57 protein-coding genes, 9 tRNA genes and 1 pseudogene (1 of these 67 only partly in view) are annotated in these 57,671 nt (G+C 43.6%); 60 read left to right on the forward strand and 7 right to left on the reverse strand.

Going from position 1 to position 57,671, the window contains the following annotated elements; genetic code table 11:
* The first annotated feature begins 46 nt into the window (after positions 1-46).
* The 5 genes from ACTNBF_RS04805 (at position 47) to ACTNBF_RS04825 (ending at position 4,142) form a co-directional block, all read left to right on the forward strand.
* Entirely contained in the window at positions 47-916 is an 870-nt protein-coding gene (locus ACTNBF_RS04805; protein ID WP_441088832.1) for a Cof-type HAD-IIB family hydrolase, read from the forward strand.
* Between the two features lie 27 nt (positions 917-943).
* Positions 944-1,762 (forward strand): undecaprenyl-diphosphate phosphatase, encoded by an 819-nt coding sequence (locus ACTNBF_RS04810; protein WP_427807831.1) that lies wholly within the window; start codon positions 944-946, stop codon positions 1,760-1,762.
* A gap of 153 nt (positions 1,763-1,915) precedes the next feature.
* Positions 1,916-2,689 (forward strand): basic amino acid ABC transporter substrate-binding protein, encoded by a 774-nt coding sequence (locus ACTNBF_RS04815; protein WP_427807829.1) that lies wholly within the window; start codon positions 1,916-1,918, stop codon positions 2,687-2,689.
* A gap of 24 nt (positions 2,690-2,713) precedes the next feature.
* Positions 2,714-3,409 (forward strand): amino acid ABC transporter permease, encoded by a 696-nt coding sequence (locus ACTNBF_RS04820; protein WP_427807827.1) that lies wholly within the window; start codon positions 2,714-2,716, stop codon positions 3,407-3,409.
* Entirely contained in the window at positions 3,399-4,142 is a 744-nt protein-coding gene (locus ACTNBF_RS04825) for an amino acid ABC transporter ATP-binding protein (protein WP_427807825.1), read from the forward strand. The genes ACTNBF_RS04820 and ACTNBF_RS04825 overlap by 11 nt, the downstream gene beginning before the upstream one ends.
* 95 nt (positions 4,143-4,237) lie before the next feature.
* Here ACTNBF_RS04825 and thiC read toward each other — a convergent pair whose 3' ends face one another.
* Positions 4,238-5,548, reverse strand: coding sequence for a phosphomethylpyrimidine synthase ThiC (gene thiC / locus ACTNBF_RS04830; protein ID WP_427807823.1), 1,311 nt, complete (start codon positions 5,546-5,548; stop codon positions 4,238-4,240).
* Between the two features lie 394 nt (positions 5,549-5,942).
* On the opposite strand from thiC, the gene ACTNBF_RS04835 reads away from it, so the two are divergent.
* Together ACTNBF_RS04835 and ACTNBF_RS04840 are read left to right on the forward strand one after the other, a co-directional pair.
* Positions 5,943-6,722, forward strand: a complete 780-nt coding sequence (locus tag ACTNBF_RS04835; protein WP_427818810.1) for an N-acetylmuramoyl-L-alanine amidase — start codon at positions 5,943-5,945, stop codon at positions 6,720-6,722.
* A gap of 70 nt (positions 6,723-6,792) precedes the next feature.
* Complete coding sequence (locus ACTNBF_RS04840) at positions 6,793-7,458, forward strand: sigma-70 domain-containing protein (protein WP_441088833.1); 666 nt, start codon at positions 6,793-6,795, stop codon at positions 7,456-7,458.
* Positions 7,459-7,509: 51 nt separating this feature from the next.
* On the opposite strand, the gene ACTNBF_RS04845 is transcribed toward ACTNBF_RS04840, so the two are convergent.
* Entirely contained in the window at positions 7,510-8,778 is a 1,269-nt protein-coding gene (locus ACTNBF_RS04845; protein ID WP_441017885.1) for an HlyC/CorC family transporter, read from the reverse strand.
* Between the two features lie 142 nt (positions 8,779-8,920).
* Here ACTNBF_RS04845 and murB point away from each other — a divergent pair, with 142 nt between their 5' ends.
* The 27 genes from murB (at position 8,921) to ACTNBF_RS04980 (ending at position 29,341) form a co-directional block, all read left to right on the forward strand.
* Positions 8,921-9,832, forward strand: coding sequence for a UDP-N-acetylmuramate dehydrogenase (gene murB / locus ACTNBF_RS04850; RefSeq protein WP_441088854.1), 912 nt, complete (start codon positions 8,921-8,923; stop codon positions 9,830-9,832).
* Between the two features lies 1 nt (position 9,833).
* The gene (gene rapZ, locus ACTNBF_RS04855; protein WP_427818811.1) at positions 9,834-10,715 is read left to right on the forward strand and encodes an RNase adapter RapZ; all 882 of its coding nucleotides are present in this window, start codon (positions 9,834-9,836) and stop codon (positions 10,713-10,715) included.
* An 8-nt stretch (positions 10,716-10,723) separates the two neighbouring features.
* Positions 10,724-11,683, forward strand: a complete 960-nt coding sequence (whiA, locus tag ACTNBF_RS04860; protein WP_427818812.1) for a DNA-binding protein WhiA — start codon at positions 10,724-10,726, stop codon at positions 11,681-11,683.
* Positions 11,680-11,943: an HPr family phosphocarrier protein gene (locus tag ACTNBF_RS04865; protein ID WP_427807811.1), complete on the forward strand. Its 264-nt coding sequence runs from the start codon at positions 11,680-11,682 to the stop codon at positions 11,941-11,943. Before whiA ends, ACTNBF_RS04865 begins: the two co-directional genes overlap by 4 nt.
* A 123-nt stretch (positions 11,944-12,066) precedes the next feature.
* Complete coding sequence (locus ACTNBF_RS04870) at positions 12,067-13,002, forward strand: diacylglycerol/lipid kinase family protein (RefSeq protein WP_427807809.1); 936 nt, start codon at positions 12,067-12,069, stop codon at positions 13,000-13,002.
* 114 nt (positions 13,003-13,116) lie between these two features.
* A tRNA-Glu gene (locus tag ACTNBF_RS04875) sits at positions 13,117-13,188 on the forward strand.
* A gap of 38 nt (positions 13,189-13,226) precedes the next feature.
* The gene (gene fba, locus ACTNBF_RS04880; protein ID WP_427807807.1) at positions 13,227-14,093 is read left to right on the forward strand and encodes a class II fructose-1,6-bisphosphate aldolase; all 867 of its coding nucleotides are present in this window, start codon (positions 13,227-13,229) and stop codon (positions 14,091-14,093) included.
* A gap of 140 nt (positions 14,094-14,233) precedes the next feature.
* Positions 14,234-16,357: a glutamine synthetase III gene (locus ACTNBF_RS04885; RefSeq protein ID WP_427818813.1), complete on the forward strand. Its 2,124-nt coding sequence runs from the start codon at positions 14,234-14,236 to the stop codon at positions 16,355-16,357.
* A gap of 213 nt (positions 16,358-16,570) precedes the next feature.
* Positions 16,571-18,685: a glutamine synthetase III gene (locus tag ACTNBF_RS04890; protein ID WP_427818814.1), complete on the forward strand. Its 2,115-nt coding sequence runs from the start codon at positions 16,571-16,573 to the stop codon at positions 18,683-18,685.
* 199 nt (positions 18,686-18,884) lie between these two features.
* Positions 18,885-19,349, forward strand: a complete 465-nt coding sequence (locus tag ACTNBF_RS04895) for a DUF1700 domain-containing protein (protein WP_427807801.1) — start codon at positions 18,885-18,887, stop codon at positions 19,347-19,349.
* Positions 19,350-19,666: 317 nt separating this feature from the next.
* Positions 19,667-19,849, forward strand: coding sequence for a hypothetical protein (locus tag ACTNBF_RS04900; protein ID WP_427807799.1), 183 nt, complete (start codon positions 19,667-19,669; stop codon positions 19,847-19,849).
* Between the two features lie 162 nt (positions 19,850-20,011).
* On the forward strand, positions 20,012-21,157 hold the full coding sequence (locus ACTNBF_RS04905) for a THUMP domain-containing class I SAM-dependent RNA methyltransferase (protein ID WP_427807797.1): 1,146 nt from the start codon (positions 20,012-20,014) through the stop codon (positions 21,155-21,157).
* A gap of 4 nt (positions 21,158-21,161) precedes the next feature.
* On the forward strand, positions 21,162-21,767 hold the full coding sequence (gene rdgB / locus ACTNBF_RS04910; protein WP_441088834.1) for an RdgB/HAM1 family non-canonical purine NTP pyrophosphatase: 606 nt from the start codon (positions 21,162-21,164) through the stop codon (positions 21,765-21,767).
* A complete protein-coding gene (locus ACTNBF_RS04915) occupies positions 21,764-22,249 on the forward strand; it encodes a metallophosphoesterase family protein (RefSeq protein ID WP_427807793.1) in 486 nt (161 codons plus the stop codon). Before rdgB ends, ACTNBF_RS04915 begins: the two co-directional genes overlap by 4 nt.
* A gap of 123 nt (positions 22,250-22,372) precedes the next feature.
* Positions 22,373-22,447, forward strand: a tRNA-Pro gene (locus ACTNBF_RS04920).
* 8 nt (positions 22,448-22,455) lie between these two features.
* Positions 22,456-22,526, forward strand: a tRNA-Gly gene (locus ACTNBF_RS04925).
* A gap of 16 nt (positions 22,527-22,542) precedes the next feature.
* Positions 22,543-22,616: transfer RNA gene (locus ACTNBF_RS04930), tRNA-Arg, on the forward strand.
* 7 nt (positions 22,617-22,623) lie between these two features.
* Positions 22,624-22,697 (forward strand) — tRNA-His (locus tag ACTNBF_RS04935).
* A gap of 70 nt (positions 22,698-22,767) precedes the next feature.
* Positions 22,768-22,839, forward strand: a tRNA-Gln gene (locus tag ACTNBF_RS04940).
* A 4-nt stretch (positions 22,840-22,843) separates the two neighbouring features.
* Positions 22,844-22,916: transfer RNA gene (locus ACTNBF_RS04945), tRNA-Lys, on the forward strand.
* Positions 22,917-22,990: 74 nt separating this feature from the next.
* Positions 22,991-23,070, forward strand: a tRNA-Leu gene (locus tag ACTNBF_RS04950).
* Between the two features lie 222 nt (positions 23,071-23,292).
* Positions 23,293-24,288, forward strand: a complete 996-nt coding sequence (locus tag ACTNBF_RS04955) for an ABC transporter substrate binding protein (RefSeq protein WP_427818817.1) — start codon at positions 23,293-23,295, stop codon at positions 24,286-24,288.
* Between the two features lie 156 nt (positions 24,289-24,444).
* Positions 24,445-25,386: an ABC transporter permease gene (locus ACTNBF_RS04960; RefSeq protein WP_427807790.1), complete on the forward strand. Its 942-nt coding sequence runs from the start codon at positions 24,445-24,447 to the stop codon at positions 25,384-25,386.
* On the forward strand, positions 25,386-26,189 hold the full coding sequence (locus ACTNBF_RS04965) for an ABC transporter ATP-binding protein (RefSeq protein ID WP_427807788.1): 804 nt from the start codon (positions 25,386-25,388) through the stop codon (positions 26,187-26,189). The genes ACTNBF_RS04960 and ACTNBF_RS04965 overlap by 1 nt, the downstream gene beginning before the upstream one ends.
* A gap of 25 nt (positions 26,190-26,214) precedes the next feature.
* Positions 26,215-27,429 (forward strand): glycosyltransferase family 4 protein, encoded by a 1,215-nt coding sequence (locus tag ACTNBF_RS04970; protein ID WP_427807786.1) that lies wholly within the window; start codon positions 26,215-26,217, stop codon positions 27,427-27,429.
* A 147-nt stretch (positions 27,430-27,576) separates the two neighbouring features.
* A complete protein-coding gene (locus ACTNBF_RS04975; protein WP_441017893.1) occupies positions 27,577-28,260 on the forward strand; it encodes a PHP domain-containing protein in 684 nt (227 codons plus the stop codon).
* 142 nt (positions 28,261-28,402) lie between these two features.
* On the forward strand, positions 28,403-29,341 hold the full coding sequence (locus tag ACTNBF_RS04980) for a DMT family transporter (RefSeq protein WP_427807783.1): 939 nt from the start codon (positions 28,403-28,405) through the stop codon (positions 29,339-29,341).
* On the opposite strand, the gene ACTNBF_RS04985 is transcribed toward ACTNBF_RS04980, so the two are convergent.
* Positions 29,342-29,524 carry a DUF6472 family protein gene (locus ACTNBF_RS04985; RefSeq protein ID WP_441088835.1) on the reverse strand — a complete coding sequence of 61 codons (183 nt, stop codon included), beginning with the start codon at positions 29,522-29,524 and terminating at the stop codon, positions 29,342-29,344.
* Between the two features lie 247 nt (positions 29,525-29,771).
* Between ACTNBF_RS04985 and ACTNBF_RS04990 the strand changes: the two genes are divergently transcribed.
* From ACTNBF_RS04990 to ACTNBF_RS05005, 4 genes are all read left to right on the forward strand, one after another.
* Positions 29,772-30,707, forward strand: coding sequence for a CobW family GTP-binding protein (locus ACTNBF_RS04990; protein ID WP_441088836.1), 936 nt, complete (start codon positions 29,772-29,774; stop codon positions 30,705-30,707).
* Positions 30,708-30,724: 17 nt separating this feature from the next.
* Positions 30,725-30,967: a thioredoxin family protein gene (locus ACTNBF_RS04995; RefSeq protein WP_427818820.1), complete on the forward strand. Its 243-nt coding sequence runs from the start codon at positions 30,725-30,727 to the stop codon at positions 30,965-30,967.
* Positions 30,968-31,036: 69 nt separating this feature from the next.
* A complete protein-coding gene (locus tag ACTNBF_RS05000) occupies positions 31,037-31,981 on the forward strand; it encodes an ROK family glucokinase (RefSeq protein WP_427807775.1) in 945 nt (314 codons plus the stop codon).
* 155 nt (positions 31,982-32,136) lie between these two features.
* The gene (locus tag ACTNBF_RS05005; RefSeq protein WP_427807773.1) at positions 32,137-33,201 is read left to right on the forward strand and encodes a DnaJ C-terminal domain-containing protein; all 1,065 of its coding nucleotides are present in this window, start codon (positions 32,137-32,139) and stop codon (positions 33,199-33,201) included.
* Between the two features lie 49 nt (positions 33,202-33,250).
* Here ACTNBF_RS05005 and ACTNBF_RS05010 read toward each other — a convergent pair whose 3' ends face one another.
* A complete protein-coding gene (locus ACTNBF_RS05010; protein WP_427807771.1) occupies positions 33,251-33,715 on the reverse strand; it encodes a helix-turn-helix transcriptional regulator in 465 nt (154 codons plus the stop codon).
* 36 nt (positions 33,716-33,751) lie between these two features.
* Between ACTNBF_RS05010 and ACTNBF_RS05015 the strand changes: the two genes are divergently transcribed.
* The 10 genes and pseudogenes from ACTNBF_RS05015 (at position 33,752) to ACTNBF_RS05060 (ending at position 45,943) form a co-directional block, all read left to right on the forward strand.
* Positions 33,752-34,666 carry a carbohydrate ABC transporter permease gene (locus tag ACTNBF_RS05015; protein WP_441088837.1) on the forward strand — a complete coding sequence of 305 codons (915 nt, stop codon included), beginning with the start codon at positions 33,752-33,754 and terminating at the stop codon, positions 34,664-34,666.
* Positions 34,656-36,902, forward strand: a complete 2,247-nt coding sequence (locus tag ACTNBF_RS05020; RefSeq protein ID WP_441088838.1) for an alpha-galactosidase — start codon at positions 34,656-34,658, stop codon at positions 36,900-36,902. Before ACTNBF_RS05015 ends, ACTNBF_RS05020 begins: the two co-directional genes overlap by 11 nt.
* A 121-nt stretch (positions 36,903-37,023) precedes the next feature.
* Positions 37,024-37,400: pseudogene (locus ACTNBF_RS05025) on the forward strand (D-lyxose/D-mannose family sugar isomerase).
* A 168-nt stretch (positions 37,401-37,568) separates the two neighbouring features.
* Positions 37,569-39,359 (forward strand): flavin reductase, encoded by a 1,791-nt coding sequence (locus tag ACTNBF_RS05030; RefSeq protein WP_441088839.1) that lies wholly within the window; start codon positions 37,569-37,571, stop codon positions 39,357-39,359.
* A gap of 265 nt (positions 39,360-39,624) precedes the next feature.
* A complete protein-coding gene (locus tag ACTNBF_RS05035; protein ID WP_441088840.1) occupies positions 39,625-39,855 on the forward strand; it encodes a hypothetical protein in 231 nt (76 codons plus the stop codon).
* Between the two features lie 299 nt (positions 39,856-40,154).
* Positions 40,155-40,574 (forward strand): Hsp20/alpha crystallin family protein, encoded by a 420-nt coding sequence (locus ACTNBF_RS05040; protein WP_427807761.1) that lies wholly within the window; start codon positions 40,155-40,157, stop codon positions 40,572-40,574.
* 52 nt (positions 40,575-40,626) lie between these two features.
* Positions 40,627-41,088 (forward strand): Hsp20/alpha crystallin family protein, encoded by a 462-nt coding sequence (locus ACTNBF_RS05045; protein WP_427807759.1) that lies wholly within the window; start codon positions 40,627-40,629, stop codon positions 41,086-41,088.
* A gap of 294 nt (positions 41,089-41,382) precedes the next feature.
* Positions 41,383-42,774: a sodium:proton antiporter gene (locus ACTNBF_RS05050; protein ID WP_441088855.1), complete on the forward strand. Its 1,392-nt coding sequence runs from the start codon at positions 41,383-41,385 to the stop codon at positions 42,772-42,774.
* 15 nt (positions 42,775-42,789) lie between these two features.
* Positions 42,790-43,821, forward strand: coding sequence for an AAA family ATPase (locus ACTNBF_RS05055; RefSeq protein WP_441017903.1), 1,032 nt, complete (start codon positions 42,790-42,792; stop codon positions 43,819-43,821).
* A gap of 94 nt (positions 43,822-43,915) precedes the next feature.
* Complete coding sequence (locus tag ACTNBF_RS05060) at positions 43,916-45,943, forward strand: HelD family protein (RefSeq protein WP_441088841.1); 2,028 nt, start codon at positions 43,916-43,918, stop codon at positions 45,941-45,943.
* A gap of 44 nt (positions 45,944-45,987) precedes the next feature.
* On the opposite strand, the gene ACTNBF_RS05065 is transcribed toward ACTNBF_RS05060, so the two are convergent.
* Genes ACTNBF_RS05065 through ACTNBF_RS05075 form a run of 3 tightly spaced genes read right to left on the reverse strand, consistent with a single transcriptional unit; the run spans position 45,988 to position 47,829 of the window.
* Positions 45,988-46,611, reverse strand: coding sequence for an ABC-2 transporter permease (locus ACTNBF_RS05065; protein ID WP_441088842.1), 624 nt, complete (start codon positions 46,609-46,611; stop codon positions 45,988-45,990).
* 1 nt (position 46,612) lies between these two features.
* Positions 46,613-47,455 (reverse strand): ABC transporter ATP-binding protein, encoded by an 843-nt coding sequence (locus ACTNBF_RS05070; protein WP_441088843.1) that lies wholly within the window; start codon positions 47,453-47,455, stop codon positions 46,613-46,615.
* The gene (locus ACTNBF_RS05075; protein WP_427807749.1) at positions 47,452-47,829 is read right to left on the reverse strand and encodes a GntR family transcriptional regulator; all 378 of its coding nucleotides are present in this window, start codon (positions 47,827-47,829) and stop codon (positions 47,452-47,454) included. The genes ACTNBF_RS05070 and ACTNBF_RS05075 overlap by 4 nt, the downstream gene beginning before the upstream one ends.
* Positions 47,830-48,044: 215 nt before the next feature.
* Between ACTNBF_RS05075 and ACTNBF_RS05080 the strand changes: the two genes are divergently transcribed.
* The 12 genes from ACTNBF_RS05080 to ACTNBF_RS05135 form a co-directional block, all read left to right on the forward strand.
* Positions 48,045-48,182, forward strand: coding sequence for a hypothetical protein (locus ACTNBF_RS05080; protein ID WP_441088844.1), 138 nt, complete (start codon positions 48,045-48,047; stop codon positions 48,180-48,182).
* Positions 48,183-48,259: 77 nt separating this feature from the next.
* Positions 48,260-48,342: transfer RNA gene (locus ACTNBF_RS05085), tRNA-Leu, on the forward strand.
* 215 nt (positions 48,343-48,557) lie between these two features.
* The gene (locus ACTNBF_RS05090; RefSeq protein WP_441024265.1) at positions 48,558-49,520 is read left to right on the forward strand and encodes a beta-ketoacyl-ACP synthase III; all 963 of its coding nucleotides are present in this window, start codon (positions 48,558-48,560) and stop codon (positions 49,518-49,520) included.
* A gap of 87 nt (positions 49,521-49,607) precedes the next feature.
* Positions 49,608-49,832, forward strand: a complete 225-nt coding sequence (locus ACTNBF_RS05095; RefSeq protein WP_427807743.1) for an acyl carrier protein — start codon at positions 49,608-49,610, stop codon at positions 49,830-49,832.
* 58 nt (positions 49,833-49,890) lie between these two features.
* Positions 49,891-50,829: an enoyl-[acyl-carrier-protein] reductase FabK gene (fabK, locus tag ACTNBF_RS05100; RefSeq protein WP_441088845.1), complete on the forward strand. Its 939-nt coding sequence runs from the start codon at positions 49,891-49,893 to the stop codon at positions 50,827-50,829.
* Entirely contained in the window at positions 50,822-51,745 is a 924-nt protein-coding gene (gene fabD / locus ACTNBF_RS05105; protein ID WP_441088846.1) for an ACP S-malonyltransferase, read from the forward strand. The genes fabK and fabD overlap by 8 nt, the downstream gene beginning before the upstream one ends.
* 15 nt (positions 51,746-51,760) lie before the next feature.
* On the forward strand, positions 51,761-52,501 hold the full coding sequence (gene fabG / locus ACTNBF_RS05110; protein WP_441088847.1) for a 3-oxoacyl-[acyl-carrier-protein] reductase: 741 nt from the start codon (positions 51,761-51,763) through the stop codon (positions 52,499-52,501).
* Between the two features lie 12 nt (positions 52,502-52,513).
* A complete protein-coding gene (gene fabF, locus ACTNBF_RS05115; RefSeq protein ID WP_441088848.1) occupies positions 52,514-53,752 on the forward strand; it encodes a beta-ketoacyl-ACP synthase II in 1,239 nt (412 codons plus the stop codon).
* A 12-nt stretch (positions 53,753-53,764) separates the two neighbouring features.
* Complete coding sequence (accB, locus tag ACTNBF_RS05120) at positions 53,765-54,202, forward strand: acetyl-CoA carboxylase biotin carboxyl carrier protein (RefSeq protein ID WP_427807839.1); 438 nt, start codon at positions 53,765-53,767, stop codon at positions 54,200-54,202.
* 10 nt (positions 54,203-54,212) lie between these two features.
* A complete protein-coding gene (gene fabZ, locus ACTNBF_RS05125; protein WP_427807733.1) occupies positions 54,213-54,641 on the forward strand; it encodes a 3-hydroxyacyl-ACP dehydratase FabZ in 429 nt (142 codons plus the stop codon).
* 9 nt (positions 54,642-54,650) lie between these two features.
* Positions 54,651-56,015, forward strand: coding sequence for an acetyl-CoA carboxylase biotin carboxylase subunit (locus tag ACTNBF_RS05130; RefSeq protein ID WP_441088849.1), 1,365 nt, complete (start codon positions 54,651-54,653; stop codon positions 56,013-56,015).
* A gap of 37 nt (positions 56,016-56,052) precedes the next feature.
* On the forward strand, positions 56,053-57,671 hold the 5' portion of the coding sequence (locus ACTNBF_RS05135; protein WP_441017923.1) for an acetyl-CoA carboxylase carboxyltransferase subunit alpha. Its footprint extends 130 nt past the window's final position; only the first 1,619 of its 1,749 coding nucleotides appear in the window; the start codon lies at positions 56,053-56,055; its stop codon lies off the right edge, out of view.

The raw sequence follows: 57,671 nt of genomic DNA on the forward strand, positions 1-57,671 counted from the left end.
GCTGATATACAGGAAATCTTGAAAAATCGAGGAAAATGGAATAAAAATGAGTAAAATTAAAATGGTAGGTCTGGATTTGGATGGAACATTGCTGAATGACAGAAAAGAATTGACGGCGTATGCAAGGGATGTAATCTGCCGTGCTCTGGATGCGGGTGTAACTGTGCTTGTTGCAACGGGGAGACCGATTACAGGAATTCCAAAAGAATTGAAAGAGATACCGGGCATGCGTTATGCAGTGACTGCTAACGGAGGAAGAATTCTTGATATGCAGTATCAAAAGATACTTTATGAGAATCTTGTGCCATATGAAGATGCGATTCGGGTAGTGAAGATATTTGAAGAATATGACACAATGCGAGAGATTTATTTTGACGGGCAGGGATATGTGCAGGCGGATGAACTTGCAAAAATTGACCGGTATATCCTATCAAAACCGATGGCCGATTATATACGAAATACCCGTATCGTTGTTCCGAATCTTTGGGAGAAGATCATAGAAATGGATGGTCATGGCATGGATAAAGTGCACGCTTTATTTGCGAATACAGAGGAACAGAAGGCCGCGGCAAAGCGGATTGAAGATTGTGCGGATTCTCTTTCTATCAGCAGTTCTTTGGGAAGGAATCTGGAAATCAATGCGAAAGGAGTTAATAAGGGTGCAGGACTGCTTCGACTGGGAGAACTATTGAAAATTAAGGCGGAAGAAATAATGGCATGTGGCGACGGCAGCAATGATCTCGAAATGATTCGTATGGCGGGAGTAGGAGTTGCCATGGAAAACGGAACAAATGAGGTAAAGAATGCTGCTGACTACATTACGGAATCGAATGAAGAAGACGGAGCGGCAAAAGCGATTGAAAAAATCGCCCTGGAGCAGGTAATACCGAAGGATGTTTTTCATAGAATAAAATAAATACTGTGAGAGAAAAGAGGAAAAAAGATGTTGAATATTTTAATTGCAATTATTTTGGGTATTGTTGAAGGAATTACGGAGTGGCTTCCGATCAGCAGTACCGGACATATGATTCTTGTAGAGCAATTTCTTCATATGTCTGTATCTGATGAGTTTATGGAGATGTTCCGGGTGGTAATTCAGCTCGGAGCTATCATGGCGGTTGTGGTGTTATATTTCCATAAACTGAATCCGTTTTCGAAACGGAAGACGGCCAAACAAAGGCAGAATACACTGAATCTTTGGTCTAAGATTATTGTTTCTTGTATTCCTGCAGCTATTATCGGTTTCCTGTTTGATGATGTCCTGGATAAGTATTTGTATAATTATGTAGTCGTTTCGATTATGCTTATTGTTTATGGTATTGCGTTTATTGTGATTGAGAAGAGAAATGCACATGTGCGTCCGATTATTACGAAACTTTCGGAACTCCCATATACGGTAGCTCTTTACATAGGATTATTTCAGGTACTTGCGATGATTCCGGGTACTTCCCGTTCCGGTGCTACGATTCTGGGAGGACTTCTTCTTGGTACATCCAGGTATGTTGCAGCAGAATTTACATTTTATCTTGCGATTCCGGTCATGTTTGGGGCGAGTGCGCTTAAAATGATTAAGTTCGGACTGCATTACTCGGCAATGGAAGTGGCAATTCTTATCACGGGATGTCTGGTTGCGTTCTTTGTATCTGTTTTTGCTATCAAGTTTCTGATGTCTTATATCAAGAAGCATGATTTCAAAGTGTTCGGATACTACAGGATTGCACTCGGTGTGCTGGTGTTACTTTATTTTATTATCTGGGGCTAAGTGTGACGGATAAAAAACTATAATTCTGCATATTGAATAGAAAAAAGTGGTTGTTTATGCATATAAATGTATAAATAACCACTTTACTTTTAGAAAAAAAGTGATACAATAATACCAATGCGAAGTGTCTATGATAGAATGGAGGAAAAGATTATGAAAATGAAAAAATTAGTAAGTCTTGCGCTTGTCCTTACCTGCGCTTTGACGATGACAGCTTGTGGATCTAAAAAAGAAGAAAATAACGGAGAAACAAAAGAAGAGACCGAAACCCTGATTATGGCTACAAATGCTGAATTCCCACCGTATGAATATTATGAAGGTGATGATATTGTGGGAATCGATGCAGAATTTGCAGCAGCGATTGCCGAAAAACTCGGGATGGAACTGAAGATTGAAGATATGGCATTCGATTCTATTCTGTCTGCTGTACAGAGCGGTAAAGCAGATCTTGGTGTTGCAGGCATCACGGTAGATGATACGAGAAAGAAACAGGTAGATTTTACAGACACATATTATACCGGACGCCAGGTTATTATTGTTACGGAAGGAAGTACGATTGCTTCTCCGGATGACCTTGCAGGAGATAAGATCAAGATCGGTGTTCAGCAGGGGACAACCGGTGATATTTATGCAACAGATGATTATGGTGATGAACATATCGAGCGTTACAACAAAGGTATGGAAGCAGTACAGGCTCTGGCGCAGGGAAAAGTAGATGCTGTGATTATCGACGACCAGCCGGCAAAGACTTTCGCAGAACAGGTGGAAGGTTTGAAAATACTGGAAACAGAGTATGTGGAAGAAGATTATGCAATGGCAGTAAAAAAAGGAAACGATGAGCTCCTTGAAAAGGTAAATGCTGCGATTAAAGAATTAAAAGAAGACGGAACTTTTGATGAAATTATTTCAAAATATATCACAGATTAGTGGATAGACAGATTGGCGGGAACCATGATGGGTAGTTTACAAGAACGTTTTTATACGAATTTTATAGAAGACAGCAGATGGCATTATATCGCAGATGGACTGAAGGTTACATTAGTTGTAACCTTCTGTGCTGTAATAATCGGTGTGGTATTGGGATTCCTTCTTGCCATTGTACGTTCGACATATGATAAAACCGGACGCATGAAAATACTGAATGCTCTTTGCCAGGCATATATTACGGTGATTCGTGGCACGCCGGTAGTTGTGCAGCTTTTGATTATTTATTTTGTTATTTTTGGAAGCGCAAGAGATATAAGCAAAGAACTGGTTGCAATTCTTGCATTTGGAATGAACTCCAGTGCGTATGTGGCTGAGATCTTCCGTTCAGGAATCATGTCTGTCGATAACGGACAGTTTGAAGCCGGACGAAGCCTGGGATTTAATTACCGGCAGACAATGTTTTACATTATTATGCCGCAGGCATTTAAGAATGTACTACCGGCGCTCGGAAATGAATTTATTGTTCTGCTTAAGGAAACTTCGGTTTCCGGATATATCGCTCTTCAGGATCTGACGAAGGGCGGCGACATTATCAGAAGCCGTACATTCGATGCATTCATGCCGTTGATGGCAGTGGCGCTGATCTATCTGATTATGGTGATGATCTTCACGAAACTCGTGAGTCTGCTGGAGAGGAGGCTGAGAAACAGTGATCACTAATGGAGAAGTTTTAATCCGTGTTGAAGGTCTCCGCAAGAGCTTTGGCGATTTTTATGCACTAGATGGAATCAATGAAGAAATTAGAAAAGGTGAAGTGGTTGTGATCGTGGGGCCTTCGGGTTCGGGAAAATCTACATTTCTCCGTTCGTTGAATCTGCTTGAGGTCCCAACAGAAGGACACATTTATTTTGAAAATGTAGATATTACGGACAAGAATGTGGATCTGGACAAACACCGTCAGAAGATGGGAATGGTATTTCAACATTTTAATCTTTTCCCACATAAAACGATTCTGGAAAATATTACACTTGCTCCGATCAAGCTTTTGAAAAAAAGCAAAGAGGAAGCAGAAACAAGAGCTATGGAGCTTTTGAAACTTGTTAATCTTGAAGAGAAAGCGAATTCTTATCCTTCCCAACTTTCAGGAGGGCAGAAACAGAGGATTGCAATTGTGCGTTCGCTGGCAATGGATCCGGATGTGATGCTGTTTGATGAACCGACTTCAGCTCTTGATCCTGAGATGGTAGGAGAGGTACTGGAACTTATGAAACAACTCGCCAGAGACGGAATGACTATGGTAGTCGTCACGCACGAGATGGGATTTGCGAAAGAAGTGGGAACGCGTGTTCTTTTTGTGGATGAAGGAAAAGTGAAAGAACAGGCTGAACCGGAAGAATTCTTTGAGCATCCGAAGGATGAACGTCTGAAAGAATTCCTGTCAAAAATCCTTTAGAATTCTGAAAATATATTTCATATGAGCGTTTTTTACTGCTGTCGGGAGGATTGTAGTGGTTCAGACAATCCTCCCGACAGTGATATCTCTGTGTATTACTCGTCGAAAATGCTTACAATCTCACCGTCAAGGATACGATTGGTATTCTTGACAGCACAGAAATTACCGCACATACTGCAGGTGTCTTCTTTTTCCGGTTTTGCCTCGGCACGGTAACGGCGGGCTTTTTCCGGATCCATGCTCAGTTCGAACATAGCTTCCCAGTCAAGGCGCTTTCTTGCTTCACTCATCTTGTAATCCCAATCAGCAGCTCCTGGAACTCCTTTGGCAATATCAGCAGCGTGGGCCGCTATTTTTGCTGCGATGATTCCTTCTTTTACATCGGCTGCGTTCGGAAGACGAAGATGTTCTGCAGGTGTTACGTAGCAGAGGAACGCAGCGCCGGCTGCAGCGGCGATTGCGCCTCCGATCGCAGAGGTTATATGATCATATCCCGGAGCAACGTCTGTTACAAGAGGTCCGAGCACGTAGAACGGAGCACCATGGCACAGTGTTTTCTGGATTTCCATATTTGCTGCAATCTGGTTCATCGGCATATGGCCAGGGCCTTCGATCATTACTTGAACGTCTTTCTCCCATGCACGTTTTGTCAGTTCTCCAAGCGTGATCAATTCTTCAATCTGTGCAGTGTCTGTAGCATCTGCAATACAGCCGGGACGGCATGCATCACCGAGACTCATAGTAATGTCATATTTCTGACAGATATCGAGAATTTCATCATAATGCTCATAGAACGGATTTTCCTTTCCGGTCATTTCCATCCAGGCGAACATGATAGATCCACCGCGGGAAACGATATTCATAAGACGTTTGTTCTGCTTAAAGCGGGCAGCAGTAGCACGATTCATTCCGCAGTGAATGGTCATAAAGTCCACACCGTCTTCTGCGTGCATGCGCACGATGTCCAGCCATTCTTCAGAAGTGATCTGGCCGAGGGCTTTATGATAATAAACGACAGCGTCGTAAATCGGCACAGTTCCGATCATAGCCGGACAGGTTTCTGTCAATTTGCGGCGGAAAGTACGGGTATCGCCGTAGGAACTGAGATCCATGATTGCTTCGGCACCCATATCAACTGCAGAACGGACTTTCTCATATTCCATATCCACATCTTTCCAGTCGCGGGATACGCCCAGATTAACATTGATCTTGGTGGTCAGCTTGGCTCCGACACCGCTCGGACTTAAGCTGGTATGTTTTTTATTGCATGGAATGATTACCTCTCCTTTTGCAATCAGTTTTCTTAAATCCTCCACATCCATATGCTCTTTCTGAGCAACAATTTCCATTTGTGGGGTAATGATGCCTTTTCGTGCGGCATTCATCTGTGTTGTGTAATTTGACATCTCGTTTTCCTCCTTGTTTTCAAATATGAAAATGGCGCCGGAGGTATCCGGCTTTGGTTACCTGAATAGGAAAACTCCTATTCACCGCGGCAGAAGGTGGTGCCCCCAATCGGTCGCGGTGGGTGCCTTATGGAATAAAGCTATTATAGAACAAAAAAACTGCGGTACACCAACCGGTATCGCAGTATAAAAGCAATTTGTTCCCTACGTTGGCATTATCCAAATCAGGTTATGGGTTAAAGCAATACAGCTTACTCTCAGCCTGCTTCTGCAAGCACCCCGTGTTTACTTGTCTATTGTAGCACTCTGATGGAGTGTAGTCAAGAGAAGGGGCGAACGAGGGATGGCATTTTGCATATATTAATAAGGAAAAGATTTCTTGTGAGGAAAAGAAATGCCGTATTCAATTATGCTGGATGCAGGACACGGTGGGGAAGAGCCGGGAGCAGTCTATATGGGACGACAGGAGAAAGATGATACTTTGAACCTTGTACTTGCTATTGGTGAGATTTTACAAAATAACGGAATTGATGTAGAATATACGAGAACAACGGATGTTTATGAGAGCCCATATCAGAAAGCGATGGAGGCAAATGAGGCAGGAGTGGATTTCTTCATATCAATACACCGAAATTCCAGTCCAATTCCGAACCAGTACATGGGAGTGGAGAGCCTTGTATATGATCTTTCCGGCATCAAATATGAGATGGCAAAAAATATCAATGCCCAACTGGAAACGGTAGGATTTGTTAATCTTGGAGTGCAGGCACGTCCTAATCTGGTGGTTCTTCGGAGAACGCAAATGCCGGCGGTTCTGGTGGAGGTCGGATTTATGAATTCAGATACGGACAACAAACTGTTTGACGAAAATTTTAATGATATTGCATCGGCGATTGCAGATGGGATCATGGATACATTGAATGTAGGAACGACCGGACAGACACAGCCGGATACAGAGCTGCGGGTACAGGTAGGGGCTTTTCGAAACAGTGTTTACGCAGAGAGATTGCTTAGGGAGTTGACAGAACAGGACTTCCCGGCATATATTGATGATAAGGGACAATTTGACAGGGTACAGGTGGGAAGATATCGGACACTGGATGAGGCGGCGACTATGGAGCGGCGACTGAAAATGGCGGGGTATCCTACGGTTATCGTGAGTATCCCGTTATAGAGTATGAAGCGTCTTAGAAGATCGATATACAAAGAAAAAGGATAAAATGTTAAAGCTGGAGGAAATAAATATGGCGGAAAAGTTACAATTTCGTGAGAAACTGACAGGAATTCTGAAGATATGCGAATCAAAAGAAAATGTGGTTTTGAAAGAGGAGGTGGAGGCATTTTTTCAGGAAGATAACCTTACACCGGAACAGATGGAACTGGTATTTGATTATCTGTTGTCTCAGAGAGTTATTGTAAAGGGATACGTGAAAGCCGGGGGCAGCGTGATCGCTGCGTCCGGAAAGGAAGGAAATTCGGTATTCAGCAGTGAAGAAGAACAGTATCTGGCAGTATATGAGAAGGAACTACAGGTGATGAAAGGGGACGAGCCGTTTGCTGCGTTGCTGCCGAGAATTGTAGAGATGGCAAAAGAAATGCATCGCCCGGAAGTGTTTATTGGTGATCTGATACAAGAAGGAAATATGGGGATGATGTTGGCGGCAAGCCAGACGGAAGAAGAAGAAACGATACTCCTTATGGCGCGTGAAAGCATGCAGGCCCTTCTGGAATCACAGACGGAGATGAAGCTTCAGGATCGCAAAATGGTAGAAAAGGTCAATAATCTGGATGAGCAGATTAAAAAGCTGACGGAAGAAATGGGGAGAAAGATCAGTGTAGACGAGTTGGTGGAGCTGATGGGAGTAAGCGAAGAAGAAATTGAAGATATTCTGCGGCTTGCAGGTGAATAAAAGTATGAAAAAAAGGTCCGTCAGGACCTTTTTTCATACTATATGATAAAATTATACACTTTCTTTGGAAGATGGCAGATAGAGATGGACTTTCTCAATCCGGTTTTTGTCCAATTTTTCAACAACCATCCGGATTCCGTCTTCGGTAGTGACTTCGTCATTTTCTTCAGGAAGTCGGTCAAGACGTTCAATAATAAAACCGCCTACGGAATCATAATCTTCAGATTCAAGACGCAGATCCAGGCTGTCATTCAGATCATCCAGATTGGTAGAACCTTCCACAATATATTCAAGCTCGTTTATGGCGACAATATTTTCTTCTTCATTCTCGTCATATTCATCGTGAATCTCTCCAACGATTTCTTCCAGAATGTCTTCTAATGTAATCAAACCGGCTGTTTCACCATATTCATCAAGGACGATGGCAATGTTGAAAGAAGCCTGACGCATTTCCACGAGAAGCTCGGAAATGTTTTTATATTCATATGTGAAATATGCCTCGCGAAGAATATCCTGTATGTGAAATTCCTTTTTGTTGTTGTCGAAAAGGAGTAAATCCTTCATATTAATGGTGCCTACTACGTTGTCTTTCGACTCGGAATATACCGGAAGACGTGTAAATTTGTCTTCGCGGAATAAGTGGATTAATTCCTCGTAAGTGCTGTTGACATCTGCAAAAGTTACATTAACTCTGGGAACCATAACGTCTTTTGCTTTAGCGTCTCCCAGATCAAATACATTGTAAATCATTTCTTTTTCTTCTGATTCAATCACGCCGTCCTCATGGCTGACATCGACGATCGTGCGCAGTTCTGTCTCTGTCATTGCATCATTTTTAGCATTCGGATCAACTTTCAGCAAGTATAATACTCCGTTCGATAAAATGTTAATCAAGAAAATGACCGGTGTCATCACCTTAATGAAAACGCGGATGAACGGTGCATAGAGCAGAGAAAACTTTTCGGCGTGGATGGTAGCCATTGTCTTTGGAGTAATCTCACCGAAAATCAAAATAAATACGGTCAGAAGAGCACTTGCGAATGCGACGGCTGATCCGCCGAGGCTATATGCCAGGGTCGTGGTCAAAGAGGCGGCTCCCAGGTTGACAATATTATTGCCGATCAAAATTGCACTCAGCATTTTACTGGAATTCTCTGTTATCTCCAGTACGGTGACCGCGCGCTTGTTGCCTTCATCTGCCAGGGCGCGCATTCGTATTTTGTTTACAGTTGTAAGTGCTGTCTCTGCGGAAGAAAAGAATCCGGAAAGAATCAGCAGAATGAATAAGATTATTATTTGCGTGACGTCACTCGAGTCCACAGTGTAAATCAACTCCTTTATAAATTGGTATTTGTTATCCAATATAACGCATTTTCGGGCATTTTGCAAGAGCGCATTGAACTCAAGGAAAATTTAGTGTATGATTAATAGGATTGAAAACGAAGAGAAGCAGGAGATTGACATGAAAAGTAAATTTGAAAATGAACTGTTTACACTAATAGATAAAGAAAGAATTCTAAAAGACGAACCAATGAAGAATCATACGACATTTCGGATTGGAGGTCCGGCGGATTATTTTATAAGACCGAACAATGCAGAAGAAATCGCATTGATAATCGGACTTTGCAGACGGGAGAAAACTCCTTATTATATAGTAGGAAATGGGAGTAATCTTCTTGTGGGTGACAAAGGATGTCGTGGAGTGGTGATCCAGATTTTCAAATCGATGAATCAGATCGAAGTGTCGGACAATATGATTGCTGCGGGAGCAGGAAGCTCGCTGGCTCAGATTGCATCTGCTGCACTGGGAGCCGGATTGACCGGGTTTGAATTTGCTGCCGGGATTCCGGGTACCTTGGGAGGAGCTGTTGTCATGAATGCCGGTGCTTACGGAGGAGAGATGAAAGATGTACTGGTTTCTGTGGATGTCTTGACGAAGGAAGGTAAAATTCTTACTTTGCAGGCTGAAGAGTTGAAGCTGGGATATCGTACCAGTATTGTCCCGACGGAGGGGTATATTGTGCTGTCAGCCAGAATCGCTTTAAGCGGTGGGAAAAAAGATGAAATCAGGGCAAAAATGGAAGAACTCCGGGAAAAAAGGGTCACAAAACAACCGCTGGAATATCCGAGCGCGGGAAGTACATTTAAAAGACCGGAAGGCTACTTCGCCGGTAAACTGATCCAGGATGCCGGATTGAAAGGATTTTCGGTCGGGGGTGCTCAAGTGTCAGAAAAACATTGTGGCTTTGTGATTAATACGGGGAATGCAACGGCAGCGGATGTACAAAGCCTGATTGGAGAGGTGATTGACCGAGTCAGGAAAACGACAAACGTGACATTGGAGCCGGAAGTAAAACAGATTGGAGAGTTTTAGGATGAGATTCGTGATTGTGACGGGGATGTCAGGAGCGGGAAAGAGTACCACATTAAAAATGATGGAAGACATGGGATATTTTTGCGTGGATAATATGCCAATTCCGTTGATGTCAAAACTTACGGAACTGTTTATGGTGCCAAATGGAGAGATTAATAAAGTTGCGCTTGGACTTGATATCCGAAGCGGACAGAATCTGGATGAACTGGAAAATATCCTGAATGAGATGGATCTCGCTCAAATCCCGTATGAGATCCTGTTTTTAGAGGCACGGGATGAAACATTGATCAAACGATACAAAGAGACGAGAAGAAATCATCCGCTGGCTGGCGCGGGACGAGTAGAAAAGGGAATTGCATTAGAACGGCAGAAAGTGGGATTCCTGAAAAAACGCGCAAACTATATTCTGGATACCAGCAGGCTCCTTACGAGAGAATTAAAGGCAGAACTAAGTAAAATATTTGTTGAAAACCGTGAATATAAGAACCTTTATATTACCGTTTTGTCATTCGGATTTAAATACGGAATCCCAAATGATGCGGATCTGGTTTTTGATGTCAGGTTTCTTCCGAATCCGTATTATATAGACGAGCTTCGCCCGCAGAGTGGGAATGACAAGCCTGTTCAGGAGTATGTGATGAATAATGAGCTTGCCAGAGAATTTTTGGAGAAGCTGGTAGATATGGTTCAATTTTTGATGCCGAATTATGCGGCTGAAGGGAAGCATCAGCTAGTGATAGCAATTGGATGTACAGGAGGGAAACACCGTTCTGTTACAATTGCAAATGCTTTGTATGACAGATTGACTGTAACGGAAGAAGATTATGGATTAAAGAAGGAACACCGAGATCTGGCTAAAGATGCTGTGGTGAAAGCAAAGTAGGAGGAAAAATGTCGTTTTCGGGAAATGTAAAAGAAGAGCTTTCGCATCATTTGGGTAGTGCCAGGCATTGCCGTATCGCCGAAACTGCTGCAATCATCAGTATTTGCGGCGGGGTTATGATTGACAGTAGAGGCCGGTATTCTTTAAAAATTCATACAGAAAATCTGTCAGTTGCAAGAAAGTGCTTTACTTTATTAACAAAAACATTTAATATAAGAACTGATATCGCAATACGCACGAACCGTATGAAGGGAAGTGTGTCATATTATATCGTTGTAAAAGAGCATGATGCAGCACTCAGAATATTACAGGCGACGAAGTTGATCGATCAGTACGGAGAGGTTGAAGAAGAACTTTCTGTGGTGCGGAATATTGTAATTCAGGAGACGTGCTGCAAGCGAGCTTTTATAAGAGGCGCTTTTCTGGCATCTGGTTCCATGAGCGACCCGGAAAAGTCGTATCACTTTGAAATCGTATGCGCTACGAGAGAGAAGGCAGAGCAGATACAGAAGATTATGAAGTGCTTCGAACTGGATGGCAAGATCGTACTGCGGAAGAAATCTTTTGTAGTATACTTAAAAGAAGGTTCACAGATTGCGGATGTGCTTAACGTCATGGAGGCACATGTGGCATTGATGGAATTTGAGAATGTGCGCATCCTGAAAGATATGAGGAATACGGTGAACCGTAAGGTAAACTGTGAGACTGCGAATATCAATAAAACGGTTTCCGCTGCTGTTAAGCAGATCGATGATATAAGATATATACAGGAAACAAAAGGACTGGATAAGCTGCCGGAAGGATTGAAGGATATGGCCCTTACAAGACTTACATATCCGGAGGCATCTTTGAAGGAACTGGGAAGTCTGCTGACCCCGCCTGTTGGTAAGTCAGGTGTGAATCACAGATTGAGAAAATTAAGTGAAATGGCAGAAGAGTTAAGGGCAAAGCAAGGAGGAGCATTATGATTAAAAAACCGATAACGATTCAATTGTCAGAAGGATTAGATGCCAGACCGATTGCGCTTCTTGTTCAGGAAGCAAGTCAGTATTCAAGCACAGTGTACATAGAAGTTGCTGACAAGCAGGTCAACGCAAAGAGCATTATGGGCATGATGAGTTTACGGTTGACCCCAGGTGAAGAGATTACTGTTGTAGCCAACGGGGCAGATGAAGAGGAAGCAGCGAAAGGAATTGAAACATTTCTTGTCAATGTAAAGAATAAATAAGTAATCTGGAAAAGGCATGGATAGCCATGCCTTTTTTTAAATGTTTGCCCAACGTCTGTAGAAATGATTCGGCGGACTGCCTTGGGGTGGAGAGGAAGGGGAAATGGATCAGGAGGTGTCTGTATGAAAAAAGCATTATTCATTTATAATCCGAATGCAGGAAAAGAACTTTTGAAGCCGAAACTGTCGGATATTCTTGACATTATCGTAAAAGCAGGATATGAGGTGGTGGTCTATCCGACTCAGAGCTATAAAGATGCGTACAGAAAGGTTGTATCCTTTACTGAAAAATATGACAGGGTTATTTGCAGCGGAGGAGACGGAACGTTAGATGAAGTTGTGACCGGAATGATGGAGAGAACAGAAAAAGTGCCGATTGGATACATTCCTACCGGAACTACAAATGATTTTGCTAATAGCCTTCATATTCCGAAAGATTTGCTTCAGGCTGCAGATACTGCAGTCAGCGGAGCGGAGTTCGGATGTGATATCGGAAAATTTAATGACGATGTATTTGTGTATATTGCAGCTTTCGGCCTGTTTACGGATGTTTCTTACCAGACAAAACAGGAGATGAAGAACATTCTGGGGCATCTTGCATATCTTCTTGAAGGAATGACAAGGCTTTTTGATATTCCATCTTATAAAATCAAAGTATCGCATGACGGAGAGGAATTTGAGGATGAATTTATTTTCGGAATGGTAACAAATTCGCGTTCAGTCGGTGGATTTCGCAATATGATCGGGAAAAACGTCATATTTGATGATGGGGAATTTGAAGTAACACTGATTAAAACACCGAAAAATCCGATAGCACTTCAGGAAATTATAGCAGCGCTTCTGATTAGCCAGATCGATACGAAATATATGTATTCTTTTCGAACCAAGGAAATCCATTTTGAGTCAGTGGAAGAGATTCCATGGACATTGGACGGTGAATTCGGAGGAGAGCATGATGAAGTGAATATTTATAATTGTCAGCGCGGTCTGACTATTGTCGTGCCTGCAAAAAGTGTAAAAGATCTGTCTTTAGAAGGAAGAAAGAAAAAGGAGAAATAGCCTGCGAAAACGGGGACTTTCGCTATTGAAACAGTAAAAAAAGTAAAAAAATAAAAAAAACACTTGTATATTAGTGGAAAATGAGATACAATAAGCGAGTGAGGTAAATCACCTGGCCCCCTGGTCAAGCGGTCAAGACGCGACCCTCTCACGGTCGAATCAGGGGTTCGATTCCCCTGGGGGTCAGCCTTTTTTAATGCCATCAGAGAAGTGGAGGAATGAAAATGTTAGTATCAGCAAAAGAGATGCTTCAGAAAGCAAAAGCTGGACATTATGCAGTAGGACAGTTTAATATCAACAATCTTGAGTGGACAAAAGCAATTTTAACTGCAGCAGAGGAAACAAAATCACCGGTTATTCTTGGTGTGTCTGAAGGTGCTGGAAAGTACATGTGCGGATACAAGACAGTTGTTGGTATGGTGAATGGTATGCTGGAAGAAATGAATATTACGGTTCCGGTAGCACTTCATCTGGATCACGGCAGCTATGACGGATGTATGAAATGTATCGAAGCAGGTTTCTCATCAGTTATGTTTGACGGTTCTCATTATCCGATTGAAGAGAATGTCGCAAAGACAAAAGAACTGGTAGCAATTTGTGCTGAAAAGGGATTGTCTCTTGAAGCAGAAGTTGGAGCTATCGGTGGAGAAGAAGATGGCGTTGTTGGTATGGGCGAATGCGCAGACCCGAACGAGTGCAAGATGGTTGCTGACCTTGGAGTAGATTTCCTTGCGGCTGGTATTGGTAATATCCATGGAAAATATCCGGCTAACTGGCAGGGACTCAGCTTCGAAACTTTGGATGCAATCCAGCAGCTTACCGGAGATCTCCCGTTAGTGCTTCATGGCGGAACAGGTATTCCGGATGATATGATTAAGAGAGCAATTGATCTTGGTGTGTCTAAGATTAATGTTAATACAGAATGTCAGCTCGTATTTGCAGAAGCTACTCGCAAATATATTGAAGCTGGTAAAGACCTGGAAGGAAAAGGATTTGATCCTCGTAAACTTTTGAAACCGGGTGCAGAAGCAATTGTTGCTAAAGTAAAAGAAAAAATGGAATTATTTGGCTCTGTGGGAAAAGCTGAATAATCATTTGGAAAATGGACAAGGATGTCCTATGAAAAATGGTATAAAAGGAGTTTTGCTTAACTGCAAGACTCCTTTTTGATAATATTAGGCAGAGGGATAACTGCCGGAAATAAGAATGAAAGAATCTGAGAGGGAAACATATGAGTAGTGTAGTAAATGTAGCTGATATTTTTGGGGAAAATGTATTTAATGATGCTGTCATGCAGGAACGTCTTCCGAAAAAAACTTACAAGGAACTGAAGAAAACAATTGAAGAGGGGAAAGAACTGGCAGCGACAACGGCCGATGTAATAGCGCATGAGATGAAAGAGTGGGCGATTGAAAAAGGTGCAACTCATTATTCGCACTGGTTTCAGCCGCTTACCGGAGCGACAGCAGAGAAACATGATTCTTTTATTTCTGCGCCCAGATCGGATGGGAAGGTACTGATGGAGTTCTCGGGTAAAGAATTGATTAAGGGAGAACCGGACGCATCTTCTTTCCCGTCGGGAGGACTCAGATCTACGTTTGAGGCAAGGGGCTATACAGCGTGGGATTGTACTTCGCCGGCATTTGTGAAAAAGGATCCAGAGGGGACCGGAGCTATTCTCTATATCCCGACGGCATTCTGCTCGTATACAGGCGAGGCGCTGGATCAGAAAACACCGCTTCTTCGTTCCATGGAAGCAATCAATAAACAATCTATTCGCCTTCTGAGATTGTTCGGAAACACAACTTCTCAGAAAGTGATTCCTTCAGTTGGAATTGAACAGGAGTATTTCCTTGTGGATCGGGATAAATATTTGAAGAGAAAAGATCTGGTGTTTACAGGACGTACGTTGTTTGGCGCAATGCCTCCGAAAGGGCAGGAACTGGACGATCATTATTTTGGAGCAATCCGTGAAAGAATTGCAGCTTTTATGAAAGATGTGAATGAAGAACTCTGGAAAATGGGAGTTTCTGCTAAGACGCAGCATAATGAAGTAGCTCCGGGACAGCATGAACTTGCACCGATCTATGAGCAGTGTAATGTGGCTGTTGACCACAACCAGCTTGTGATGGAGACGCTGAAACAGGTCGCGTATCGTCATAATCTGCATTGCCTGCTTCATGAAAAGCCATTTGAAGGGGTGAATGGTTCCGGAAAACACAATAACTGGTCTTTAGTTACGGATGATGGAATCAATCTCCTTGATCCTGGAAAAACCCCGCACGAGAATATTCAATTCCTGCTGGTTCTGACTTGTGTTTTACGTGCAGTAGATCGGCATGCGGAGCTTTTGAGAGAATCGGCATCGGATGTGGGAAATGATCATCGGCTGGGGGCAAATGAAGCGCCGCCGGCAATTATTTCAGCGTATCTTGGGGAACAGTTGGAGGATGTACTTACACAGCTGATCAATACTGGGGAAGCGGCACACAGCTTGAAGGGCGGCAAATTGCATACGGGTGTGAGTACACTTCCGGATTTTGCTAAGGATGCAACTGACCGCAACAGAACCTCACCATTTGCCTTTACAGGGAACAAATTTGAATTCCGTATGGTGGGTTCCAGAGATTCTGTAGCTGCTCCGAATGTTGTTTTGAATACAATCGTTGCGGAAGCGTTTTCGGATGCGTGTGATGTGCTGGAAGCGGCGGATGATTTTCAGATGGCTGTACACAATCTGATCAAGCAGTATGCTTCTGAACATCAGAGAATTGTGTTCAATGGTAATGGATATTCCGAGGAATGGGTGAAAGAAGCGGAAAGACGTGGCCTTCCGAATATCAAAACTATGGTTGAATCTGTGGAGTATCTGACCACAGAAGATACGGTTCAGATGTTCGAAAAATTTGACGTGTTTACCCGTGCTGAGTTGGAATCACGCGCTGAGATTAAATACGAGACTTATTCCAAAGCAGTGAATATTGAGGCGCGTTCTATGATCGATATTGCAAGTAAGCACATCGTTCCGGCGGTGATCCATTATGTGACTTCTCTCGCGAATTCAATTAATCAGGTGAAACAGGCGAATTCGAATGCGAGCACAGTCGTACAGGACAAATTGCTTGTACAGGCATCGAAACTGTTGACAGATACACAAAATGCATTGGAGAAGCTTATTTCCGTGACGGATGAAGTAGCGAAAAAAGAAATCGGAAGAGAACAGGCGTATTTTATCATGCAGGAAGTAGTTCCGGTGATGGGACAATTAAGAAAACCCGTTGATGAACTCGAAATGATTGTGGACAAGAGCATGTGGCCGATGCCTTCTTACGGGGATCTGTTATTTGAAGTATAATCCATGAAAGTATTGGTGGATATGTTGAAAATCGCATAAGATGCTATGATGATTTGTGAAAAAATCCACAAAAAGGAAAAATTGTCTTGCATTTTTTGAAAAAAGAGTGTATCGTAAACGTATCTAAAAAGCAAATATATTTAGAACATGAACGAGGGCGTTCCGCATAAGGCGGGATGCCCTCACTTTTTGTATCAGGAAAGGAAGGTAGTTATGAGTAGTGAACTGTTTAATGTGGCAGATATTTTTGGCGAAGATGTATTCAATGATACTGTTATGCAGCAGAGACTGCCAAAGAAAGTTTATAAGAAACTGAAAGAGACAATTGAAGAGGGGAAAGAGCTGGATCTTGCAACTGCAGATGTAATTGCGCATGAGATGAAAGAATGGGCAATTGAAAAAGGTGCTACTCATTATACACATTGGTTCCAGCCGCTCACCGGTGTGACTGCTGAAAAGCATGATTCTTTCATTTCAGCACCGCTGCCGAGTGGTAAAGTATTAATGAGTTTTTCCGGAAAAGAACTGATCAAAGGTGAACCGGATGCCTCTTCATTCCCGTCAGGCGGACTGCGTGCCACCTTCGAAGCGAGGGGCTATACAGCGTGGGACTGCACTTCACCGGCATTTGTGAGAAAAGATGCAGGTGGGGCAATCCTCTGTATTCCTACAGCATTCTGCTCTTACACCGGTGAGGCGCTTGATGAGAAGACACCACTTCTTCGTTCGATGGAAGCGATTAATAAAGAATCAATCAGGCTTCTTCGCTTATTTGGAAATACAACATCCAAGAAAGTGACACCATCTGTTGGTCCTGAACAGGAATATTTTCTGGTAGATGCGAAGAAATTCATGCAGAGAAAAGATCTTATCTATACAGGACGTACATTGTTTGGAGCAATGCCTCCGAAAGGGCAGGAACTGGACGATCATTATTTTGGAACGATTCGTCAGAGAATCGCTGCTTTTATGAAAGATGTAAATGAGGAACTCTGGAAACTTGGCGTGGCTGCAAAAACACAGCATAATGAAGTTGCCCCGGCACAGCACGAACTTGCACCGATTTATGCCGAGGCAAATATTGCGGTAGATCATAATCAGATTGTAATGAAGACACTGAAAAAAGTTGCATGCGAACATGGCATGAAATGTCTTCTTCATGAAAAACCGTTTGCCGGTGTTAACGGTTCTGGTAAACATAATAACTGGTCTATTACAACAGATGACGGAATTAATCTTCTTGATCCGGGAAAAACTCCACACGAGAATATCCAGTTCCTTCTGGTACTTGCCTGCATTTTGAAAGCGGTAGATACCCATGCAGATCTGCTTCGTGAGTCTGCGGCAGATCCTGGTAATGATCATAGATTGGGAGCAAATGAAGCACCTCCGGCTATTATTTCTGTATTCCTTGGTGAGCAGCTTGAAGATGTTGTGGAACAGTTGATCAGTACAGGAGAGGCAACACACAGCCTTGCAGAAAGTAAATTGATGACAGGTGTGTCAACACTTCCTGATCTGACAAAAGATGCAACTGACCGAAACAGAACTTCACCGTTTGCGTTTACGGGAAATAAATTCGAGTTCCGTATGGTAGGTTCCCGTGATTCGATTGCAGGCCCGAATGTTGTATTGAACACAATCGTTGCAGAAGCTTTTTCTGAGGCATGTGATGTTCTGGAGAAAGCAGAAGATTTTGATGTTGCAGTACATAACTTAATCAAAGAATATCTGACGGAACATCAGAGAATTATTTTCAATGGCAATGGATATTCGGACGAATGGGTTGCAGAGGCTGAGAAACGCGGTCTTCCGAACATTAAGTCCATGGTGGAAGCAATTCCGGCGCTTACAACTGATAAAGCGGTAGATTTGTTCGGTAAATTCCATGTATTTACCAAAGCGGAACTGGAGTCCAGAGCTGAGATTAAATACGAGAATTATGCCAAGGCAATTAATATTGAAGCGAAAGCGATGATTGACATTGCTGCAAAACAGATTATCCCGGCAGTTGTGAAATATACAAAGACTCTCGCTGATACTGTAATCGCAGTTAAAGAGGCAGGAGCAGATGCTTCTGTTCAGGAAGAGATGCTTTCTGAAGTGACAGCACTTCTTGCAGAGGCTAAGAAAGCTCTGTCTGCTCTGTCTGATATTACAGAAGAAGCTGCTGAAAAAGAAGAAGGAAAAGTTCAGTCTGAATTTTATCATTTCAGTGTAGTACCGGCAATGGCAGCACTTCGTAAACCGGTGGATGAACTGGAAATGATTGTGGATAAGGAAGTATGGCCGATGCCTTCTTATGGAGATCTTCTGTTTGAAGTTTAAAACTCTGTGGGATAAAGTGGAAATTTTAGAAAAAGCATAGAAAATCATAATATAATTTTAAGACCTTAGACTTGGAAAGTGGAAGCTTTTATGCTACGCTAAGTCTAAGGTCTTTTTTTGAAACAGAGAGTGGATTTTGGAAAATGCAGTTTGTTTCAGATGGGATAAAGCCAGTTGGAGAGTATAGAGGAGAACAAGGATGAGCAGAACAGAATTTTTGGAAAAATTAAGAGAAGCACTCGATCAGAATGTTTCACCGCATGTGGTACGGGAAAATGTAGAATATTACGGACGATATATCAATGAAGAGATGAGAAAGGGACGAAGCGAACAGGAGATACTGGAAGAATTGGGAGATCCCTGGGTGATTGCGAAGACGATCATTGACTCCGAGGAAGCGAAGAATGGCGGAGAGTATATTTATGAATCGAACAGTGGATATGGGGCAGCCGGTGGGGCCGGAAAGGATTACAGTACGAACCAGGTGAAAGTGTTCCGGTTTGATACATGGTGGAAAAAGCTGTTGCTTGTGCTGGTTGTTGTGGGTATTATCTGCGTTGTCGTTTCGATAATCACCGGATTAGTCAGCCTGATTGCACCAGTTGTGATTCCGATACTGATCATTATGCTACTGATAAAATTGATAAAAGGATCAAAGGAATAGAAGGGTACAATAAAAGACCGATAGGGGAGCTACCGGTCTTTTGAGGGGAGTATAAATAATTAATAAGGGGTTGTAGAAAGTGTTCTCTCTACAGAAATCAGTATAATATAAACTGGTAAAAAAATCAAGCAAAAATTAAAAAATCCTTAAGGTTCGCATAAAAAGGAAATGCCGGGAGATACTATAGTCTGTACCAGATACAAGCAAGTGGTGCTTGTAGCCGGAAAATGTTTATTAAATCAGGCAGGAGGAATATCAAATGGCAAAGAATTATAGCTCATCAGAGAGCAGCACAAACAAAAATTCGTATTCTTCGTATGGAAACGAACAGAGTAGAAATGCATCAGACAGGAATGCATCAAACAGAAACGCGTCAGACAGGAATGGGTCTAACAAAAATGCGTCAGGAAGAAACGCAGCGGACAAAAATGTATCTGACAGAAACAATGCTGGTCAGAACCGGAATGCGGGAAGTGACAAATACTAGAGTACTGCTGTAAAGGCTGGGGATGTGGTGCCGTTAAACAGGCACTGCATCCCCTGATTCTAATATCATATATAGATAAAAACGTCCAAAGGACGTTTTTTTGTTTGCAGGGAAGTGTTGACAAAACAGTATCAGTAAACGTAATATAGAATGGAAGAAAAACTGGAGGATACACATGGAAAAAATGGAGTTGATTGCACCCTGTCATTTTGGACTGGAATCGGTTCTTAAAAGAGAGGTGCTTGATCTGGGGTATGAAATAGCGTCGGTTGATGATGGAAGAGTAAGTTTCTGGGGAGATGCGCAGGCAATCTGCGATGCGAATATTTTTTTGCGCACGGCAGAACGCGTTCTTTTGAAGGTGGGCGCTTTTAAGGCAGAGACGTTTGAAGAATTATTTGATAAGACCAGAGCTCTGCCATGGGAGAGATATATACCGAAAAACGGAAAATTCTGGGTGACAAAAGCAGCGTCTGTTAAGAGTAAGCTATTTAGTCCTTCCGATATCCAGTCCATTATGAAGAAAGCAATGGTGGAAAGGCTGAAGGAATACTATGGGCTGGAATGGTTCCCGGAAGACGGAGCATCTTATCCGATTCGTGTTTTTTTGATGAAAGATGTTGTCACGATCGGAATTGACACTTCGGGTGTATCACTGCATAAGCGAGGATATCGTCAGATGAAAGTGAAGGCACCGATTACAGAGACCTTGGCTGCCGCTCTTATCATGCTTACACCATGGAAGAAAGAGCGGATTCTGGTAGATCCTTTCTGCGGAAGTGGAACATTTCCGATTGAGGCGGCGATGATGGCAGCGAATATGGCTCCGGGGATGAACCGTTCTTTCCTTGCGGAAGAATGGGATAATCTGATTCCCAAAAAGGCCTGGTATGATGCATTGGATGAGGCAAATGATCTGGTAGATGTGAATGTTTCAGTGGATATTCAAGGCTATGATATTGATGCAGAGGCGGTGAAGGCTGCCAGACAGAATGCGAAGGATGCAGGAGTGGATCATTTGATCCATTTTCAGGAGCGAGCGGTGAAGGATCTGAGACATCCGAAAAAATATGGTTTTATTATCACGAACCCGCCCTATGGGGAACGTCTGGAAGAGAAAAAGAACCTTCCGGAGCTTTATCGCGAGTTTGGAGAAAGCTTCCGACTCCTGGATTCGTGGTCGGCGTACATGATTACAAGTTATGAGGACGCAGAACGATACTTTGGACGCAAGGCAGATAAAAACCGGAAAATATATAATGGAATGCTGAAAACGTATTTTTATCAGTTTATGGGACCGAAACCGCCGAAAAGAGGGTAGAGAGATGAAGATTATTTTTGCAACAGGAAATAAGAACAAAATGAAAGAAATCCGTATGATTCTGTCCGATCTGGGAATGGAGATACTTTCCATGAAGGAAGTTGGAATTGATGTGGAGGTTGAAGAAGACGGAAAGACGTTTGAAGAAAATGCAATGATCAAGGCGAAGGCAATCGCAGGCCTGGATAAAGTTAAGAATATGAATGCGATTGTTATGGCGGATGATTCCGGATTGGAGATTGATTATCTGAATAAAGAACCGGGGATTTATTCGGCGCGTTATGCTGGGACAGATACTTCCTATGATATTAAAAACAGTCTTCTCCTTTCAAGGATGAAAGGGGTTCTGGACGAAGAAAGGACGGCCCGGTTTGTCTGTGCGATTGCGGCAGTTTTCCCGGATGGAAGTCATGAAGTTGTGCGTGGAACGATGGAGGGGAAAATTGGATATGAGATTGCAGGGGGAAATGGATTTGGATATGATCCGATTTTCTATCTGCCGGAGTATGGGTGTACCTCAGCGGAGCTTGCTCCCGAGAAAAAAAATGAACTCAGTCACAGAGGAAAAGGACTCCGCATGATGCGTGAGATAATGGAGAAAAAATTATGAAAATTCTGATTGTGAGTGATACACATGGAAGACATTCAGCGTTTGACAAGGCATTAAAAGAAGCGGGAAAGATTGATGCGCTGGTTCATCTTGGCGATACCGAAGGTGGCGAAGATTACATAGAAGCAGTTTGTGGATGCCCGGCATACGTGCTTGCGGGAAATAATGATTTTTTCTCTGATAATCTCAGAGAAATGGAGGTTGTGTTCGGTACTAAAAAAGCGTTTATGACACATGGGCATTATTATTATGTATCATTGGGCCCGGAGCGGATCATCGAAGAGGGGAAAATGAGAAATGCAGATATTGTCATGTTTGGACATACGCATAAGCCGTTTCTGGAAATGATTGACGGCATGATTGTCTTGAATCCGGGAAGCCTTTCTTATCCTCGGCAGGAAGGAAGAAAAGGCAGTTATATTATGATGGAGATCGAACCGGATTGTGATGTGAAATGCGAGATTAAATATCTGGATAAATAACTGTAAAAAATATTGAAAAATAATAAAAATTATTGTTGACAAGCGAGAAAACATATTATATAATAATTCTTGCGTCACGGGTAGTGATGTTGATCGCAAATGATGAATCATGCGAAGTGTTATCGGGGTGTGGCTCAGCTTGGCTAGAGCGCCTGGTTTGGGACCAGGAGGTCGCAGGTTCGAATCCTGTCACCCCGATAGGTTATGCGGGTGTAGTTCAATGGTAGAACACCAGCCTTCCAAGCTGGATACGTGGGTTCGATTCCCATCACCCGCTTGGCTGAATGCCATATGTGTTTGTAGCTCAGTTGGATAGAGCAACGGCCTTCTAAGCCGTGGGTCGGGGGTTCGAATCCCTCCAAGCACGTTTTATGGTGGGTATAGCGCAGTTGGTTAGCGCGCCAGATTGTGGCTCTGGAGGCCCAGGGTTCGAATCCCTGTATCCACCCTTCCATTTATAGAGGGTAAAAAAAGGCAAGCAGAGATGCTGGCATTTTTTTTATTAAATGGGATTTTATTGGGTCATCGCCAAGCGGTAAGGCACAGGACTTTGACTCCTGCATTCGTTGGTTCGAATCCAACTGGCCCAGGTAAGGGCGTGTAGCTCAGTCGGTAGAGCACTTGACTTTTAATCAAGTTGTCCGGGGTTCGAATCCCCGCACGCTCATGAGTCGGAAAGAAATGATTTCCGGATTAATAATCCAGTTCGATTTAGAGGAAAGCGAGTGGATTCAAGATTATGCGGATGTGGCGGAACTGGCAGACGCGCCAGACTTAGGATCTGGTGGGCAACCGTGCAGGTTCGATTCCTGTCATCCGCAGTTTAGTCGTGATTCTTTGAATAGTCAAGGGGTTGCGACTTTTTATTATCTGAAAATAGTTGTTCTCTGGCCATGAGGGCTGACAGTTATAGATGGGGGCCGGCAAAATATCTTGACTAAATCAGTAAAAAGTTGTATAATCAGACACGTGAAAAAATTTAGCGCGTTAAAGTGCGACGGTTTTACTCTGACAAAGTAAGACAAATGACAGGAGGCAATATTATGAAAATGAAGAAAGCATTAGCAGTGTTTCTTGCAACTGTAATGACACTGGCACTTGTTGCATGCGACGGCAAGTCAACGACAAGTGAAGCAGAATCATCAGGAGATTCCGCAAAGGTTTATAAGATTGGTATTTGTCAGCAGTTGGAACATCCGGCATTGGACCAGGCAACACAGGGATTCAAAGATGCCTGTGAAGAAAAGTTTGGTAAAGACAATGTGACCTTTGATGTTCAGAATGGACAGGGCGAGCAGGCTAACTGTGCTACGATTGCAAATAACTTTGTTGCTGATAATGTAGATCTGATTCTTGCAAACGCAACAACAGCACTTCAGTGTGCAGCGGCAGCAACGGACAGTATTCCGATTCTGGGAACATCTGTAACAGACTATGCAACAGCTCTTGATATTAAGGACTGGAGTGGATCTACAGGAATGAACATTTCCGGAACATGCGACCTGGCTCCGATTGATGAACAGGCTAAGATGCTGGTTGAGCTCTTACCGGATGCAAAGACAGTTGGAATTCTTTATTGCTCAGCGGAACCGAACTCTGCATATCAGGCAAAATTATTTACGGAAGCTATGAAAGAAGAAGGAATTGAATGTAAAGAATTTACAGCAGCAGATTCGAATGAGATTCAATCTGTCGTCAATTCAGCAATTTCTGAATGTGATGCACTTTACATTCCAACAGATAATACAATGGCTGGAAATACAGAAGTAATTAATAACATCTGCCTGCCGGCTAAGAAGCCGATCATTGCTGGAGAACAGGGAATCTGTTCAGGGTGCGGTATCGCAACTCTGTCTATCAGCTATTATGATATCGGATACAGAGCTGGTGAGATGGCTTACGAGGTTCTGGTAAATGGCGCTGATATATCAACGATGGAAATTGAAACAGCTCCGGAAGTAACCAAGATGTACAATCCTACGATTTGCGAAGAACTTGGCATCGAGATTCCGGAAGGATACGAAGCAATTGAAGAATAGTTTTTGAGAATAACGGAATCTGATTTCCGGACAGGGCTGCCTCTCTGAACAAGTGGGTTTGGAGGGACAGTCCTTTCTTGGGAAATGGAAATAAATCATTACAAGCTGAATTTCTGTAGATTTTGAGGAAAGGAGGCAAAAAGAAAGGAAGAAGACATGGTAACAACGTATTTTGCATCTCTTGATCCAATGTCTCTTGTGCGTGCACTTCCAGGAAATATTGCGCAGGGAGTCATTTGGGGAATTATGGCACTTGGAGTGTATATTACATACCGGATCCTTGATTTCGCGGATTTGACGGTAGATGGATCCCTTGCAACAGGAGGAGCGGTGGCTGTTATGTTGATCCGCGGCGGCATGGATCCGGCACTGGCACTTGCTTTTGCTTTTCTTGCGGGAATGGCTGCAGGATTTGTTACAGGGATACTGCACACCGTATTCGGAATTCCGGGAATCCTGGCCAGTATTCTGACTCAGATCAGTTTGTATTCGGTCAATCTCGGAATCATGGGTAAATCGAATCAGGCAATCAATGTTATGCAGTATGATCTGGTGGCATCTCTTCGATATGTTACCGGAGAAGGAAGGGGTTATTTCTTTCTGAAATTGCTGATTTGGGCTGTTTTACTGATTGCTGTTATTTACTGGTTCTTTGGGACAGAACTCGGAGCGTCCATCCGTGCAACCGGATGCAACCAGCAGATGGCACGAGCTCAGGGAATCAATACTGGGTTCAACAAAGTTCTGGCACTTATGATCTCCAATGGACTTGTGGGACTCAGCGGTGGAATATATGCTCAGTATCAGGGCGCTGCCGATGTCAATATGGGACGTGGAGCAATCGTAATTGGTCTGGCAGCAGTTATTATCAGCGAAGTACTTTTCGGTAAATTCTGTTCAGGAAAGAAAATCGCATTTGCTTTGACTCTTGGCGCAGTATTTGTTGGTGCAATTATTTATTATATTGTAATCGCCTTTGTACTCTGGCTGAAGATGCCGTCAGATTACATGAAACTGTTCTCTGCAGTTGTAGTTGCATGCTTCCTTGCGATTCCTTACATGAAGGAAAAGTACTTACAGAAACGGAGGACAATGTAATGGGATATTTACTTGAAATTCAGGATATACATAAGACTTTTAACCCGGGAACGATCAATGAGAAGGTGGCGCTTGATGGAGTGAATCTGAATCTGAATCCCGGAGATTTTGTTACTGTTATTGGTGGAAATGGTGCCGGAAAATCCACAACATTGAATGCAATCGCGGGTGTCTGGAGTGTGGATAAAGGGAAGATTATTATCGATGGCGTGGATATTACAAAGCTTTCTGAACATAAACGTGCAATTTATCTCGGAAGAGTGTTCCAAGATCCGATGACTGGTACTGCGGCAACGATGTCGATCGAGGAAAATATGGCAATTGCTGCAAGGCGCGGAGAACGAAGAGGGCTTGGCTGGGGCATTACCAGAAAAGAAAGAGAAAGCTACAAAGAGGCACTTCGTGAGCTGGACCTGGGGCTGGAAGAAAGACTGAATAGTAAAGTGGGACTTCTTTCAGGTGGTCAGAGACAGGCGATTACTTTGTTGATGGCGTCTCTTAAGAAGCCGAAACTACTTCTTCTTGATGAGCATACAGCGGCGCTGGATCCAAAGACGGCAGCGAAAGTGCTTGCTATTTCAGATAAAATCATTCAGGAACATCAGTTGACCGCAATGATGGTCACACATAATATGAAAGATGCTATTGCACATGGAAACAGACTGATCATGATGCATGAAGGTAAGATCATCTACGATGTTTCAGGAGAAGAGAAAAAGAAATTACATGTATCAGATTTGCTGGCTAAGTTCGAAGAAGTAAGTGGCGGCGAATTCGCAAATGATAGAATGATGCTGTCATAAATCGGATGCAGGAGAGAATGATGATATGAGAATATTAAGCGTTACCGCTCAGAAGCCCGATAGTACCGGAAGTGGTATCTATCTGACAGAGCTGGTGAGGGGATTTGAAAAAATGGGACATGAGCAGGCTGTCATAGCCGGAATTGGAAGGAAAGATACGATGCGTTTTCCTGACGGTGTAGAATGCTTTCCGGTATACTTTGAATCTGGCGATCTGCCGTTCCCAATTGCGGGCATGTCAGACGAGATGCCGTATAAAAGCACCAGATATTCTGATATGACGGATGTGATGACAGAGCAGTTTATGAGAACATTTCGCAGTCAGATACGTTATGCAGTGAAGAAATTCAGACCGGATGTAATTTTATGCCATCATTTGTATTTCCTGACAGCAATGGCCAGGGAAATCTGTCCGGGCATCCGGGTATATGGAATTGCGCATGGGTCAGATATCCGGCAGATTAAGAAAAATGCATGGGAGAGAGAATATATTCGGGAACAGATCCGAAAGCTGGATGGTATTTTTGCTTTACATCAGGAGCAGAGCTGGGAAATTTGTGAGTGTTACGGCTGTCATCCGGAGCTGATTGAGGTGGTTGGAACCGGGTATAACAGTGAGATATTCTGCATTGATGAGGAACGTAAGAAACAGAAAAAAGAAGACAAAGTACGAATTATTTTTGCCGGGAAGATTTCTGAGAAAAAGGGAGTAAAAAGTCTGATCCGATCCATGGACAGGGTGGACGAGAAGTTGAAAAAAACAGGAAGAGACGTGGAACTGGTTCTGGCGGGAGGCTATGGAGATGAGGAGGAATTCCGTACGATTCTTAAGGTGGCGGAGGAATGTCCCTGCCAGATAAGATTTCTGGGAAAACTTGCACAAAGAGAACTTGCCGCAGAACTGAATCGAAGCGATATTTTTGTACTGCCTTCGTTCTATGAGGGACTTCCGCTTGTTGTGATTGAGGCACTGGCGTGTGGTCTGCATACAGTGTGTACGGATCTCCCTGGAATTCGGCCGTGGCTGGATAGGAATATACCGGGGAATGGCACTGTTTTTGTAGAACCTCCTTGTATGGTGAATGAAGATGAGCCGTTGGAAGAAGATCTTCCTGAATTTGAAAAAAATCTGGCGGATGCTATTTTGAAAGCGAAGAGTATGCCGCTCCCACAGAAAGAAGGACTGGAAGCAGTGTCGTGGGATGGACTCTGTGAAAGATTGACAGAGTTGATGCGGTAGAAAACTGAATTATAGAGAATATCAATATGTGAAGGAAATATATTGCAAATATCAATTAGCAAGGCTGCATGGTTTCGTGCTAAGATTAGCTTAGTAATTATGCGGAAACAACGAATATTTATTGGCGGTAAATATGGAGGGAACCAGATGTTAATTGATATGCATATGCATGAGATGAGATATTCGGGAGACAGTTTTCTTAAGCTGGAGATTATGGTGGAATTGGCGAAAGCAAGAGGTCTGGATGCAATCTGTATTACAGATCATGATAATATGGGAATCCGGGACTTTGCGGAAGAGTATTCAGAAAAGACGGGTTTTCCGATTTTTACGGGTATTGAATTTTTCTCGCTTCAGGGAGATATTGTGGCAATGGGAATAAAGGAGTATCCCAGGGAAAGAATTCCGGCTCAGGAATTTATTACTATGGTAAAGGAGCAGGGGGGAATGTGCTTTTCTGCACATCCGTTCCGAAATAACAATCGCGGACTGGAAGAGAATCTGAAGTCGGTTCATGGTTTGGACGGAGTAGAAGTGCTGAATGGAAGTACGCTCTATGATGCGAATAAAAAGGCTGCGGAGTACGCCAGAATGCTGGGATTGGCAACGATTGGTTCTAGTGATTGTCATGTACCGGAGAAGTTGGGACTTTATGCGACATTTTTCCCGGAAAAAATTCAGACGGTTGAAGAGCTGGTGAAACAAGTAAAAGAAAGAAAATGCCGTCCGGCTTATTATGCAAACGGCAGTTATCATCTCTGGGATATGGAAAGTCCGATTGACGCGCCGTTTGTAATCCGAGATCAGTCGTCTGTGGCTTGTGCAGGATAGAAAATTTATTTTCGTACATTTTTGCTTTGCGTTGAAAGTCATAGAATTCTGTGGTATGATAAAAAATGAATAGAAAAACGAAGAGAAGCCGGGAGTTTTACTTCCGGCTTTCAAAAATTTTGATGGATAAGGAATGAAAAGCATGATGAAATTAAAAGAAAGTACAATGAGAAAGACATGGGTAGTATGCCTGCTTGCCATGATCTGTTGTCTGTTATGGGGAAGCGCATTTCCATGTATCAAAGTTGGATATAAGTTGTTTCAGGTGGATTCGACTGATACGGCGGCACAAATATTGTTTGCGGGATGCAGATTTACACTGGCAGGGGTGCTCGTGATTCTGTTTGGAGCCGTTCTCCAGAGAACATTCCTGAAGCCGGGAAGAACAGCAATCGCAAAGATCATCAAGATTTCCCTGCTTCAGACGGTACTGCAGTATTTCTTCTTCTACGTGGGGCTTGCACACACAACAGGTGTGAAGGGGTCTATCGTAGAGGCGTCCAATGTGTTTTTGTCGATTCTTGTATCCAGCCTGTTGTTCCGCATGGAGAAACTGGATGCAAAGAAAATAATCGGATGCATGATCGGCTTTGCAGGAGTGGTGATTATTAACTTGAGCGGAAACGATGTGAGTATGAGCTTTAACCTGATGGGGGATGGATTTGTATTTATTTCCGCACTCGCTTATGCGTTTTCCTCAGTGTTGATCAAGAAATATTCTCAGACGGAGAATCCGGTTATGCTAAGCGGATATCAGTTTCTGCTTGGTGGAATCATTATGGTGGCAGGAGCGACTGCGGCGGGAGGCCGTCTTACGGCGGTTAGCGTAAAAGGCGGGATGCTCCTCCTTTATATGGCACTGATTTCGGCAGTCGCTTACACATTGTGGGGAATTCTTCTGAAATATAATCCGGTTTCTAAAGTGTCAATTTTCGGATTTACCAATCCGGTATTCGGAGTAATTCTTTCGGCATTGATTCTGGGAGAAGGAAGTGCGTTTGGAATGAGTGGGGGGATTGCACTGGTTCTGGTATGTGCAGGTATTTTTATTGTAAATTGGACAAAACCGGAAAAAGAATAGTTACATCTGTTTGCGTACGACGCGATATTCATCACCACAACGATAATAAGGACACTGATAGCTGTGGTCTGTCATAAAACGCACCATCTCGTCCTCATCCAGATCCCGGTCACAGGTGTAACATTCATAATCGTCATCATAGATGTAATAAGTGCAGGTATCGCAGCAGCTTGCTTTAGTCATGGATAAATCTCCTTTCAGGTATGCCGTCAGATGGCAGAGTTAAAGAATCATAGTTACTATAAAGATATTACACAGGAAAAAAAGGAAAGTCAATCATGGGCTTTCTTTTTTTCTAATCATATTGAAAAGATTCTATGTATGTGATAAACTAATGTATAGAAATGCTTCAATGTGAGAATGAGAGTATAAGAACAAACTGGCAGGATAATCTGTATAACTAATAAAAAGAAAGGTAGTGTAAAGGAAAATGGGGAAAACAAAATTGTACATTCTGACCGGATTTTTAGGATCCGGGAAAACTACGGTATTGCAGAAAATATTGGAAAAACTGGAAGGAAAACGAACAGGAATCATTCAGAATGAATTGGGTAAGCTGAGTATTGACGGAACCGTTTTAAGAGATGATGATATCAAAATGGTTGAGCTTACGCGCGGATCGATTTTCTGTAGTTGTCTGAAGCTTTCATTCGTACAGGCTTTGACAGAAATGGCAAAGGAAGCGTTTGATTACCTTTTTGTAGAAAGTTCCGGATTTGGAGATCCGTCTAATCTGGAAGAAATTCTGGAGGCGGTAAGAATCACGGCAGGCGGAGATGTGTATGATTTTCAGGGAACCATCTGCCTGGTTGATTGTGTGAATTTTATGGATCAGATTGTTGATCAGGAGACGGTAGATCGTCAGTTGAAACATTGTAACCTGGCGGTTCTTACAAAAACAGACTTGTCGGATGAACAGAAAATCATGGAAATCTGTGGAAAAATTCGGGAAATCAATCCGGTATGTCCGATTGTACAAAGTGAAAATGGTAATTTGAGTCTGGATTTTCTGAATCAAGATCTGCTGAAATATCAGTGGGCAGAGTGTGAAGAGACGACAAATTCTGTTGAAACGAAACCGAAGACACTTTATATGGAATTTGAAGGTGAGGTCGCGAAGGAAAGTCTGGATGAATTCCTCAGAACGATGTCACCGGATGTGCACAGAATCAAAGGATTCTTCCAAGTGCAGGAGGAAGGATGGCAGAAAGTAGATGTTGTTGGAAAGGAAATTGATTATGCACCATATGAACCCCAGGAAAAGTCACAGCTTGTTTTTATTTCTAAGATTGGTACGGCGGTGATCAAGAAGATTTTTGCTGCCTGGGAAGATAAAGTAGGATTACCGATGAAATTGAAGAACTAGAATGCGGGAGGTTGCTTATGAATATTAAAGTGATAGGGAGCGGATGCGACAAATGCGATAAGGTTTATGCATTGGTGCAGGAAGCAGTGGAAGAACTGGCACTGGAAGCAGAGATTGAAAAGGTAGAAGATCTGATTGAAATTGTAAAACTGGGAGTAATGTCTGCGCCGTCCATCATGATAGACGGAAAAGTGGTTATCAGTGGGCAGGTGCCGACGAAAGAAAAAATAAAGAAAATTTTGGAACGTGTGATGTTGTAAAGGCATTGTAAATTCCAGGGTTTTTTTGTATAATGTGAAGAAGAAATATTCAATAGGAGGACAGGGGCTATGAAGAAATATATTTTTGGTGTTGACCTTGGAGGAACGACGGTTAAGATGGGATTATTTTTATCTTCAGGAGAATTGTTACATACCTGGGAGATACCTACCAGAACTGAGAAAGGCGGAAAATATATTCTGGGAGATATAGCGGACTCCGTGATTGAAACCTTAAGAGAAAGAGAAATCAGTAAAGACGATGTGGAAGGAATCGGAATCGGTGTTCCGGGACCGGTAGGAGCAGACGGAACTGTTTTCAAGTGTGTGAATCTTGGATGGGGTGTGTTCAATGTGGCTGACCGTCTGCAGGAATTGACCGGATTGAAAGTGAAAGCGGGCAACGATGCCAATGTTGCAGCTCTGGGTGAGATGTGGCAAGGAGGCGGTAAAGGTTGTCACAGTATTGTCATGATCACACTCGGAACCGGAATCGGAGGAGGAATCATCCTGAATGGAGAGATTCTTTCTGGAACAAACGGAGCAGCCGGTGAAGTGGGACATATTCCGGTTTGGGATGATGAAACAGAAATGTGCGGATGCGGAAAGAGAGGATGCCTGGAACAGTACGGTTCGGCAACGGGTATCGTCCGTGTGGCGAAAAGATATCTTAAGGCGCATGATGAGCCAAGTATTCTTCGGCAATATGATGACTTCACTGCAAAAGAAGTCTGTGATGCTGCGAAAGAGAATGATGCTATAGCGATTGAAATCCTCGATCTGGTGGGCAAAACACTCGGCAAAGCATTGGCGTGTATTTCATGTGTAGTGAATACGGAAGCTTTTGTTATTGGCGGCGGAGTATCAAGGGCAGGAAGTGTACTCTTGGATCCTATCGAAAAATATTTTAAAGAATATGCATTCCATGCATCAAGAGATACCGAATTTAAGCTTGCCACATTAGGAAATAATGCCGGAATCTACGGCGGAGCGAAGATGATTGCGGGGAATGAGTAAATTATAATTTCAGAACTGTATTGAGCAGAGCGGGAACGAATTCTTTTAGAGGAATCGTTCCCTTTTCTAATGAAAAAAATTCAGAATTTTTAATTCTTGTGTTGACTTCCTTGAAAGTGGGTGTTATATTACAAATAGAACAGAGGTGAGTGGATATGGGAACAAAAAGAGATTATTATGAAATACTTGGAATTAATAAAAATGCAGATGCTGCCACGATTAAAAAAGCATATCGTAAACTGGCCAAGAAGTATCATCCAGATACCAATCAGGGAAATAAAGAAGCAGAAATATGTTTCAAGGAAGTCAATGAAGCGTATGATGTGCTAAGTGATCCGGAGAAGAAGAAAGTTTATGACAGATTCGGGCATGCAGGTCTGGATGGAAATACAACTGGTTATAATCCTTATGGCAATGGATTTAATGGAAGCTATAGTGGCTCATACCGTGATCCGAATGGAAATTATCGGGAATACCATTTTGAAGGAAGCAATATGGATGATATTTTCGGAGATGTTTTTGGAGACATGTTCCGAGGAAATACAGGAAGTGGCTTTGGAGGCCAAAGCTTTAGGGGAAATGGAAGCAGATTTTATGAAGGAGGTTTTGGAAGGGGAGGATTCCGTCAGGAGGACTTCCGGCAGAAAGGTGAAGACTACCATGCAGATATTTCTGTCAGCTTTGATGAGGCATTTCACGGGTGTGATAAGATTATTAGTCTGCAGGAACAGGGAACACAAGGTCAAAAAGTACGGTCCCTTCAGATTCATGTTCCTGCAGGAATGGAAGATGGCAAAAGTATTCGCCTGAAAGGAAAGGGTATGCCTGGAAGCGGTGGCGGAGAACCGGGAGACCTACTTCTTAAAGTGCATGTCGGGCAGAAAGCAGGATTTGAACGAAAAGGAGCAGATATTTATACTACAGTCAATATTCCGTTTACAACAGCGGTGTTTGGTGGAGAAGTGACAGTGCCTACCGTGGATGGGCGTGTTGTGTGTAAAATACGGGAAGGAACACAATCGGGAAGCAAGATCCGTCTGAAAGGAAAGGGTGCCGTTTCTATGAAGAATCCAACTGTACATGGTGATCAGTATGTCACGGTGCAGATCCAGGTGCCATCTCCGGGACAACTAAGTCCTGAAGCAAGGCAGAAGCTGCGTGAGTACAGTCAGGCTTTGAGTGGAAGAGAAAAAAGTTGTGGCAGCAGCAGTGCTGCATAGGAGAACCGTCACACGGGCAGGCAATATGATCTGTCAGTGTGACGGTTTGCTATTTTTGATTCAGAAAGCTTTTTCGATATTGGGAAGGAGAAACTCCGACAATGTGCCGGAACATTTTGGAAAAAGCCAGAGCGTCATTATATCCGACGCTTAATGCGATATCCTGAATAGAATCGGTGGTTTCCTCCAGGAATTCTTTTGCTTTGTCCATGCGGTACTGCAATAAATATTCTTTTGGTGCCAGATTCAGATTTTGCTTAAAAATGTTAAATAAATAAGAACGTGTGATTCCGATGTAATCTGCGATATCTGAGATCTGGATATTACGGTTATAGTTAAATTGTATAAATTGCAGAGCATGCTCAAAGTAAGTGCTGCTTGAGTAGTCATACTGAGGTTTTTCCGGTGTTGAAGTGGAGGCTTGTTTTGATTCTGTAAGTAAAGCAAACAGATGAAACAAAGTCCCGCATCTTTTCAATTCGTTGGTAAGCGTCATCTGGTGAGCTTCCAGCATTTCGTATATTAAAGCACTGAATTTTTCCGGGGGAAGATGTCTAAAAAATCGAAGATAATCATTTATGTATTATTGACAGTTGTTGCAATCTACTTTTTGTTCCCTTTCATCTATATGTTCTTTTCTGCATTTAAGACAGAGGCAGAAGCAGTAGCATATCCGCCGAACTTTTTCCCGGAGAACTGGAACTGGGGGAATTTTATTGATGCGTGGAAGGCGCAGCCATTCGGAAAATTCTTTTTGAATTCCTTAACGGTAACCGTACTTTCTGCGGTGGGATCTATGGCTTCAGCAGCCGTAGTTGCTTACGGATTTACCAGATATAACTTTAAAGGTAAAAACATTCTGTTTATGATCCTTTTATCAACGATGATGATTCCGTGGGATGTAACCATGATTCCACAGTACATGGAGTTTAAATGGTTCGGATGGATCAATACGTTGAAACCGCTGATCGTGCCATCATGGTTCGGTTCGGCATACTACATATTCCTGATGCGTCAGTTCCTTGCCGGTATTCCGAGAGATTATGAAGAGGCAGCCAGAATCGACGGGGCCAATGATTTCCAGATTTTTTATAAAATATTCGTGCCAATTATGAAACCATCACTTATACTGGTAGGTGTATTGAATATGATTGCAGCATGGAATGACTATCTGGGACCATTGATTTTCTTACAGGACAGAGATAAATACACTCTGGCTTTGGGACTTGCAGCATTTAAGGGAGTACATTCAGAAAAGATTATTCCTATGTTGTGTATTACGATTATCATAATCATACCGCCAATCATTGTCTTCTTATTTGCGCAAAAATATATTGTTGAGGGAACCAGCGGTTCTAATAAATATTTGGGGGAGATAGTTGAGAGAAGCGGTGAGGGATCATTGCTTCCCTTTGTATCTGATGTGAAGAACGATTTGTTTAAAGGAGTAAAATATGGCAATTAAATTTCATGAATCAACGAAAGAGTTTCATTTATATAATGAACAGATCAGCTATATCATTCGTGTTTTAGAGAATGGACAGCTCGGCCACGTATATTATGGGAAACATATTACCGATAAAGAGGATTTTGGCTATCTGATCGAATATGCGAGAAGGGATATGGCTCCGTATCCGTTCGAAGGAAATAGTACATTTTCTCTGGAACACCTGAAACAAGAATATCCGACTTTTGGTTCGGGAGATACCAGGTATCCGGCATTTGAACTGGAACGGGAAGATGGAAGCCGCACAGTTGACTTCAAATATAAAAAGCATGAGATCTTCAAGGGGAAGAAGGGTATTGAAGGACTTCCGGCTGTCTATGTTGAAAGTGAAGAAGAGGCGGATACGCTGGAAATTGTGCTGGAAGACAAACTGATACACACACAGATTCTGCTGTCATATACCATATTTAAAGACATTCCGGTTATTACAAAGCATGTGCGCTTTTCGTGTGAGCATTCGGAAGGAATCACACTTCTTAATTGTATGAGCGGATGTCTGGATCTCCCGGACAAGGAATATGAAATGGTAGAACTGGCAGGTACATGGTCCAGGGAGCGCCACCCACATACACGGGAACTGAACTATGGAGTACAAAGTGTGTACAGTATGCGTGGGTGCAGCAGCCATCAGTTTAATCCGTTCCTCATGCTGAAGAGAAAGAATGCAGATGAGTTCAGTGGAGAGGTTTTAGGTTTCAGTCTTGTATATAGTGGGGATTTCCTGGCACAGGTAGAGGTCGATAATTTTGATGTGACACGTGTGGTACTCGGAATCCATCCGAATGAATTCCGGTGGGAACTGAAACAGGGGGAAAGCTTTCAGACTCCGGAGATGGTCATGGTTTATTCTGAGAATGGTATGAACGGAATGAGTCAGGTCTATCATGAATTATACCGGACGAGACTTGCGCGCGGCACATGGCGTGATAAGGAAAGACCGATTTTAATTAATAACTGGGAAGCTACGTATTTTGACTTTAACGAAGAGAAAATCCTGGATATTGCAAAAAAAGCAAAAGATATCGGTGTGGAATTATTCGTCCTGGATGACGGATGGTTTGGAAAGAGAAACTGGGATAACTGCTCTCTTGGGGATTGGTATCCGAACCTTGAAAAGCTTCCGAATGGTATAACAGGGCTTGCAAAAAAGATTGAAGAAATGGGCATGAAATTCGGACTCTGGTTTGAACCGGAGATGACGAACAAGGACAGTGACTTATACCGTGAGCATCCGGACTGGCTGCTTGCAGACACAAGAAGACAATACTGCCACAGCAGAAATCAGTATGTGCTTGACTTCTCAAAAAAAGAAGTGGTGGATCACATTCATGCGCAGATGAGAGCGATTCTGAAAGACGCTCCGGTTTCCTATGTGAAATGGGATATGAACCGAGCATTTTCCGAAGTATTTTCTAATGGAAACGGAAGAAGTTGGCAGGGAAAAGTAAGACATAAATATATACTTGGGGTTTATGACTTATATGAACGTCTGACCGGAGAGTTTCCTGAGATTTTGTTTGAATCCTGTGCAAGCGGTGGGGCCAGATTTGACCCGGGTATGTTGTATTACGCTCCGCAGGCGTGGACATCAGACAACACCGATGCGATAGATCGAATTAAAATACAGTATGGAACTTCCTATGTATACCCAATCAGCAGCATAGGCAGCCATGTGTCTGCGGCTCCGAATCATCAGGTATTCCGCGACACACCGCTTGAGACGAGAGCAAATGTGGCATTCTTTGGAACGTTTGGCTACGAACTGGATATCACAAAGCTTCCGGAAGATGAGATTGAAAAGATGCAAGAACAGATTTCCTTTATGAAAGAGCACAGAAAGCTGATTCAGCAAGGAGTATTTACACGCCTTGAGAGTCCGTTTGAAGGAAATAATTCAGCTTGGCAGGTTGCTTCTGAGAAGAAAGATGAAGTGCTGATGGCTTATTTCAGACTGTTGGAACCGGCACAGGGAAAATTCGAAAGAATCTATATGAAAGGGCTGGAAGAAACTGCAAAATATTCTGTTCAGGAATGCTTTGGTGCACATATGGATTGCGGAGTGCATTATGGAGATGAATTGATGTACGCGGGCCTTAGTGTATCGGATTGTTCTGCAGGAATTCCAATGCTTGCAAGGGAGCAGCAGGGAGATTATTTTTCACGACTCTTCTATCTGAAGAAAGTGGAAGAATAAATAAAAAGTATCGAAGATGAAAAGGGGAGCGCTGTGCAGTGGCTTTGGGGAGCCGGTGATCAGGTTCTGCTTCGTTTCGAGGACCTTGACACGGCAGCTGACATATATCTGAATGATCAGCATCTCAAAAGATTCTTATAAGCTTCGGATTGACAACCCGAAGCTGTGGTGGTGTAATGGATTTGAAATTCCAACATTTTGTAAATGGACACCGGCAGACTGGGCGGATAAAGGCGCAGAATACAATGAGATTCGTGACAATATGCTGGGATGGGATATCACGGATTACGGCCTGGGCAAATTTGACGAAGTCGGATTTTTGTTGATCACGATCCGGAATGGAAATCTGAAAATGGATAAGTACACGAAAACATACGCTGAAAAACTTCTGACGATGAGAATGACAACCGGTTCTATGAAATGATCGGAAGATTTCCGGAGATAGAAGAAGATGAAGAGCCATACCGTCTGCTTTGTACGGAGTACCCTAAAGCATAGATAATCAGAGTATGTCAGAACTTCTATATGCTGCATTTTGCATAGGGTGCGGAGAACAGACGTTTCGTGTATTCAAAAAAATTCAACATAATAAGACATAGGACTAGTCATTACACTCATGATTTGATACAATACCTTATAGCAAACAGCGAAAAGGAGAGGACGATAATGGAGATTACAAACGACATTAAATATGTAGGTGTCAATGATCATGAAATTGACCTGTTTGAAGGTCAGTATGATGTTCCGAACGGCATGGCATACAATTCCTATGTTATTGTGGATGAAAAAGTAGCCGTTATGGATACCGTAGATGCAAGATTTCAGCATGAATGGCTGGATCAGATCGGTGCTTTACTGGGAGACCGTAAGCCGGATTATCTGATCATTCAGCATATGGAACCGGATCATTCCGCAAATATTGCGAATTTCATGGATATCTACAAAGATACAAAGATCGTGTCCAGTGTGAAAGCTTTTGCAATGATGAAACAGTTTTTCGGAACCGATTTCGCAGATAGACAGATCGTGATCAAAGAAGGGGATACGCTGGAACTCGGAAAGCATACCCTGGCATTTGTTGCGGCACCGATGGTTCACTGGCCGGAAGTCATGGTAACTTATGATACCTGTGACAAAGTGCTGTTCTCCGCAGACGGATTCGGTAAATTCGGCGCTCTGGATGTAGAAGAGGACTGGGCATGCGAAGCTCGTCGTTATTATATCGGAATCGTAGGAAAATACGGCGCTCAGGTACAAAATCTGCTGAAGAAAGCGGCAGGGCTGGATATTCAGACGATCTGCCCGCTGCACGGACCGATTTTGAAAGAAAATCTGGGATATTACCTTGGACTTTACAACACATGGTCTTCCTACGAAGCAGAATCCGAAGGAATTGTGATCGTTTATACTTCCGTATATGGCAATACGAAGAAAGCTGTAAATGCATTGGCAGATAAGCTTCGTGCAAAAGGATGCCCGAAAGTAGAACTGCATGACCTTGCCCGCACGGATATGGCTGAAGCTGTAGAAGATGCATTCCGCTACAACAAGCTGGTACTTGCCACTACGACTTATAACGCAGACATTTTCCCGTTCATGCGCGAATTTATCAATCATCTGACCGAACGCAATTATCAGAAGAGAACGGTGGCATTTATCGAAAACGGCTCCTGGGCTCCGATGGCTACAAAGGTTATGAAAGGCATGCTGGAAAAGAGTAAAAATCTGACCTATACAGAGAATACAGTACGTATCATGTCAGCACTGAATGAAGAGAGCAGTGAACAGCTGGAAAAATTGGCCGATGAGCTTTGTGTAGACTATATTGCACAAAATACAGAGACAGCGAATAAAAATGATCTGTCTGCACTTTTCAACATCGGATACGGGTTGTATGTGATTACATCCAACGATGGAAAGAAGGATAATGGTCTGATCGTAAATACAGTATCTCAGGTTACAAATACTCCGAACCGAGTTGCTGTAACGATCAATAAGGCAAATTACTCTCATCATGTGATCAAACAGACAGGAATCATGAATCTGAACTGCCTGTCTACGGAAGCACCGTTCCGTGTATTTGAGAGATATGGTTTCCAGAGCGGAAGAACGGTTGATAAATTCGAAGGCGTTGAAACACTTCGCTCTGATAATGGACTGGTATTCCTGCCGAAATACATTAATTCATTCATGTCGTTAAAGGTAGAACAGTATATAGATCTGGATACACATGGAATGTTCATCTGCAGTATTACAGAATCCCGTGTGATCTCTAATGTAGAAACGATGACCTATACTTACTATCAGAATTATGTAAAACCGAAACCACAGACCGAAGGAAAGAAAGGATTTGTCTGCAAGATCTGCGGTTATATCTATGAAGGCGATGAACTGCCGGAAGACTTTATCTGCCCGCTGTGCAAGCATGGAGTGGCGGATTTTGAGCCGATTGCGTAGAGGAAGATGTGTGGTTGTGCGTAACACGCAATAAGAATATTGAATCAGAAGATGCCCTGAAATGCCGAAACTGAACGGTGTTTTGGGGCATCTTTTATGTTGATTTAGAACAGTAAGGAATTGTATTTCGTATTTCCTTATGTTAGAATACAGACAAAGCATTTAGTTCTATTTGTCTAAGCGAAAAGTGTCTGATTTTATCTCATACATCAGAATTTTTTAGAAATCTCAATGCTTGCAGATATTTATGCGAACATTACGAAAAATGCGAATCTGTACGGGACACAATGAAGAATTGATGAATATGCGCCAGACCCGCGCGGAGGGGTATGAGGATGGCGAAGCCGCTGGAATGATAAAGGGCGAAGCGATTGGAAGGCAGCAGATTAATCAGTTGAATATTCTTCTTGAAGAGCAGAATCGGACGGTAGATATCATAAAAGCAGCAAATGATCCGGAGTATCAGAAGAAATTATTGGAAGAATTTTCACTATAAGGAGTTATAAGCGAGTTCTGAATTTAGAAGAAAAGATAATTAGAAAATAAAGAATAGAAACAGTCATTGCAGAATATTGGACGCTGTATTTCAATTCCTGCAATGGCTGTTTTTGATTCTGAGGAGAGAAAAAAATTTAAAAAAAATTAGCACTCACCTATTGACAGTGCTAACAATAAGTGTTATATTACAACTAGAACAAGGGAAGAGGAAAAATAAAAGAACAGAAACTGAATCTCGAAGTTCAAATCTACAAACAATATAACATACATATATATTTTAAGAAGGAGCGATGTTTTATGTTAATGCCTAGTATTTTTAGAAACGATGTATTTGATAACTTTTTTGAGGATCCATTCGGAAGTTACGGGGCAACGGATTTGATGAGTACAGATATCCAGGATAAGGATGGCGCATATGAGATTACGATGAATATCCCGGGTGCGAAGAAAGAAGATGTACAGGCAGAACTGAAAGATGGTTACCTTACCATTCATGCTTCGGTAAATGCGAAGAGAGATGACAAAGATGAGAAAGGACATTACATCCGCAGGGAAAGATATTCAGGAACCGGAAGCAGAAGTTTCTTTGTAGGAGATGATGTGACGGAAGAAGATATCAAAGCAAAATTCGAAGACGGAACACTGAAGATGATAATCCCGAAGAAAGAAGCCAAACCTGCCGTTGAGACAAAAAGGTTTATTTCGATTGAAGGATAATGGATAACAGATAACAATAGAATATTAATTGAATCGAATGGAGGAATGACTTATGATGACACCGAGTATTTTTGGAAATGACTTTTTTGATGATTTTTGGAGTTTCCCGTTTTATAATGACAAAGATGTAAAGAGAATGGAAAAGAAAGCCTATGGGCGTGGCGCTAAAAATATCATGAAAACGGATATCAGAGAGCATGATACAGGATATACGATTGAAGTGGAGCTTCCGGGCTTTAAGAAAGATGAAGTAAAGGTATCGCTGGAAGATGGATACCTTACGATCAATGCTGCGAAGATGCAGGAGGAGAATGAGAAGGATAAAGCGACCGGAAAATACATCCGTCAGGAACGTTTCTCCGGAGCTTGCCAAAGAAGCTTCTATGTAGGTGAAGATCTGACGGAGGAAGATATTAAAGGAGAATTTAAGCATGGCATTTTGAAACTGGAGATTCCGAAAAAGGAAGCAAAGCCCGTAGTAGAGACGAAAAAGTATATCACGATTGAAGGATAATTTTTTAGGACTCTCTTATATCAGTGAAATAAAGGAGCACGCTGCAGACTTTATCGTCGGCAGCGTGCTTTTTCTGAGCATTTAGCTGTTTATAAAAACCGATAAATGGAAAAAATTAGTGAATCTGACGATGTATTATTTACTCTTCGTGTGCTATATTAGGAGTGCCCCAAAGGGCGGTCATTGTATGAGAATACTTTGAGAAAATGAGTCAGGGAGGGTGTTAGCTTGAAAAAACGATATTATTTTATGACTACTTTGTTCACTCTTATTTTAGTCAACCTAGCAAGTCCAATGGCGGTATTGGCAGCGGATCATGCTGTAAAAAAGGCAGAGGCAATCGTTCCGCCGCTTTGGATGTGTATTCCGTTTGCCGGACTTCTTCTTTGTATTGCAGTTATGCCACTGATCAAACCGGCGTGGTGGGAGAAACATCAGCCGTGGGCCGTGATTTTGTGGTCTGTTCTTTTTGTGATACCTTATGCGGTTGTATATGGGATGGGGACTGCCGCAGAAACAGTTCTGGAATGTATCATCGGGGATTATTTAACATTTATTGTGCTTTTGTTCGGACTTTTCTGTGTGGCTGGTAATATTACGATGGAAGGAGACCTTGCAGGTTCGCCCAGAGTGAATGTGATATTACTTGCACTTGGAACCGTTTTGTCAAGTCTGATCGGAACGACGGGAGCAAGTATGCTGATGGTGCGCCCGGTCATAAAGATGAACTCGTGGCGTAAGAAGAGAGCACATATCATGGTGTTTTTCATTTTCCTGGTGTCCAATATCGGAGGGTGTCTGACACCGGTGGGAGATCCGCCGCTTTTGATGGGATTTTCCAGAGGAGTGCCGTTTTTTTGGAGCCTGCATCTGTTCCCGATTTTACTCTTTAATATGGCAGTATTATTAACAGTATTTTATTGGATCGATCGTCGTGCGTATTGCAGGGATATTGCTTCAGGGCGGATGCCGGATATCAGCAGACCGGGCACAAAGATTACGATCAAAGGTCTGCATAATATTATTTTTCTTGTGATGATCGTTGCAGCTGTTATACTGAGTGGCGTGTTGCCAGAGCTCCCGCTTTTCCGGGATGCGTCGGGAAATGTAAAAGGAATTCCTGTGTTTGGAAGTGTCACACTGACCTGGCCTGCGATAATCGAAATGGCGATCATTCTTCTGGCAGCATTTCTGTCATTTAAAACGACGGATCAAGAAGTGCGGAAGAAAAACCATTTCACATGGGGAGCAATTCAGGAAGTTGCGGTGCTTTTTATTGGCATATTTATCACGATGCAGCCGGCGCTTATGATTCTTAAGAGTATGGGGGCGAGTCTGGGGCTTACCAAACCGATGGAAATGTTCTGGGTGACCGGTGCGCTTTCCAGTTTTCTGGATAACACGCCGACCTATCTTGTGTTCCTTACAACGGCAGGCGTTATGGGATTCACAAAAGGAATTGCGACTACACTGGGAACGGTTCCGGTGAAAATGCTGACGGCGATTTCCTGCGGCGCGGTATTTATGGGAGCGAACACATACATTGGAAATGCTCCGAACTTTATGGTGAAATCCATTTCAGAAGAAAATGGTATTCGTATGCCGTCATTTTTCCATTATCTGTTATGGTCTGTTTGTGTATTGGTTCCGGTGTTCCTGCTGGATACACTCGTGTTTTTTAGATAGGGAGGGGAAGAGTATATGCAGAATAGTAATAACAGCCTGTTAAGGCTGGCAGAACGAATTTATGATTTGGATGCAAAAGTATATGAAAGTCTGGGTTCTTCTCTGGGACGAGTGTTTAATGGAGACAGAGAACGGTGCATCAATGATATTGTCGAGAGACTGCGTGAGAGAAATGAAGGGCATACGCTGAGAAGCGAGCTTGCCCTGATCAGCAACATGGCGCGCACGATTCGGGAAAAACCGGTTCGAAGCGAAATTATGAGAGAATACGATCACATTTTGAAAGCAGTGGAAGAACTCCCTACCAGTTTCGCAGAGGGGGATGTTCTGGATGTCAAACGTGCGAAACTGAATACTTTGACACAGCGGTTCGGGGAAAAGGACCATATGATCATCTGTATCGGACGAACATATGGATGTGGAGGAAGTGAGATCGGATTCCAGCTGGCAGATGCGCTGAAAATCAATTATTATGACGTGGAAATATTCAATGAGGTACTCCGGAGACTGGAGGCGGAGAAGGATACTGTCTATGACAAGGGAGGATATCCGTACATTCATGATGAGGAGAACCGCGCACGATATGTTGGAACCAGCCAGGCATTTACAAAAGCTCAGAAGGTAACGCTGGCACAGAGACTGGAAGAATTCAACCGGTATCACGGACTGCCGAAGAAAGATGCTGTTTTCTTTAATCAGAGTAAACTGCTCTGCGATATGGCAAAAGAAGAGGATTTTATTATCATGGGCCGGTGTGCTGATGTGATTCTGGCAAATAATAACATTCCTCATATCAGTATTTTTATCACGGCGCCATTTGAGCGGCGGGTACAGCGGGTCATGGAGGTCAATAAGAATCTGACAGAAAAACAGGCCCGGAGAATGTTGCATGCATTGGATCGAAAGCATGTGGATTATTATAAATTCTATACCGGACTGGAATGGGGAAAGGCATCGAATTATGATCTGCTGATCAACAGTTCCAGTTATGGAATCAATGGTTCGGTTGATCTGATCCTGCGAATGTTGAAGAAAAAAGAAGAGTAACATTTTGACCTTTCCTATCTTTCGTGGCTGTGTTAAGATAGTACGTACGGGAGAAAGGCCCGGTGAAAATGAGAAGCAGGAAGGGTAGAACTATATGACGAGAGGCACAGAGTTTCTGAATGAGGTGACAGAAAAACTCAGGAAGAAGATTCGGGAAATAGGGGAGACGATCCAGACGGTTCGGAAAGACATCGAAGGTATGAATGAGTATTATTGGGAAAACTATACCGAGATGGATCAGTACGGATATGAGAATTTTGACAATCAGCAGGCACTTCTTGCGCAGGTAAATGCAAATCAGGAAAATCAGCGAATGAAAAGCCGTCTGCTGAAAATGCTTGATTCGCCTTTTTTCGGAAGTGTGGATTTCATATATGACGGAGAAGAAGAAGCGGAGACATTCTATATTGGAATCGGAAATTTTGCAGAAGAGCGCGGGAGAGTTCCGCTGATCTATGATTGGAGAGCTCCGGTCAGCAGTTTGTTTTATGATTATGATAAAGGTCCGGCATCTTATGAAGCGCCTGCGGGCGTTCTGGAGGGAGAGATCTGCTCGAAGTGGCAGTACAAGATCCGGGGCGGCCGGATGATCTATGAATTTGAGAGTGATATGAAGATCGATGATGATATTCTGAAACAGGAGCTGGGAGAAAGCAGTGATGTCAAGCTGAAGAATATCGTGCGCACGATTCAGAAAGAACAAAATGAGATCATACGGAATACAAAGGATAAGATCATGATCATTCAGGGGGCGGCAGGCAGCGGGAAGACATCTGTCGCGCTTCACAGGATCGCGTATTTACTGTATCATGACAGGAAAAGACTTAAGTCATCTAATATTCTGATTCTGTCTCCGAACAGTGTCTTTGCGGATTATATTTCCCATATTCTTCCGGAACTGGGAGAAGAAAATATTCAGGAGATGAGCTTCGATTTATTTGCCTATCGGGAACTTCAGGATGTGGCTGCGGACTGTGAGGACCGGTATCATCAGATAGAAAGAAGAATGCAGGGGATTAGGGAGGAAGAAGAGGCGAGATTCCAGTGGAAGCAGTCAGAGGCATTTGTCGGAGCGGTAGAAGGATTCCTGGTCGGTCTGGAGGATGAACTGGTCGATTTGAAAGACGTTGAATACAAAGGAATGGTCAAAACAGAAGAAGAACTCCTGAAATTGTTTTATTTTAAATTCGGTGAAGTGCCGCTTTTGTCAAGAATGGACGCGGTGATGGAGTATTTCGTGGATGAATATGAGACGCTTTATGGAAAAACGCTCTGTGAAGACGAGCTGGAATTGATTCGGGAAACGTTCCGGAACATGTATGTGACGACCGATGTTTATGAAATCTATAACCGGCTTATGGAGGCGAATGGACTTCCGGCCTTGCCGTCGGTTCCTTTGGAAAAGCGGCTGCTGGAATATGAAGATGTATATCCGATGCTGTATTTGAAATACCGCCTTTGCAAAGGAGAATCCAGACGAACGATTCGTCATCTGGTGATCGATGAGATGCAGGATTATTCTTATTTGCAGTATGTGATACTGGAAAAGCTGTTCGACTGCAGGATGACGATTCTGGGAGATAAAGCACAGACGGTGGATACGCGTCAGCAGGATGTGCTGAAGTTCCTTCCGAAAATCTTTGGAAGAGATGTGCGAAAGATTGAAATGAACAGAAGTTACCGGAATACGATAGAAATTGCAGAGTATGCGCGGAATGTGTCTGATGTGAAAGGAATTGAATATATGCAGCGGCACGGAAAGCCGGTGGAGGAAATGACTTGCAGTACGCCTGCGGCGGCTTTGGATGATATACTGGGGAAGGTTCGGATCGGCGGCGACAGATATGAGACAGCGGCTGTGCTGACTATGACGGAGCGTGAGGCGAAAGAAGCGTTTTCCTATCTGAAAAATCAGAGGGAAGACGTCTGTTATATTGATCGGGACAGTTCGGTATTCCGTAAAGGAATTACGGTTACGACATATTATATGGCAAAAGGGCTGGAATTCGATCAGGTCTTTGTTGCAGGCGCTCAGGAGAAGAATCCGTTTTTTAAGCAGTTCCGCTATATCTGTGCGACAAGGGCGCTGCATGAATTGTATGTGTATGAACTCGCCCAGTAATAAGCATAGAGATGAGAAAGAGGCATCGTGTGATGCCTCTTTGTTTACAGTTCTCTTTTTTCATAAATCCGGATGGAGAGGAGACATGAAAGGACAAACAGGATAGCTGCGGCAGCAGATATCGTGAATGCTGGGATCCTGTCCGGAAGGGAAATATTCATCTCTTCACTGATGCTGATCATAATGGTGCCAACTACACAGGTTACGATGATAATAATGTAATAGGCCAGACGCCCCTTTTCAGAACCGAATTTGAAAATGACCGGCAGCAGAAGCGAATCGCAAAGCAGCCCGGCAGCATGAAGTGTGAGCCCTGAAAAAAATGTTTCCTGGGTAAATGTGCTGTGGGATACAACACATCTCAGAAGCATTCCTGCAAAGGAAAAAATCCACACACTGCTTATCAGAATCAGTGCCATCAGATATTTAACGGATACCAGCTGTGCCCTGGAATAGGGGAGCGTCTCACTGTAGATCGTCCATTTGCTCCTCTCGTCATAGGCGAGCAGTGTGACCGGAATCATACTGGCAAATACGATCGGATAGAGTGTGAAAAAGAAGTTACCATCAGCAAATACGGATACTGCAATAAATATAAAAATGATAAAGAAGAAGGAGCGGCAGTATTTGCGTGTCATATACATATCTTTCAGAAGTAAACCTTTCATCTTATCTTACCTCCTTAACCATGAAAATGAAGAGTTCTTCGATTGTCACCGGACTTATAGGGGTGCCGGAAGGAACAGCGCTACGGCGAATCAGTACTTCGATTCCGTAAGCAGTCCGCTTCTCACCTTTAATGGCAGCAGGGTCAAGTTCACGGAATTGTTCATAAGAGCAATGGATGATACCATATTCTTCCAGAAGGATATCTTTTTCCTCGCACAGCAGCAGTTTACCTTTATGAAGAAAAGCAATGTAATCGCAGAGCTTTTCCAGATCACTGACGATATGGGATGAAATCAGAATGGAATGACTCTCATCTCTTGTAAATTCATTGAACATGTCTACTACTTCATCACGGACAACCGGATCCAGACCGCTGGTCGCCTCGTCAAGGAGCAGAAGCTTCGGATGGTGTGAGAGCGCAACGGCGATCCCGAGCTTCATCTTCATTCCGCGGGAAAAATCACTGAAAGGTTTATTCTCGGGAATTGATAACTTGACCAGAAGCTGCCTATACATAGCAGAATCCCAGCGCGAAAACGTGTATTTCATAATGTTGTCTGCCTGTTTGGCGGTCAGACATTCCGGAAAACCGACTTCATCCAGGACGACTCCGATATCTTCTTTGGCCTGCAGCGGAATATGTTCGCTGTCATGACCGAGAAGCGTGATCGTACCGGAATCCTTGTGGATAATATCCAGGATCAATTTGATCGTCGTACTCTTGCCGGCCCCATTCTCTCCGATGAGTCCCAGGATACATCCGTTTGGCAGCGTTAGATTCAGATTATCCAGAGTAAAATCTCGGTAGCTTTTGGTAAGATTTTTGATTTCCAGTGCATTCATAATGATTCCTCCCAACTCAAATGAAACATTTCTATAAGGTCTTCCTTACTGAGATTGCAGGAAGCTGCAAGCTGATTGATCTTCTGCATATATTCCTCAATCTTCTTCAGGTTTTCTTCACGCAGAAGTTCCACATTCTTGGGTGCGACGAAGCATCCCTTTGCGGCGATCGTGTATATAAATCCTTCCCGTTCCAGTTCATCATAGGCCCGCTTTGTCGTGACGACGCTGATTCTTAGATCCTTCGCCAGATTGCGGATGGAAGGCAGGGCTTCATCCTCCTTAAGGTCGCCGCTGATGATCTGATTCTTAATCTGGGAATAGATCTGATCATAAATAGGTGCGCCGTTTTTGTTGTCAATAAAGATATTCATGAGACTCTATCACCTCGGTTGATTAATCTGTATATATACAGTATATACAGTTGGTACAGGTATGTCAATATTATATTTGTATTTTGAATAGAAATATGTTCTGAACCAAAAAGGTACTTTGATAGTTTAATAAGGCTTTACACTGATAAAAAATATCCCTATAATATAGATAAGAACAGGCTATATGAAAGGGGTGTGAAAGGATGAATGAGCACATGCCATCAGATATGCAATATAAGGACGGATTAAGAAAAGATAAGTTTTTGAATGATTTAGTAATCGAAGCCATTAAAAATGGTGATACGAAAAAAGCTTTGGAATATCTTGATTTATTCTGGGTAATTAAAATATGATGGGAGCGAAAAAAATAATTTTTTTGATTTTCCTCTTGCATTTTTAAAAATGATGTGGTAATATACCTATTGTTGACGCGGAAGTGTCGGAATGGCAGACGAGCTAGATTCAGGTTCTAGTGCTCGCAAGGGCGTGTGGGTTCAAGTCCCATCTTCCGCATAAATAGATGAACGAGAATACATGAGAATGTGTTCTCGTTTTTTCTTTCTTCAAATCTTATTTCTATTCTTGTTAGATTACCAAAATAATTCATGTCGAAAAGAAAATCAAAAAACATCTTGCCAAACGCTTATATATATGTTATATTGCTAAATAGTTTGAAACTAAAAGTATTTTAAATCAAAAATATTTATATTTAAAACCAAGAGGACAGTATGAGAGGAAAAATATGTGGTATCGGAGCGTACGCCCCGGAAAACTTTTACGACAATCATGACATAGCGAAAATAGTGGAGACCAGTAATGAGTGGATTCGTGAACGAACTGGGATTGTGAGAAGGCATATTGCAGATGAAGACACAACGATGAGTATGGCTGTTAAGGCTGCCAGGGCGGCTCTGGAGAATGGAAAAGTAGAAGCGAAAGAATTGGATCTGATCCTGACAGCAACGATCACACCGAATACAATCATTCCTTGTGTGTCGTGTGAAGTTCAGAAGGCACTGGGGGCAGAGAACGCGACCTGTTTTGATATGAGCGCTGCGTGCGCAGGATTTGTGTTTGCCTATAATGCTGCGCAGGCATATATCGCATCAGGAATGTACAGAACCATTCTGATCATAGGAAGTGAGACGCTTTCTAACATCGTGAACTGGGAAGACAGAGGAAGCTGTATCCTGTTCGGCGACGGTGCGGGAGCCGCAGTGATTCGCGGGGAGGAAGGAGAAGTTTTCCCATGTGTGACACATTCAGATGGTACTATGGGAGAGGTACTGGCCTGTGAAAGCCGACATCAGAAGGGCTGGGAAGAAAAAGAGGCAGCAAAGCAGACTTACTTATCGATGGATGGTAAGGAAGTGTTTAAATTCGCAGTGAAGAAAGTCCCGGAAGTGATAGAAGAACTCCTTGGCAGGACAGATTATGTAAAAGAGGATATCGACTGGTTTGTCCTTCATCAGGCGAATCAGAGAATTATCGAATCGGTGGCAAAGAGAATGAAAATTGATATTTGTAAATTCCCGATGAATATTTCTGAATTTGGAAATACATCTTCTGCCAGCATTCCGATTCTTCTGGATGAAATGAACCGAAGCGGAATGCTGCAAAAAGGGCAGAGGATTGTTATAGCAGGATTTGGAGCAGGGCTTTCCTGGGGAGCATCCCTTATTGAATGGTAACAAGGTAATAGCTGTCGGCGCAGGCGCAGGACGGATTACATATATGATTAAATAGAAAAAATGAAAAGAGAAGAAGGAGACAATCACATGTTAGAGAAAGTAAAAGCAATCGTAGCAGAAGGTTTAGGAGTAGACGCAGCAGACCTTACAGAGGAAACAACGTTTGAATCACTTGGAGCAGATTCTCTGGATCTTATGGACATGGTTATGTCATTTGAAGATGAGTTCGGTGTGGAAATCGATACAGAAGCGATCGGTGATCTTACTACGATCGGCAGCGTTGTAACTTACATCGAAGGATTAGAGAAATAAATCCGAATAAGTGAATCATTAGTCAGAGTAAGTCATTTAAGAAAAAAGAGGTTGTAATATGAAGACAGAAGTAACCGAATTACTTGGAATAGAATATCCAATCATCCAGGGAGGAATGGCCTGGGTTGCTGAGTATCATCTTGCGGCCGGCGTATCAAATGCCGGTGGGCTTGGACTCATTGGAGCTGCGAGTGCCCCGGCAGACTGGGTACGCGAACAGATCAAAGAAGCGAAAAAACTGACTGACAAACCATTTGGTGTCAACATCATGCTCATGAGTCCTTATGCGGATGAAGTGGCAAAAGTGGTAGCGGAAGAAGGCGTGAAGGTGGTTACCACTGGTGCTGGAAATCCAGAGAAATATATGAAAATGTGGAAGGAAGCAGGGGTTAAGGTCATCCCGGTTGTGGCTTCCGTTGCACTTGCAAAAAGAATGGAGCGCTGCGGTGCGGATGCACTGGTGGCAGAAGGGACAGAAGCGGGAGGACATATCGGCGAGAATACAACGATGGTTCTGGTACCGCAGATTGTAGATGCGGTGAACATTCCTGTCATTGCTGCAGGCGGGATTGCAGACGGAAGAGGAATTGCGGCTGCATTTATGCTTGGAGCAAGAGCGGTACAGATGGGAACCCATTTTGTGGCAACGAAAGAATCTATGGTTCATGAAAATTATAAAAATGCAATCCTTAAAGCAAAGGATATCGATTCCAGAGTAACCGGCAGAACAACCGGCCATCCGGTGCGTGCTCTGAGAAATCAGATGACGAAGCAGTATCTGGATATGGAGAAAGCGGGAGCTAGCTTTGAGGAACTGGAGCATCTGACTCTGGGCGGACTTCGCAGAGCGGTCGTTGACGGAGATGTTGTAAACGGCAGTGTGATGGCCGGACAGAGTGCGGCGATGGTGAAAGAGATCTTAAGCTGCGAGGAGCTGATCCAGAAACTGGTGAAGGAGACAGATGCGCTGATCGGAGGACTGAACATCTATGGTTAAGATTGCATTTATTTACCCAGGACAGGGCGCTCAGAAACCCGGCATGGGAAAAGATTTTTATGAAAATAGTGAACTTGCAAAGGCTGTCTATGATAAGGCAAGCGAACTTTTGCAGATAGATATGAAAGCATTATGCTTTGAAGAAAATGAGAAACTGGATCTGACCGAATATACACAGGCAGCGCTTGTGACGACTTGCCTTGCCATGACGAAGGTTGTGGAGGAAAGAGGTCTGAAACCGGATGTGACGGCGGGACTTAGTCTTGGCGAGTATTGCGCGATCAGCGTCGCTGGAGGCATGAAGGAAGAGGATGCAATTTCTCTGGTGAGAAAAAGAGGGATTCTGATGCAGAATACGGTTCCGGCAGGAGAAGGCGCCATGGCGGCAATCCTTGGAATGGATGCATCGGTAATCGAAGAAGGGATTAAGGATTTGGAAGGAGTCACGGTGGCAAATTACAATTGCCCGGGCCAGATCGTTATTACCGGTGAGACGAAAGCGGTGGAGAAAGCGGCAGAAATATTAAAAGAAGCGGGAGCTAAAAGGGCGGTGCTTCTGAATGTCAGCGGTCCGTTCCATTCACCGATGCTGAAACAAGCAGGTGAAGAACTTGCGAAAGAAATGGAAAAAGTAGAAATGGAACCACTTCAGATTCCTTATGTGACAAATGTAACGGCCGAATATGTAACCGACATTCGTGAAACGAAGAAACTTCTGGCTGAACAGGTTGCGGCTTCCGTGCGCTGGCAGGAAAGTGTAGAGCGTATGATCGCGGAAGGCGTGGATACGTTTGTAGAAATCGGGCCGGGCAAAACGCTGGCAGGGTTTCTGAGGAAAATTGACCGCAGCGTAAAGGTTTACAACATTGGAACCTGGGAAGACGTAGACAAGGTGGTCCCGGAACTGACTGTTTAGTAGAGGAGAAGAAATATGTTAAACGGAAAAATCGCAGTAGTGACCGGTGCATCCCGCGGAATCGGGAAGGCAATAGCAATGAAGTTTGCGCAGCTTGGAGCGACGGTGGTCATTAATTATAACGGTTCTGCACAGAAAGCGGAGGAAGTAAAACAAAGTATTATAGCATATGGCGGCCGGGCCGTGATCAAGCAGTGCAATGTGGCGGACTATGACGCGTGCGAAGCATTTATTAAGGAAGTGATCGATCAGTTCGGCAGAATCGATATTCTTGTAAATAATGCAGGAATCACGAAAGACGGATTGATCATGCGGATGAGTGAGGAAGACTTTACGAGCGTTGTAGACGTGAATCTGAAAGGAACTTTCCATTGTATCCGATTCGCTTCCAGGCAGATGATGAAGCAGAGAAGCGGAAGAATCATTAATATGTCTTCTGTAGTGGGAATTTCCGGAAACGCAGGACAGATCAATTACGCAGCATCAAAAGCAGGTGTGATCGGCATGACAAAATCCGCGGCAAAGGAACTTGCGAGTCGTGGAATTACGGTGAATGCGATTGCTCCGGGATATATTGAGACGGATATGACCAACGTGTTATCCGACAAAGTGAAAGAAGAAACAATGAAACAGATTCCTCTGGGTCGTCTGGGTCAGACCGGAGATATTGCAGCGGCAGCGGCATTTCTTGCATCCGACGAAGCAGGGTATATCACAGGACAGGTGCTCGCGGTAGACGGCGGCATGGCGATATAGGAGGGTGGAAATATGAAACGCAGAGTAGTGATTACAGGTCTTGGAGCGATTACGCCGATTGGAAATACGGTAGATGAATTTTGGGAAGGAATCAAAGAAGGCAGATGCGGAATCGGTGCGATCACCAAATTTGACACATCAAATTATAAAGTAAAGATCGCGGCAGAAGTAAAAGGATTTTCTGCGAAGGAACGCATGGATTTTAAAGCGGCAAAACGTATGGAAACATTCTCACAGTATGCGGTTGTGGCTGCAAAAGAAGCCTGTGAGGATGCCGGTTTCGAGATTGAAAAGGAAGACCCGTACCGCTGCGGTGTGATCATCGGTTCCGGTATCGGAAGCCTTCAGCAGATTGAAAAACAGTACACCACGATTCTGCAGAAGGGGCCGGGAAGAGTTGCTCCTTTGATGGTTCCCATGATGATCTCCAATATGGCAGCCGGAAATGTTTCGATTCAGCTTGGACTGAAGGGAAAATGCACAAATGTTGTCACAGCCTGTGCGACCGGAACCAACTGTATCGGTGATGCGTTCCGTGCAATCCAGTACGACGATGCGGATGTGATGTTTGCAGGCGGAACCGAAAGTTGTATCTGTCCGACTGGTGTGGCAGGATTTACCGCGCTGACTGCGCTTACGACCAGTGAGGATCCGAAGAGAGCTTCTATTCCGTTTGATAAGGACAGAAGCGGGTTCGTTCTCGGAGAGGGGGCAGGCGTGGTCGTTCTGGAGGAACTGGAGCATGCAAAGGCCAGAGGCGCGAAGATTTATGCAGAGCTTGTAGGATACGGTTCCACCGGAGATGCATACCATATTACTTCCCCGGCGGAGGATGGAAGCGGAGCTGCCAAAGCGATGGAACTTGCCATGGAAGAAGCAGGTGTGACTCCGTCGGAGGTTCAGTATATTAATGCACACGGAACCAGCACACACCACAATGATCTGTTCGAGACCTATGCGATCAAGAGAGCATTCGGTGATGCGGCAAAAGATCTTGTAGTCAACTCGACGAAATCCATGATCGGTCATCTGCTCGGTGCGGCAGGCGCGGTAGAATGTGTGGTTTGCGTGAAATCCATTCAGGACGGATTCATTCATCAGACAGTCGGGACAAAAGAAACGGATGAGGAATGTGATCTGAACTATGCAGTCGGTGCTCCGGTGGAAAAGGAAATCAAATATGCAATGAGTAATTCTCTGGGATTTGGCGGACACAATGCGGTCCTGCTGATGAAAAAATATGAAGGTTAGAGGTGCAGGATGATGGAATTAGAGAATCTGGTGAAATTAATTCAGGCCGTTTCCGATTCGGCACTGAGTGGCTTTGAATATGAAGAAGGAAATGTAAAACTGAATATCCGAAAAGAAAAAGAACCGGTAAAGGGTACGAATGAAAACGTTCAGGTTGTTACAATAGAACAGAAAACGCAGGCCGCGAAAGCAGAGATCCCGGCGATGGAACCGAACGGAAATCTAGTTAAATCTCCACTTGTCGGAACATTTTACGCTGCACCGGCAGAAGATGCCCAGCCTTTTGTGTCTGTGGGCGACCGTGTGAAGAAGGGGCAGACTGTGGCAATCGTAGAAGCAATGAAACTGATGAATGAAATTGAATCTGAATTTGACGGTACTGTTACAGAAGTGCTGGTAAAGAATGGGGAAGCCGTAGAATACGGACAGCCGTTATTCAGAATTGCGTAAGGAGGCAGCGATGAAACATTTGGGTATTACAGAGATTAAAGAAATCATTCCGCACAGACATCCGTTTCTGCTGGTGGATTACATTGAGGACTATGAACCGGGCGAGTATGCCATCGGGTACAAATGCGTTACATACCGTGAGGATTTCTTTGCGGGACATTTTCCGCAGGAGCCGGTCATGCCGGGCGTTCTGATCGTGGAAGCACTGGCGCAGACCGGAGCAGTAGCGGTTCTGATGCAGGAAGAAAACAAAGGAAAGCTCGGATATTTCGGGGGAATCAAGAACTGCAAGTTCCGCCGCAAGGTCGTTCCGGGAGATAAGCTGAAACTGGAGGCGAGAATCATCCGGCAGAAAGGCCCTCTGGTCATCGGGGAAGGAATTGCCTCTGTTGACGGAGAAGTGGCTGTAAAAGCAGAGTTGTCGCTGATGATCGGATAGGGGATAGATATGATTAGGAAAATACTGATTGCCAATCGTGGCGAGATTGCGGTGCGTATCATTCGTGCGTGCAGAGAAATGGGAATCGAGACGGTTGCGGTGTATTCGGAAGCTGACAAAGAGGCGCTTCACACACAGCTTGCAGACGAAGCAGTCTGTATCGGACCGGCGCCGTCCTCAGACAGTTATCTGAATATGGAACAGATCATCAGTGCGACGATTATTTCGGGAGCCGATGCGATTCATCCCGGATTCGGATTCTTGTCTGAAAACAGCCGTTTTGCAGAACTGTGCGAACAATGCAATATTATTTTCATCGGGCCGGGAGCCGATGTGATCCGCAGCCTTGGAGACAAATCCCAGGCGCGAACCACAATGGTACAGGCAAATGTGCCGGTCATTCCGGGAAGTGACCATGCGATTTATGATGCAGAAGAAGGCGCAAAGATTGCAGAAGAGGCCGGGTATCCGGTGATCATCAAAGCAGCACTTGGAGGCGGCGGCAAGGGAATGCGCGTGGCACAGACGCCGGACGAATTTGAAAATGCATTCCACACTGCGCAGTCAGAAGCAAAGGCAGCGTTCGGAGACGGCACCATGTATCTGGAGCATTTTGTACAGCATCCGAAACACATTGAATTTCAAATCCTTGCAGATAAATACGGAAATGTCATCCATCTGGGAGAACGTGACTGTTCGATTCAGAGAAACCATCAGAAACTGGTGGAGGAATCCCCGTGTATGGCCATTTCCGAAGAACTTCGTGCGGAAATGGGAGCCGCAGCAGTTCGCGCAGCCAAAGCGGCCCATTATGAAAATGCCGGTACCATCGAGTTCCTTTTGGAAAAGACCGGAAAATTCTATTTTATGGAAATGAATACCCGGATCCAGGTGGAGCATCCGGTGACAGAGTGGGTGACCGGAATTGATCTGATCAAGGCTCAGATTCGCATTGCTGACGGAGAAAAACTTGCAATAAAGCAGGAAGACGTGCATTTGACAGGTCATGCCATCGAGTGCAGGATCAACGCGGAAAATCCGGCAAAGAATTTCCGCCCATGCCCGGGTACCATTCGGGATATGTACCTCCCGGGAGGAAAAGGGGTGCGGATCGATTCCGCTATTTACAGTGGTTACAGCGTACCGCCATATTATGATAATATGCTGGCGAAACTGATCGTTTTCGCAAAGACCCGAAAAGAAGCTGTCCGTAAGATGCAGTGTGCGCTTGGAGAGATCATCATTGAGGGAATCGATACAAATGTTGATTATCAGTATGAGATCATGTGCCACCCGGATTATCAGGATGGAAATTTTGATATAGAGTTTGTAGCAGAAAAAGAACAGGAACTTCTGGGAAATACAGAGGCCTAGCAGTTCGTAATGTAGCAGGAGTCAGGAGAGTAGAAAAATGCAGTTGGCAAATATGTTTAAAAAGGGAATCAACCTTGGGAAAAATGAAGGATCCGGTAAGCGAATGACATCTCCGGAAGTGCCGGAAGGAATTCTGAAAAAATGTAATGCCTGTAAAGCGGCGATTTTCACGGAAGATGTGAAAAAAGGATACTATATTTGTCCGAAATGCGGAAATTATTTCAGAGTACATGCGATGCGACGCATAGAAATGATCGCTGATCCAGATACATTTGAGGCATGGGACGAGGGCCTTACCTCCGGAAATCCACTGCATTATAAAGGCTATGAAGAAAAGGTAAAAATGCTTCAGGAGAAGACCGGGCTGGATGAGGCGGTTGTGACCGGTAAGGCAAAAATAGAAGGACGTGAAGTGGCGCTGGCTGTATGTGACGGACGATTCATGATGGCAAGTATGGGGAAAGTAGTCGGTGAGAAGATTACACGTGCTGTTGAGCGCGCGACGCAGGCAAAGCTTCCGGTGATTATCTTTGCATGCTCGGGAGGAGCGAGAATGCAGGAGGGAATTCATTCTCTGATGCAGATGGCCAAGACTTCTGCAGCCTTAAAACGGCATCATGACGCCGGACAGCTCTACATCAGTGTTTTGACAGATCCTACGACAGGAGGGGTTACAGCAAGTTTTGCCATGTTAGGAGATATCATTCTGGCTGAACCAAATGCGCTGATCGGTTTTGCGGGACCGCGTGTGATTGAACAGACCATCGGACAAAAACTTCCGAAAGGGTTCCAGAGATCTGAATTTCTTCTGGAACACGGGTTTGTGGATAAGATTGTAGAACGAAAAGAACTGCGTCAGACACTTGCTCAGCTTGTAAGCATGCATGAGGCGGGGAAAATGTCACAATTTACGGAAAGCTCAGAAGGACGTACAAAGCGGAATTTGGAAGAAAATGTAGGAAAGGACAATACCGGACTGGAAGAACACAGAGAAACTCCAAAGGCGAAAAGCGCCTGGGAGCGTGTTCAGATTTCCCGGCTGAAAGACAGACCGGTAGGTTCCGATTATATTGATGCTTTATTTACAGATTTTGCAGAACTTCATGGTGACCGATACTACAAGGACGACAAAGCGATCATCGGAGGAATTGCACGGTTTCATGGCATGCCGGTGACGGTCATTGCGCAGGCTAAGGGAAGAAATACGAAAGAAAATATTGAACGGAATTTCGGTATGCCGTCTCCGGACGGATACAGAAAAGCACTGAGACTGATGAAACAGGCGGAAAAATTTGCACGCCCGATCATCTGCTTTGTAGATACTCCGGGTGCATTTTGCGGACTGGAGGCAGAAGAACGCGGACAGGGAGAAGCGATTGCCAGAAACCTGTTTGAAATGTCCGGTCTGAAAGTTCCGGTGCTTTCGGTTGTGATCGGAGAAGGTGGAAGCGGCGGAGCGCTCGCCATGGCAACCTCGGATGAAGTCTGGATGCTGGAGAACTCCATTTACTCTATCCTGTCACCGGAGGGCTTTGCAAGTATCCTGTGGAAAGACAGCAAACGCGCGGAAGAAGCTGCAAAAGTCATGAAACTTACAGCAGCCCACCTGTATCAGGCGGGAATTGTGGAGAAAGTTTTTGAAGAACCGGAACATCT

Origin of the sequence: Bariatricus sp. HCP28S3_A4, assembly GCF_052066395.1 — a bacterium.
Classification (GTDB): Bacteria; Bacillota; Clostridia; order Lachnospirales; family Lachnospiraceae; genus Allocoprococcus.

Bases quoted from the DNA above. Each gene is read 5' to 3' on its own strand.
- ACTNBF_RS04805 (WP_441088832.1), top strand. From the start codon at position 47: ATGAGTAAAATTAAAATGGTAGGTCTGGATTTGGATGGAACATTGCTG.
- ACTNBF_RS04810 (WP_427807831.1), top strand. From the start codon at position 944: ATGTTGAATATTTTAATTGCAATTATTTTGGGTATTGTTGAAGGAATT.
- ACTNBF_RS04815 (WP_427807829.1), top strand. From the start codon at position 1,916: ATGAAAATGAAAAAATTAGTAAGTCTTGCGCTTGTCCTTACCTGCGCT.
- ACTNBF_RS04820 (WP_427807827.1), top strand. From the start codon at position 2,714: ATGATGGGTAGTTTACAAGAACGTTTTTATACGAATTTTATAGAAGAC.
- thiC (WP_427807823.1), bottom strand. From the start codon at position 5,548: ATGTCAAATTACACAACACAGATGAATGCCGCACGAAAAGGCATCATT.
- ACTNBF_RS04835 (WP_427818810.1), top strand. From the start codon at position 5,943: ATGCCGTATTCAATTATGCTGGATGCAGGACACGGTGGGGAAGAGCCG.
- ACTNBF_RS04840 (WP_441088833.1), top strand. From the start codon at position 6,793: ATGGCGGAAAAGTTACAATTTCGTGAGAAACTGACAGGAATTCTGAAG.
- murB (WP_441088854.1), top strand. From the start codon at position 8,921: ATGAAAAGTAAATTTGAAAATGAACTGTTTACACTAATAGATAAAGAA.
- rapZ (WP_427818811.1), top strand. From the start codon at position 9,834: ATGAGATTCGTGATTGTGACGGGGATGTCAGGAGCGGGAAAGAGTACC.
- whiA (WP_427818812.1), top strand. From the start codon at position 10,724: ATGTCGTTTTCGGGAAATGTAAAAGAAGAGCTTTCGCATCATTTGGGT.
- ACTNBF_RS04865 (WP_427807811.1), top strand. From the start codon at position 11,680: ATGATTAAAAAACCGATAACGATTCAATTGTCAGAAGGATTAGATGCC.
- ACTNBF_RS04870 (WP_427807809.1), top strand. From the start codon at position 12,067: ATGAAAAAAGCATTATTCATTTATAATCCGAATGCAGGAAAAGAACTT.
- fba (WP_427807807.1), top strand. From the start codon at position 13,227: ATGTTAGTATCAGCAAAAGAGATGCTTCAGAAAGCAAAAGCTGGACAT.
- ACTNBF_RS04885 (WP_427818813.1), top strand. From the start codon at position 14,234: ATGAGTAGTGTAGTAAATGTAGCTGATATTTTTGGGGAAAATGTATTT.
- ACTNBF_RS04890 (WP_427818814.1), top strand. From the start codon at position 16,571: ATGAGTAGTGAACTGTTTAATGTGGCAGATATTTTTGGCGAAGATGTA.
- ACTNBF_RS04895 (WP_427807801.1), top strand. From the start codon at position 18,885: ATGAGCAGAACAGAATTTTTGGAAAAATTAAGAGAAGCACTCGATCAG.
- ACTNBF_RS04900 (WP_427807799.1), top strand. From the start codon at position 19,667: ATGGAAACGAACAGAGTAGAAATGCATCAGACAGGAATGCATCAAACA.
- ACTNBF_RS04905 (WP_427807797.1), top strand. From the start codon at position 20,012: ATGGAAAAAATGGAGTTGATTGCACCCTGTCATTTTGGACTGGAATCG.
- rdgB (WP_441088834.1), top strand. From the start codon at position 21,162: ATGAAGATTATTTTTGCAACAGGAAATAAGAACAAAATGAAAGAAATC.
- ACTNBF_RS04915 (WP_427807793.1), top strand. From the start codon at position 21,764: ATGAAAATTCTGATTGTGAGTGATACACATGGAAGACATTCAGCGTTT.
- ACTNBF_RS04955 (WP_427818817.1), top strand. From the start codon at position 23,293: ATGAAAATGAAGAAAGCATTAGCAGTGTTTCTTGCAACTGTAATGACA.
- ACTNBF_RS04960 (WP_427807790.1), top strand. From the start codon at position 24,445: ATGGTAACAACGTATTTTGCATCTCTTGATCCAATGTCTCTTGTGCGT.
- ACTNBF_RS04965 (WP_427807788.1), top strand. From the start codon at position 25,386: ATGGGATATTTACTTGAAATTCAGGATATACATAAGACTTTTAACCCG.
- ACTNBF_RS04970 (WP_427807786.1), top strand. From the start codon at position 26,215: ATGAGAATATTAAGCGTTACCGCTCAGAAGCCCGATAGTACCGGAAGT.
- ACTNBF_RS04975 (WP_441017893.1), top strand. From the start codon at position 27,577: ATGTTAATTGATATGCATATGCATGAGATGAGATATTCGGGAGACAGT.
- ACTNBF_RS04980 (WP_427807783.1), top strand. From the start codon at position 28,403: ATGATGAAATTAAAAGAAAGTACAATGAGAAAGACATGGGTAGTATGC.
- ACTNBF_RS04985 (WP_441088835.1), bottom strand. From the start codon at position 29,524: ATGACTAAAGCAAGCTGCTGCGATACCTGCACTTATTACATCTATGAT.
- ACTNBF_RS04990 (WP_441088836.1), top strand. From the start codon at position 29,772: ATGGGGAAAACAAAATTGTACATTCTGACCGGATTTTTAGGATCCGGG.
- ACTNBF_RS04995 (WP_427818820.1), top strand. From the start codon at position 30,725: ATGAATATTAAAGTGATAGGGAGCGGATGCGACAAATGCGATAAGGTT.
- ACTNBF_RS05000 (WP_427807775.1), top strand. From the start codon at position 31,037: ATGAAGAAATATATTTTTGGTGTTGACCTTGGAGGAACGACGGTTAAG.
- ACTNBF_RS05005 (WP_427807773.1), top strand. From the start codon at position 32,137: ATGGGAACAAAAAGAGATTATTATGAAATACTTGGAATTAATAAAAAT.
- ACTNBF_RS05010 (WP_427807771.1), bottom strand. From the start codon at position 33,715: ATGCTGGAAGCTCACCAGATGACGCTTACCAACGAATTGAAAAGATGC.
- ACTNBF_RS05015 (WP_441088837.1), top strand. From the start codon at position 33,752: ATGTCTAAAAAATCGAAGATAATCATTTATGTATTATTGACAGTTGTT.
- ACTNBF_RS05020 (WP_441088838.1), top strand. From the start codon at position 34,656: ATGGCAATTAAATTTCATGAATCAACGAAAGAGTTTCATTTATATAAT.
- ACTNBF_RS05030 (WP_441088839.1), top strand. From the start codon at position 37,569: ATGGAGATTACAAACGACATTAAATATGTAGGTGTCAATGATCATGAA.
- ACTNBF_RS05035 (WP_441088840.1), top strand. From the start codon at position 39,625: ATGCGAATCTGTACGGGACACAATGAAGAATTGATGAATATGCGCCAG.
- ACTNBF_RS05040 (WP_427807761.1), top strand. From the start codon at position 40,155: ATGTTAATGCCTAGTATTTTTAGAAACGATGTATTTGATAACTTTTTT.
- ACTNBF_RS05045 (WP_427807759.1), top strand. From the start codon at position 40,627: ATGATGACACCGAGTATTTTTGGAAATGACTTTTTTGATGATTTTTGG.
- ACTNBF_RS05050 (WP_441088855.1), top strand. From the start codon at position 41,383: ATGGCGGTATTGGCAGCGGATCATGCTGTAAAAAAGGCAGAGGCAATC.
- ACTNBF_RS05055 (WP_441017903.1), top strand. From the start codon at position 42,790: ATGCAGAATAGTAATAACAGCCTGTTAAGGCTGGCAGAACGAATTTAT.
- ACTNBF_RS05060 (WP_441088841.1), top strand. From the start codon at position 43,916: ATGACGAGAGGCACAGAGTTTCTGAATGAGGTGACAGAAAAACTCAGG.
- ACTNBF_RS05065 (WP_441088842.1), bottom strand. From the start codon at position 46,611: ATGAAAGGTTTACTTCTGAAAGATATGTATATGACACGCAAATACTGC.
- ACTNBF_RS05070 (WP_441088843.1), bottom strand. From the start codon at position 47,455: ATGAATGCACTGGAAATCAAAAATCTTACCAAAAGCTACCGAGATTTT.
- ACTNBF_RS05075 (WP_427807749.1), bottom strand. From the start codon at position 47,829: ATGAATATCTTTATTGACAACAAAAACGGCGCACCTATTTATGATCAG.
- ACTNBF_RS05080 (WP_441088844.1), top strand. From the start codon at position 48,045: ATGCCATCAGATATGCAATATAAGGACGGATTAAGAAAAGATAAGTTT.
- ACTNBF_RS05090 (WP_441024265.1), top strand. From the start codon at position 48,558: ATGAGAGGAAAAATATGTGGTATCGGAGCGTACGCCCCGGAAAACTTT.
- ACTNBF_RS05095 (WP_427807743.1), top strand. From the start codon at position 49,608: ATGTTAGAGAAAGTAAAAGCAATCGTAGCAGAAGGTTTAGGAGTAGAC.
- fabK (WP_441088845.1), top strand. From the start codon at position 49,891: ATGAAGACAGAAGTAACCGAATTACTTGGAATAGAATATCCAATCATC.
- fabD (WP_441088846.1), top strand. From the start codon at position 50,822: ATGGTTAAGATTGCATTTATTTACCCAGGACAGGGCGCTCAGAAACCC.
- fabG (WP_441088847.1), top strand. From the start codon at position 51,761: ATGTTAAACGGAAAAATCGCAGTAGTGACCGGTGCATCCCGCGGAATC.
- fabF (WP_441088848.1), top strand. From the start codon at position 52,514: ATGAAACGCAGAGTAGTGATTACAGGTCTTGGAGCGATTACGCCGATT.
- accB (WP_427807839.1), top strand. From the start codon at position 53,765: ATGGAATTAGAGAATCTGGTGAAATTAATTCAGGCCGTTTCCGATTCG.
- fabZ (WP_427807733.1), top strand. From the start codon at position 54,213: ATGAAACATTTGGGTATTACAGAGATTAAAGAAATCATTCCGCACAGA.
- ACTNBF_RS05130 (WP_441088849.1), top strand. From the start codon at position 54,651: ATGATTAGGAAAATACTGATTGCCAATCGTGGCGAGATTGCGGTGCGT.